Annotated in this window: 30 protein-coding genes, 2 tRNA genes and 3 pseudogenes; 18 read left to right on the plus strand and 17 right to left on the minus strand. The window is 67.1% G+C overall.

What is annotated here, in order from left to right; genetic code table 11:
* From ACE3OU_RS13875 to ACE3OU_RS13910, 8 genes and pseudogenes are all read left to right on the plus strand, one after another.
* Positions 1-124, plus strand: a pseudogene (locus ACE3OU_RS13875) (IS1595 family transposase); the annotation flags it as partial.
* A 63-nt stretch (positions 125-187) separates the two neighbouring features.
* Positions 188-1,297: pseudogene (locus ACE3OU_RS13880) on the plus strand (tetrathionate reductase family octaheme c-type cytochrome); the annotation flags it as partial.
* Between the two features lie 18 nt (positions 1,298-1,315).
* Positions 1,316-1,906, plus strand: a complete 591-nt coding sequence (locus tag ACE3OU_RS13885; RefSeq protein ID WP_374242144.1) for a cytochrome b/b6 domain-containing protein — start codon at positions 1,316-1,318, stop codon at positions 1,904-1,906.
* A gap of 31 nt (positions 1,907-1,937) precedes the next feature.
* Positions 1,938-3,746 (plus strand): DUF3373 family protein, encoded by a 1,809-nt coding sequence (locus tag ACE3OU_RS13890; protein WP_374242145.1) that lies wholly within the window; start codon positions 1,938-1,940, stop codon positions 3,744-3,746.
* 31 nt (positions 3,747-3,777) lie between these two features.
* Positions 3,778-4,098 carry a hypothetical protein gene (locus ACE3OU_RS13895; RefSeq protein WP_374242146.1) on the plus strand — a complete coding sequence of 107 codons (321 nt, stop codon included), beginning with the start codon at positions 3,778-3,780 and terminating at the stop codon, positions 4,096-4,098.
* 1,298 nt (positions 4,099-5,396) lie between these two features.
* Entirely contained in the window at positions 5,397-6,782 is a 1,386-nt protein-coding gene (locus tag ACE3OU_RS13900; RefSeq protein WP_374242147.1) for a DUF6602 domain-containing protein, read from the plus strand.
* Positions 6,783-7,155: 373 nt separating this feature from the next.
* Positions 7,156-7,605, plus strand: a complete 450-nt coding sequence (locus ACE3OU_RS13905) for a nucleotidyltransferase domain-containing protein (protein ID WP_374242148.1) — start codon at positions 7,156-7,158, stop codon at positions 7,603-7,605.
* The gene (locus ACE3OU_RS13910; RefSeq protein WP_374242149.1) at positions 7,595-8,020 is read left to right on the plus strand and encodes a DUF86 domain-containing protein; all 426 of its coding nucleotides are present in this window, start codon (positions 7,595-7,597) and stop codon (positions 8,018-8,020) included. The genes ACE3OU_RS13905 and ACE3OU_RS13910 overlap by 11 nt, the downstream gene beginning before the upstream one ends.
* A 131-nt stretch (positions 8,021-8,151) precedes the next feature.
* Here ACE3OU_RS13910 and ACE3OU_RS13915 read toward each other — a convergent pair whose 3' ends face one another.
* The 12 genes from ACE3OU_RS13915 to ACE3OU_RS13970 all read right to left on the minus strand — a co-directional run bounded on the left by ACE3OU_RS13915 (position 8,152) and on the right by ACE3OU_RS13970 (position 29,227).
* Positions 8,152-8,757 carry a hypothetical protein gene (locus tag ACE3OU_RS13915; RefSeq protein WP_374242150.1) on the minus strand — a complete coding sequence of 202 codons (606 nt, stop codon included), beginning with the start codon at positions 8,755-8,757 and terminating at the stop codon, positions 8,152-8,154.
* 197 nt (positions 8,758-8,954) lie between these two features.
* Positions 8,955-10,295 carry a diguanylate cyclase gene (locus ACE3OU_RS13920; RefSeq protein WP_374242151.1) on the minus strand — a complete coding sequence of 447 codons (1,341 nt, stop codon included), beginning with the start codon at positions 10,293-10,295 and terminating at the stop codon, positions 8,955-8,957.
* A 204-nt stretch (positions 10,296-10,499) separates the two neighbouring features.
* On the minus strand, positions 10,500-12,788 hold the full coding sequence (locus ACE3OU_RS13925; protein WP_374242152.1) for an ATP-binding protein: 2,289 nt from the start codon (positions 12,786-12,788) through the stop codon (positions 10,500-10,502).
* Between the two features lie 2 nt (positions 12,789-12,790).
* Complete coding sequence (locus tag ACE3OU_RS13930; RefSeq protein ID WP_374242153.1) at positions 12,791-13,990, minus strand: ABC transporter substrate-binding protein; 1,200 nt, start codon at positions 13,988-13,990, stop codon at positions 12,791-12,793.
* A gap of 185 nt (positions 13,991-14,175) precedes the next feature.
* Entirely contained in the window at positions 14,176-15,951 is a 1,776-nt protein-coding gene (gene lpdA / locus ACE3OU_RS13935) for a dihydrolipoyl dehydrogenase (protein WP_374242154.1), read from the minus strand.
* 10 nt (positions 15,952-15,961) lie between these two features.
* Complete coding sequence (aceF, locus tag ACE3OU_RS13940) at positions 15,962-17,638, minus strand: dihydrolipoyllysine-residue acetyltransferase (protein WP_374242155.1); 1,677 nt, start codon at positions 17,636-17,638, stop codon at positions 15,962-15,964.
* A 20-nt stretch (positions 17,639-17,658) separates the two neighbouring features.
* Complete coding sequence (gene aceE, locus ACE3OU_RS13945; RefSeq protein ID WP_374242156.1) at positions 17,659-20,334, minus strand: pyruvate dehydrogenase (acetyl-transferring), homodimeric type; 2,676 nt, start codon at positions 20,332-20,334, stop codon at positions 17,659-17,661.
* Positions 20,335-20,631: 297 nt separating this feature from the next.
* Positions 20,632-21,825, minus strand: coding sequence for an ABC transporter substrate-binding protein (locus ACE3OU_RS13950; protein ID WP_374242157.1), 1,194 nt, complete (start codon positions 21,823-21,825; stop codon positions 20,632-20,634).
* Positions 21,826-22,155: 330 nt separating this feature from the next.
* The gene (locus ACE3OU_RS13955) at positions 22,156-22,425 is read right to left on the minus strand and encodes a PAAR domain-containing protein (RefSeq protein WP_374242158.1); all 270 of its coding nucleotides are present in this window, start codon (positions 22,423-22,425) and stop codon (positions 22,156-22,158) included.
* Between the two features lie 24 nt (positions 22,426-22,449).
* The gene (locus ACE3OU_RS13960; protein WP_374242159.1) at positions 22,450-24,057 is read right to left on the minus strand and encodes a DUF2875 family protein; all 1,608 of its coding nucleotides are present in this window, start codon (positions 24,055-24,057) and stop codon (positions 22,450-22,452) included.
* Between the two features lie 155 nt (positions 24,058-24,212).
* Entirely contained in the window at positions 24,213-26,435 is a 2,223-nt protein-coding gene (locus tag ACE3OU_RS13965; RefSeq protein ID WP_374242160.1) for a DUF3274 domain-containing protein, read from the minus strand.
* Entirely contained in the window at positions 26,432-29,227 is a 2,796-nt protein-coding gene (locus tag ACE3OU_RS13970) for a type VI secretion system Vgr family protein (RefSeq protein ID WP_374242161.1), read from the minus strand. Before ACE3OU_RS13970 ends, ACE3OU_RS13965 begins: the two co-directional genes overlap by 4 nt.
* A gap of 173 nt (positions 29,228-29,400) precedes the next feature.
* Here ACE3OU_RS13970 and ACE3OU_RS13975 point away from each other — a divergent pair, with 173 nt between their 5' ends.
* The 9 genes from ACE3OU_RS13975 to ACE3OU_RS14015 all read left to right on the plus strand — a co-directional run bounded on the left by ACE3OU_RS13975 (position 29,401) and on the right by ACE3OU_RS14015 (position 39,224).
* Positions 29,401-32,154, plus strand: a complete 2,754-nt coding sequence (locus ACE3OU_RS13975) for a PAS domain S-box protein (RefSeq protein ID WP_374242162.1) — start codon at positions 29,401-29,403, stop codon at positions 32,152-32,154.
* Positions 32,129-32,764 (plus strand): response regulator transcription factor, encoded by a 636-nt coding sequence (locus tag ACE3OU_RS13980; protein ID WP_374242163.1) that lies wholly within the window; start codon positions 32,129-32,131, stop codon positions 32,762-32,764. The genes ACE3OU_RS13975 and ACE3OU_RS13980 overlap by 26 nt, the downstream gene beginning before the upstream one ends.
* A 115-nt stretch (positions 32,765-32,879) precedes the next feature.
* Complete coding sequence (locus ACE3OU_RS13985) at positions 32,880-34,757, plus strand: thiamine pyrophosphate-dependent enzyme (RefSeq protein WP_374242164.1); 1,878 nt, start codon at positions 32,880-32,882, stop codon at positions 34,755-34,757.
* Positions 34,757-35,377 (plus strand): indolepyruvate oxidoreductase subunit beta, encoded by a 621-nt coding sequence (locus ACE3OU_RS13990; RefSeq protein ID WP_374242165.1) that lies wholly within the window; start codon positions 34,757-34,759, stop codon positions 35,375-35,377. Before ACE3OU_RS13985 ends, ACE3OU_RS13990 begins: the two co-directional genes overlap by 1 nt.
* 100 nt (positions 35,378-35,477) lie before the next feature.
* Complete coding sequence (folD, locus tag ACE3OU_RS13995; RefSeq protein ID WP_374242166.1) at positions 35,478-36,353, plus strand: bifunctional methylenetetrahydrofolate dehydrogenase/methenyltetrahydrofolate cyclohydrolase FolD; 876 nt, start codon at positions 35,478-35,480, stop codon at positions 36,351-36,353.
* A 73-nt stretch (positions 36,354-36,426) separates the two neighbouring features.
* On the plus strand, positions 36,427-36,924 hold the full coding sequence (gene purE, locus ACE3OU_RS14000) for a 5-(carboxyamino)imidazole ribonucleotide mutase (protein WP_374242167.1): 498 nt from the start codon (positions 36,427-36,429) through the stop codon (positions 36,922-36,924).
* Between the two features lie 16 nt (positions 36,925-36,940).
* Positions 36,941-38,092 (plus strand): 5-(carboxyamino)imidazole ribonucleotide synthase, encoded by a 1,152-nt coding sequence (locus ACE3OU_RS14005; protein WP_374242168.1) that lies wholly within the window; start codon positions 36,941-36,943, stop codon positions 38,090-38,092.
* A 6-nt stretch (positions 38,093-38,098) separates the two neighbouring features.
* Complete coding sequence (locus ACE3OU_RS14010; RefSeq protein WP_374242169.1) at positions 38,099-39,085, plus strand: L-threonylcarbamoyladenylate synthase; 987 nt, start codon at positions 38,099-38,101, stop codon at positions 39,083-39,085.
* Positions 39,086-39,148: 63 nt separating this feature from the next.
* Positions 39,149-39,224 (plus strand) — tRNA-Ala (locus tag ACE3OU_RS14015).
* 252 nt (positions 39,225-39,476) lie between these two features.
* On the opposite strand, the gene ACE3OU_RS14020 is transcribed toward ACE3OU_RS14015, so the two are convergent.
* Positions 39,477-39,923, minus strand: a complete 447-nt coding sequence (locus tag ACE3OU_RS14020; RefSeq protein ID WP_374242170.1) for a hypothetical protein — start codon at positions 39,921-39,923, stop codon at positions 39,477-39,479.
* 852 nt (positions 39,924-40,775) lie between these two features.
* On the minus strand, positions 40,776-41,393 hold the full coding sequence (locus ACE3OU_RS14025; protein WP_374242171.1) for a hypothetical protein: 618 nt from the start codon (positions 41,391-41,393) through the stop codon (positions 40,776-40,778).
* Positions 41,394-42,105: 712 nt separating this feature from the next.
* Here ACE3OU_RS14025 and ACE3OU_RS14030 point away from each other — a divergent pair.
* Positions 42,106-42,190: transfer RNA gene (locus ACE3OU_RS14030), tRNA-Tyr, on the plus strand.
* A 230-nt stretch (positions 42,191-42,420) separates the two neighbouring features.
* Here ACE3OU_RS14030 and pbpC read toward each other — a convergent pair.
* The 3 genes and pseudogenes from pbpC to ACE3OU_RS14045 form a co-directional block, all read right to left on the minus strand.
* A complete protein-coding gene (gene pbpC, locus ACE3OU_RS14035) occupies positions 42,421-44,781 on the minus strand; it encodes a penicillin-binding protein 1C (RefSeq protein ID WP_374242172.1) in 2,361 nt (786 codons plus the stop codon).
* Positions 44,782-44,805: 24 nt separating this feature from the next.
* On the minus strand, positions 44,806-45,579 hold the full coding sequence (locus ACE3OU_RS14040; RefSeq protein WP_374242173.1) for an endonuclease/exonuclease/phosphatase family protein: 774 nt from the start codon (positions 45,577-45,579) through the stop codon (positions 44,806-44,808).
* Positions 45,576-46,609: pseudogene (locus ACE3OU_RS14045) on the minus strand (hypothetical protein); the annotation flags it as partial. The pseudogene ACE3OU_RS14045 and the gene ACE3OU_RS14040, both read right to left, overlap by 4 nt.

Raw genomic sequence — 46,609 nt, forward strand, 5'->3', positions numbered from 1 at the left:
TGCCACGCACTACCTCCCGAACTATCTGGGCTGGCGCCGGGCACTCGACACGCGCCGACTTGATACGCCCGACAAGATGCTCCTCGCCGCTATCGGAGTGTTTCCACAGGCAACGGTGACATAGCCATATAAAAAGCCCTCCGGTTTCGCCGGCCACCCGGTCACCCAGGACACCGAATACCCGCCCGGCTCCGGCAAGATCATCCGCGGCATCGACCTCGGCCTCATCGCCCAGAAGGTCGGCAAGACCCGCCGCGAGACCTGCGGCGTGTGCCACTTCTACGGCGGCGGCGGTGACGGCGTGAAGCACGGCGACCTCGACAGCTCCCTCGAGCAGCCCGACAAGGCCCTCGACGTGCACATGGACGCCGAGGGCAACAACTTCACCTGCGCCACCTGCCACAAGACCGACGGCCACCAGGTGCCGGGCAGCCGCTACGCCCCCACCGCTGCCGACAAGGGTGGCGCCCACCTGCGCGGCAAGGCCGACAGCAGCAACCCGGCCACCTGCCAGGCCTGCCACGGCCAGGCGCCCCACGCCGGCAAGCCCAAGCTCAACGACCACACCGACCGCGTCGCCTGCCAGACCTGCCACATCCCGGCCTTCGCCCGCGGCGACGTGCCCACCAAGATGTCGTGGGACTGGTCCACCGCCGGCAAGCGCGACGCTAACGGCAAGCCGCTGGTGATCACCAACGACGACGGCCACGTCACCTACAACGGCATCAAGGGCGACTTCGTGCTCGAAGAGAACGTCAAGCCCGAATACGTGTGGTTCAACGGCACCGTCAGCTACACCCTGATGGGCGACCCCATCGACGCGAGCAAGCAGCCCATCGCCATCAACAGCTTCGAGGGCAGCGCCCGCGACGGCAAGTCGCTGATCTGGCCGGTCAAGCTGTTCCGCGGCAAGCAGCCCTTCGACCCGGTCAACAAGACCCTGGTGGTCACCCATCTGGCCGGCGAGGACGACACCGCCTACTGGAAGAACATGGTCTGGGACAAGGCCGTCGCCGCCGGCATGGAGACGCTGCACAAGCCCTTCTCGGGCAAGGTCGAGTTCATCGAGACCACCGCCATGTGGCCGATCACCCACATGGTCGCGCCCAAGGAGAAGGCCCTCGGCTGCAACGAATGCCACGCCAAGGGCGGCCGCCTCGACAAGATCGAGGGCATCTACATCCCCGGGCGGGACGCCAACAAGCTGGTGGACACCATCGGCTGGCTCGCCGCCGGCGGCATCCTGGCCGGCGTGCTCATCCACGGCGCCATCCGCGCCCTGCGCCGCAAGCACTGAGAGGGAGGCTAGGCAATCATGGAACGGGTTTATCTCTTCACGCGCTTCGAGCGCCTGTGGCACTGGGCCCAGGCCGTGCTCATCATCGGCATGCTGGTCACCGGCTTCGAGATCCACGGCACCTACACGTGGCTCGGCTTTGCCCAGGCCCACAAGGTGCACACCACCATCGTGTGGGCCTTCATCGCCCTGTGGGTGTTCGCGATCTTCTGGCACCTCACCACCGGCGAGTGGCGGCAGTACATCCCCACCATGAAGAACATCGACAAGATCGTGCGCTTCTACGCGGTGGGGATCTTCAAGGGCGAGCCGCACCCCTTCAAGCCCACCCGTGCCCGCAAGCACAACCCGATGCAGGCCCAGACCTATCTGGGCGTCACCGTGGTCGTCACCCCGCTGCTGTGGCTCTCCGGCCTCGCCTACCTGTTCTACAACGAACTCGGCGCCGCCGGCTACGCCATCGAGCTGGCCACCATCGCCCTCGTGCACACCATCGGCGCCTTCATGATGCTGGCCTTCCTGATCGGCCACATCTACCTCGGCACCACCGGCCACACGCCCACGGCCCACTTCAAGGCCATCTTCACCGGCTGGGACGAAGCGCACTGAAGCACCCATAAAAAAATCTCAGGGAGCCGTCATGAACACCAGACTTGCCAGAACCCTCATCGCCGCCCTGGTGGCGGGCCTGTTCGCGCCGGTGGCAGGGGCCGAGAGCAACGCCGAGCTGCTCAAGAAGATCGAGGCCCTGTCCGCCGAACTCGCCCGCCTCAAGAGCCAGGTGGAAGCCAGCAGCGCCAATGCAGCCGCCAGCCAGAAGGCTACCGAAGAGCTCAAGCAGCGCGTCGTGCAGAGCGAGGCGCGGGCGGTGAAGACCGAAGAGCGCGCCATCGCCAGCGAAGAGCGCCTCGCCAAGGCCGAAGAGAAATCCACCGAGCGCTGGCTCACCATCGGCGGTGACTACCAGTTCCGCGTCGACCGCCTGGGCGGCCAGACCAAGCCCTTCACCGACGTCACCGCGCTCTTTGGCATCGCCGAGCAGTCGCTGATGACGGAATTCTTCCGAGACCAGGCAACCTACGGCCCGCAACTCTTCGGCATGATGAACTTCGCCCAGCGCATGGCCGGGGTGCGGACCTACAACGAAGCCCTGGCTTTCCGTGCTGACAACGCCGCAATGGTGACTGCGTTGCGGAACAGCTACGGCCGTGCCGCCCAGGTGCCCGCCTACAAGCCCGAGAACCAGGCCCTCTACACCAACCGCTTCGGCCTCGATCTCCACGCCAAGGCCACGCAAGACGTGAGCGTGTCAGCCCGCCTCGTGATGTACAAGACCTTCGGCGCCGGTGACGACGATGCCGTCACCAACGGCGGCAGCGCCCCGTATTTTGCCGACCGGGTGGGGGTGTTCGACGGCACCCTCGGGCATGTCCCCTCCAGCAGCTACCTCAACGTCGACCGCGCCTTTGCCACCTGGAGCAACATCGCCGACCAGGACATCTGGTTCTCGGTGGGCCGCCGCCCGTCCACCCACGGCGCCCCCAGCAACCTGCGCCTCAACACCCCGCGCCCCGGCAACGGCGGCACCCCGTCGCTGCTGGTCGACTACGCCTTCGACGGCATGACCGTCGGCTGGGCCCCCGACATCGACGGCCTGCCCGGCGCCTACGCCAAGCTCTGCTACGGCCGCGGCTTCGAGAGCGGCTTCCGCTCAACGCCGGGCAACTCGCTGCAGGATACCGACATGCTCGGCGTCGCCGTCATCCCCATCGACACCGACCCGCTGCGCGTGTGGCTGCAGTGGAACCGGGGCATGAACATCTTCGATGCCCCCAAGATGCGTGACACCTACTTCGGCAACACCATGCCCAAGGCCAACCTGGGCGACATCGACTGGTACGGAGCGGGTGCCATGGGCACCCTCAAGCGCGTGGGCAGCGGCGACCTCAACTACTTCGCCGACCTCGGCATGAGCGTCACCCACCCCAACAACAACGTGTCGTCCCAGTTTGGCTTCCAGGGCCTGCTCACCGGCGGTTTCTTCAACCCCGAAGCCCCCCGCGACAAGACCGGCACCGCCATCGCCCTCGGCCTGCGCTACGACCTGCCCAGCAAGACCAAGCTCGGCGTCGAATACAACCACGGCTCCAAGAACTGGATCACCTTCGCTCCCGCCGCCACCGACATGTGGACCTCCAAGGTCGGCACCCGCGGCAACGTGTATGAGCTCTACCTGATCCAGGAACTCAACAGCAAGCCCGTCTCGTCCCACCTCGCCAAGGCCTTTGTGCGCCTTGGCCTGCAGTACTACGATTTCCAATACACCGGCAGCAACAACTGGGTTGGCGCCCCGGTCAAGATGTCCAGCGTGAACGCCGGCACCATGATGGCCACCACGCCCCTCGACCACGCCTACAACGCCTACGCCACCTTTGAAGTCAAGTTCTGACCCCACCCCTCACCACAAGGAAGACCCCACCATGCGCAACAAGCTCACCCGCCTCCTGCTCTCGGTTGCCCTCGCCAGCTCCGCCATGGCCATCGCCCCCACGGCCTCCGCCGACGACGTGAAGATGGTCGGCGTGATCACCAAGATCCAGATGGCCGCCGACGGCAAATCCGCCACCGCCACCCTCAAGGACAACAAGAGCGGCAATAGCGTCACCCTCAGCATCACCGACGACCTGACCCTCGACAAGTTCAAGGACAAGCGGATTGTTGAAGGCGACGAGATCCGCGCCAAATACGACGACGCCAACAAGAACCTCAGCAAGTCGTTCAAGAAGACCGCTGGCTGCTGACCCCCGCCGCCCAGCGCGGCACGCAATACCTGGGGCGGCTCCGCAAAGGGGCCGCCCTTTGTATTTGAGCGGGCGGGGCGCAAATTCTTCCACCCGCGCCCGCCGGGGGCGATCTCAACTCCTCACCGACCCGGCAGGCGGGGCGTCAGCCGAGGCGGACATCCCGCGATGGGACAGGCGCGAACTGCCTGGGCGCTGGTGGGGCGCGTACACGCTCCGGTGATCGGCGCATCTGCTTGGTTGAAGCGCGCACATCCTTCGGGAATGGCGAAACATGCCTTGGTGACGGGCGCACATCCTTCCGTGATCCGCACCCAGGCCTTTGTGAAGCGTGCACATCGTTCGTGCACGGGCCCCCGAGCTGTTGTGAGCCGTCACCATTCGATGTGCACGCGGGCCCATGCCTTTGTAACGGCCGACAACACGATGTGCACGGCGGCACATTTGATTGTGATAGTTTTCATTCGAATACGCAGGCTTGCCAATAAGGGGAGAAGCTATCGCAATCGTATTGCCGCGCGGCGCAACACGGTTGCGATAGTTTCCATTCGAATGTGCAGGCCTGCAGATAATGGAGGAAGCTATCGCAATCGTGTTGTCACCCGTCACAACACGATTGTTATAGTTTGCATTCAAATGTGCAGCCTTGCAGGCAAGGAAAAAACTATCGCCGATGGCTATGCAGGTGTGCAGGCAGAGCCTCTACCCCAGCACCTTGTCCGACGACAGGGCCAACAACCCGGCCCTCAGCCGCGACGCCGCCGACACGGTCTATCAGAAGCGCCCCGCCATTGAGCATAGAGCGCGCCGCCGCCTCAGCCGGCTGCGGCTCCAGCGCGGATCAAGTCACCGTGCTGGGGTTGAAAAAGTCGGAGAAGGTGGAGTGAGGAGGAGACCTTGTCGTGGTCGTAATGGGCAGCGCAGGTGAGAGTACAGCAGCCAGGAGGTCGCTCTTTGTTAGTCAAGCGGCGTGGTGGGCTGATGATTGGCGGGCGGGGGGGGGGGGAGGGGGTCATGTTGTTGGGCTAGAATGACGGCTGTCGGCCAGAAGCGGACGGTCACGCCACACGCCGAAAGCGGCCATTCATAGGGCGCCGCAGGGAACAATGAGTGAAGCAGAATTGCGCCGGATGGGGTGCGCTTTAACTTAATACCTGATCTTGCCGTTCTGTGCAGAGCGAGACTTTTGTCGATTCTGTTAATGCTGCTCATGCATCCAATGTGATTGCGTAGAGCCAGCATCTGCTGTTCAGCGTTTTAGAAATTAGCCACCACTGAATTCCGATTTTGGTTCTTGTATGCAAAAACAATCCTTGAAAAAACGCCCTGCGCAAAAGCGTTTAACAAATTCCGAAAAGAAAGAGCGTGCAGATTTCGCCGAGAGAGAAGAACGTACTCGAGAGATGCTGAAAGACCAGATAGGTCGTTCCATCGCACTTCGCTCGAAGGAACGTGAATTCCACGGACTTGATCGTGAGTTCCTGTTTTACCAAGAAGACATGCTTCGCCTGTACGACAGGGCGAAAGATTCAAAGCATCCACGAGATATCGGATTGGCTCGTGAGCAGATCGTCCGACGATTTCTGGTCGACACGGGATTGTTGCCGGCGCGCTATGCTGCATCGGACAGGAGTGTTCGCGTCGCATCAACTACGGGGCACGTCAGTGGAGAACTGGACATTCTGTTCTACGACCCATTAGACTCGGTCTCGTTGATGAGTCGTGAAAATGCCTTTCAGGTTCTTCCGGTCGAAAGCACTTACGGCACCATACAGGTCAAATCGAAAGCAACCCGACAGGACATCCGTGATGGATTGGAGAACATCGCCAGCTACAAAAGGCTTCGTCGAATTTCAACGGGGGGCTGGACTGTATTTTCAGGAAGACCCAAGAGCCAACAAGGCTTTGGAATACTGTTCGCATTCGATACCGACCTAGACTGGATTGATTTGGTCAATGAGGTCAAGGCTTTCGCTCAGAACAAACCCAAGCATCTATGGTGCAACGCTGTTTTCGTGCTGACCAAGGGCTTCGTGCTGCACGGAGCTAAACATTGCCCCGCCTTCCTGAATGACGACATTAGTGCAATCACCGAGCTTCAAATGCATGGACACCCGGACCGAACGGGTCTCTGCTTCTACGACCTGTATTCCGTATTGCTTGATCTGTTGAAGAGCACGGATGTCCAGCCCCCACCGGTAGAGAGCTATTTTCAACTCCCGTTTGTCGCAGGAGAGCACTCTTACAAGTATTCGATGGGGCAGTTCGCCGAATTCGGAACATGCGAGACCCACGGTGATTTTCCAAGAAAGCTGACCGAAGACAAATTGGTTGAGGTCATAGAGTGGTGCAAGTCGGCAGAACCGATAAATTGGATCAGAGCCATGGATATCGCATATGGAAAACCGGGTGATAACACTGAGACATATGAAGGGCAGCCTGGGGATGTTCGGATATACAATCCAGATGCCCTACCTTTTTCCGACATCCTTGTGATGGACCGTCCGTTTATGCGCGATGGAGAACAGGTCATCACCAAAGCACTTTCCTTCGACTCGATCGAAACCGCAGGCATGACCATCTGGATACCACGCGTCTATGAAGTCACTCGTGGCATCATAAATTCCTGCCCGAAATGTGAGCAGAAGAAGCAGAAAGCCCCTATCCCTGCTGGTGCTGCATGAATTTGAACCGGGTGACCTGACTTCTGTTCGCAGATCCGGTTACCTATGCATGTCGGTAACGTTATCGACATGCATAAAAAGAGCAAGGATATGCTTGAGCGGACACCTCGTACGGCGGGGGCGTCGAGACATGCCTGACGCGCAGGATGCAATGCCAACCGCAACGGATTTTTCCCGCGTACGCGACCGCGTGCGTTGTTCCGGGTGGTAGCAGTTGGCATTGCGCGCTACGCTTGAGCGCCCGCTCTTCAATTCCCCGACCGTCCAGATTGGGTCGCTACCCGCCACACCCCGCAAGCCGATCACACTGACTGACCCCCCGTCCCTTGATACCATTCCCCATCTCCGCTTCCTGTCCCTTCAAGGGGCGCTCATGAACGATCCGACCCACGCCGCCCTGCTTCAGGCCTGCATTGAAACCGCCCTCGCGCCCGATGGGCTGGTGGTTGCCACCTTGCTTGCCGCCTGGCCGCACACCCTGGCGGTGTATGCCTTCGGTAGCCGTGTGCAGGGCACGGCTCGGGCGGAGAGTGATCTGGATCTGGCTGTGCTGGTGGCCGGTTACACCGACGCGGTGGCCCGCTGGGACGTGGCGCAGCAACTGGCGGCGGCGCTGGGCTGCGAGGTGGACCTGCTGGACATGCGGGCAGCGAGCACGGTGATGCAGTATCAGGTGCTGATCACCGGCCGCTGCCTGTGGGCGAAGCAGCCCGAGGCGGCGCTGTTCGAGTGTTTCGTGCTCAACGAGAAGCTGGATTTCGACGCCGCGCGGGCGCCGCTGCTGGCCGATATCGCCGAGAGGGGAAGTGTCTATGCCCGATGATGTGCTGCTCAACAAGGCGGCCACGATTGAACGTTGCGTGGCGCGGGCGAGGGAGGAGTTTGCAGCGGCCGGCGCCCACTTTGCCACCGACTTCACCCGCCAGGATGCGGCTGTCCTCAATGTGCAGCGGGCCTGCGAGGCCGCGCTGGACATGGGGCAATACCTGATCCGGAGGGAGCGCCTGGGGGTTCCGCAGAGTTCCCGCGATGTGTTTGGCCTGCTTGCGGCGGCCGGCTGGATAGAGACCCCGTTGGCGGACAGGCTGCAGAAGATGGTGGGCTTCCGCAACATCGCGGTGCACGATTACCAGGCGCTGTTGATCCCGATCGTCACGGAGGTCATCACCCGGCACCTGGACGACTTTCTGGCCTACAGCCGGGCCGTCCTGCTGCGGAGTGGGCGGCAGGCGGGGTGATGCGTGGGCTCGGCTCGACTGCGCTGCGCGTGTTGTGTCGATTGATGGCCCCTCTGGGTCAGATGGGTTGCCACCTCGACAGAATCCTGAATTCGGGAGCGGCGCCCGGCGGGTCATTGCTGGCGCCGCGGTCAGCCCCCCAGCTTGCAGCGCAAGGCCCGCAGCAGGCGGCGTTCGTCGCCGCGCACCAGCGCGACGCCCTGGCCCGCGAAGGAGTAGCCCCATAGCCTTTGCCATAGGCTCGGTGTCGCGTCGGGCAGCCACAGCAAGGCTCCGTCGGTTGCAAGCGTTTCGCGTTGCCGCACGCACTGTTCGATGGCCAGGCGTTCGCGTCGCCGGTCGGCGCGGCGATCGCCCCAATGCTGGAAGCTCTTGATCTCGACCGTGACCCGGCGATCCCGACCCGTCACCAGCAGATCCACATCGCCCAGGCCGGGCACCCGGCGATTGCACTCCACCATCAGGCCCTCCCCGAGCAGTATGCGTTGGGCGAGTGCGGAGGCTCTCTGTTCGACGGTTTTGCCATGATGACGCGCGGCCGCGTGGCGCCGGTTGATGCGTGCCCAGCGCGTCAGCACCCAGGCCAGGAGCCCCAGCAGGGCGCTGATCCAGAGGCTGCGCCAGCCCAGTCGCAGGGGCAGGGCGATTGCCGTGAGGCCGGACAGCCCGGCCAGCATGTTCTGTTGCAGCGCCTTGCGCTTCTGGGCCCGCCAGGGGGTGAAGGGGTCGGGTTTCATCGAGGGAGTATTGGGGCGATGCTGCCGGCGGGGCGAATAAGCGGCCGCTACCGGAAAGGTGGGTGGGTGCGCCATCAAGCACAAGGCGGCCTCGCGGCCGCCTGCTTTGCATGAGGCGTTGAATTTGTTTATTGCTGGCCGGAGCGGTCGTTGATCTGCTTGAAGTGGTCGATGTCGGGCATCCGCATCGACAGGGGTCAGGCTTTGCCGTCCCTCCCGCACACCCGGTTGCGTCCGCTGTCCTTGGCCTTGTAGAGGGCCTTGTCGGCGCGTTGAAGGAGGGCGTCGATATTGTCTTCCGGCGAGTCCATGCTCGACACCCCGATCGACACGCTGAAGCTTACCGGCGGGGCGCCGGGGAGGGGGATGCGGGCGTTGGCGATGGTTGCGCGGAGGCGTTCGGCGGCTTCGAGGGCGGCGGGCTGGTCGGTTTCGGGGAGGAGGGCGGCAAACTCTTCGCCGCCCAGGCGACCCACGATGTCCACGTCGCGAAAGGTGGCCTGGCTGAGGTCGGCGACGGCCTTGAGCACGGTGTCGCCCACCTTGTGGCCGTGGCGGTCGTTGATCTGCTTGAAGTGGTCGATGTCGAGCATGAGCATCGACAGGGGCTTGGCGTAGCGGTGGGCGCGGCTGAGCTCCTGCTCGGCGCGTTCCATGAAGTGGCGGCGGTTGTAGATGCCGGTGAGGTAGTCCACGTGAGCCTGGCGCCGCAGCTCTTCTTCCAGCAGCTTGCGTTCGGTGATGTCGGTGTGGGTGCCGCACATGCGGGTGGCCTTGCCGTGCCCGTCGCGCTGCATCACCTTGGCCTGGTCGAGGATCCAGCGGATGCTGCCGTCCTTGTGGAGCATGCGGTATTCGAGCTTGTGGGCGGCGCTGCGCCCTTCGACGACGTCGAAGATCGAGGCCCAGGCGCGCTCGCGGTCGTGGGGGTGGACGAAGTCGGCCCATTGCTGGGCGGTGTGCTGGAGTTCTTCGAAGGTGTAGCCGAGCATGTGGCCCCATTGGGGGTTGCGCTCGACCTTGCCGGTGGCGATGTCCCAGTCCCAGAAGCCGAGTTCGGAGCCTTCGAGCACGAAGCGGAGCTGGCGGGCGCGGTCTTCCAGCGCGGCTTCGGCTTTCTTGCGTTCGGTGACGACGTCGAAGAGCGCGATGAAGTGCTCCGGGTGGGGGCAATACACCGACACCGAAAACCACTCGGCCATAGACTTCACGGGCATGACGAAGGTTTCGGGCTGGCCGCCCCGGGCGACGCGGCCAAAGATCTCGAGCAGCGCGGGGTCGGTTTGCCGGAGCCCCGGCACGATCTGGCTGATGTGCTTTCCGCACACGTCGGCAAGCCCGGTCTGGCTGTGGAAGGCGGGGTTGGTGTAAAGGAACAGGAAGTCGCTGGGCTGCCCGTCGGTGTATTCCATGCGGCAGTAGGCGACGCCGTTGAGCAGGTGTTCGAGCAGGCCGTCGAGCACGGCGCGGGCTTCGGGCGGCCGGGCGTCGGGGGCGAGACTGGGGCGGCCAGGGGGAGGCTCGGCGGGGGCTGTCATCGACGATTTCGGGGGCTGTCTGTCGAAGGCCAAACGATACACGCGTCTTTCGATGACCGGCTGTCCACAGACGGCTGGCATGGCCGGCGATGGGCCGAAATGTTGCGAAATGCACAGTGCGCCCGCCGTGGCGGGCGTTGGATGGCGGCAGCCCAGTACTGCGGGAGCGTCGGCGGAGGCTGGCGCGGCGCCGCCGGCCGCCCATCACTTGGCGGACAGCAGCCTGACCAGGGTGGCGACGAACATGTCCGGATTGACGGGCTTGGTGAGGAACTCGTCCATTCCCGCGTCAAGGCAGTTCTGGCGGTCTTCGACGAAGGCGTTGGCGGTGAGGGCGACGATGGGGATGTCGGCCCAGCCGGGGAGCTGCCGGATGGCCCGCGTGGCGGAGGGGCCGTCCAGATGCGGCATGCGCATGTCCATCAGCACCAGGTCGTAGCTTCCGGCCCGGGCCAGCTCCACGGCAACCAGCCCGTCGTCCGCCAGCACGACGCTGGCGCCCTCTTCGAGGAGGAGTTCCCGGAGCACCTCCCGGTTGACGGGGTCGTCTTCCACCAGCAGGACGCGGGCGTGGTGCAGGGCGTTAGGGGCCGGCGCGTCGCTCTGCGCGTCGGTGGCTTCCGGGGCTTCGGTGGCCGGATCTTCGGCGTGGCCGAGTTTTTCCAGGGTCAGGGTCAGGAAGAGGGTGGTGCCCTTGAGCACCTCGCTGCTGACGCCGATGCTGCCGTCCATCATCTCGACGATGTGCTTGGTGATGGCGAGCCCGAGCCCGGTGCCGCCGTGCTTTCTCGTCGAGCTGCCGTCCCCCTGCTCGAAAGGATGGAACAGCCGGGGCATGACCTCGGGTGAAATGCCGATGCCGGTGTCGCTGACCTCGATGTGCAGGCGCAGGGCCCGCTCGGTCTCCGATTCGACGTGCACCTTGACGGTGACCTCGCCGCGCTCGGTGAATTTGACGGCGTTGCCCACCAGGTTGATGAAGATTTCCTTCAGCCGCAGGGGGTCGCCCACCAGGGGCGTGCGGGTCAGGCGGGGGTCGATCTGCAGCCGCAGCGCCAGGCGCTTGGCGGCGGCCTGTTCGCCCACGATGCTCTTGAAGGTGTCGACCACCTCGCTGAAGTTGAAGGGCTTGTGTTCGAGGGTGAAGCCCTTGGCCTCGATCTTGGAGAGGTCGAGGATGTCGTTGAGCAGGTTGAGCAGCTGTTTGGCGGCCACGTCGATCTTGACCAGCTTGGCCAGCAGGTCCGGGTCGTCGATCTTTTTGAGCAGCAGGTGGGTGAAGCCGAGGATGGCGTTCATCGGCGTGCGCAGTTCGTGGCTCATGTTGGCCAGGAAGGTGCTTTTGGCACGGTTGGCCGTTTCGGCGGCTTCCTTGGCGAGGGTGAGCTCGAGGGTGCGGCCTTCGACCAGCTCTTCGAGCCGGTCCCGGTGCAGCCGGAGCTCTTCGAGGCTCCGGGCCAGTTCGGCGCTCTTCTCTTCGACCAGCTCGGTGAGGTGGTCCTGGATGTTGGTGAAGCCGTCGATGGCCTGGCGCAGGGTGCGGGACAGGATGCCGACCTCGTCCATCGAGGCGTCGGGTTCCAGCGCGAAGGGGCGGCCCTCTCCCACGGCCTTGCAGGCGTCCACGAGGCGATTCAGCCGGTGCGTGAGCGATCCGGACAGCTGCCCCGTCACGCGCCAGGCCAGCAGGCTGAACGCCAGGCCGATGCCGAAATACAGGATGCTGCGCAGCAGCAGCGGCCGGATCCATGAACGGTTGATCGAGAAGGCGGCGAGCTGCATGTCGGCGTCCGGCGCGTCGCGCAGCGTGATCTCGTGCCGCATCGGAAAGTGCTTCGGGTAGCTGCCCGGGGCGTGGGCCAGGACCCGTTGCCCGCCGTACCACAGCTCGATGCCGAGGTCCGGGTCGAGCCCGGCGGCGTGCTTCCGGAACTCGGCGTCGAGCTTGAAGGCGCCCATCAGGACGCCGATCACTTCTTGGGAGTTCGGAAAGAACACCGGGTAGGCGCTGAGCAGGACGGGCTGGCCGGCCGGCACCACGAACTGGGGCTTGCCGGTGTCCAGGGTTCTTGCCGCGAGGGCCTGGATGTGGGCGGCGGGCAGGTCGTCGCCCAGGGCGCCGGCCACGGGGCGCCCCCGGTAGTCCACCAGCATGAGCGGGTAGCCGGACGCGCCCGACAGCAGGGGCTGGAGGTAGGCTTCCCGGCCGGTGGAGTCGGTCAGGGCGGTCCAGACCAGGGAGGTTCCGCTGAGTTTCCTGACGTTGGCAATGCTGTTGCCCACCTGCGAGGCCAGCTGCAGGCCGATCTGCCTGGCGAGCCGGGCGTGTGCCTCGCGTTCGTTCTGGGGGATTTCCCACGCGGACAGGAGCAGCGAGGTGGCGCCGATCACCAGCACCACCAGCATCGTGAGCGTGAACGCCGCCCACTGAAAACGTACCGTCAGTGGGAGGTTTTCATTGCGCCAGGCCAGTCTCCGGGGGAACAGACTCATCGCTATGGGGCACCCCTGGGGTGCGTCGGCTTGCCCTTCTTGAAGGGTATCAGCTGGTCGTCGTCCGTGTACCGGGTAAAGATGATATTGGCCGGGGACAGGGCTTCATGGCGCTGCGGGGTGAAGGGCACGGCGTACTTCTGGACGAGGCCCTGGTAGGGGCCGAGCTGCTCCATGGCGTCCCGGATCTTCTTGCGGTCGGTCGAGCCCGCCTTGTTGATGGCCCGGGCGATCAGGTGGGTCAGGTCGTAGGCCTGGGCGACCCCGACCGGGCTGTGCATCTGGGCGGCGTTCTCGATGCCGTACAGGCGCCGGGCGGCGGCCAGGACCCGCCGGGCGATGGGGGAGTCGTTGTTCATGAAGCTGAAGGTCTGGATCACCGTCAGTTGCACGTGCGTCAGCGCGTCTCCGGCGAGGTGCGCAAACTGGCCCCCCGTGATCCCCCAGTGGCTGACGATGGGGAGCCGCTGGGCGGCGGGGAGCCCGGCGAGTTCCCTCACCAGCATCGCCCCCTCGACCTCGTTGGTGATGAGCACGATGACCTGCGCGCCGGCGGCACGCAGGTCCTGGTACTGGCGAAGCAGGCTGGTGTCGCCCCAGTTGTACCAGCGCTCGCCGACCAGCTTGACGTTCTGGCGCAGCGCGTTTTGCTGCAGCGCGGCCTGGTTGCTGCGGCCCCAGGCGGTGTTGGGCAGCAGCACCCCGACGCTGTCCGCCCGGTAGGTGTCCTTGGCGAACGCCAGCATGGCGGGGGCGGCCCAGGCGTCCTTGAGGGAGAGGCGGAAGGTGTAGCTTGGCCGATAGGTGTGGTCGGTGATGAGGTCGGCCGAACCCCAGGGGTCGAGCAGGAGTATCCCCAGCTCGTGGGCCACCGGCAGGCACTCCACATACACGGGGCTGAACTTGCCGCCGAACACGGCGACCATGTCGGGGATCGCGGCCAGCTCGCGCAGGTTGTCCTTGCCGATCGCGGTGATGGCCCGGTTGTCCCGTTTGACCAGCTCCAGCGGCCGCCCACCCAGCACGCCGCCGGCCTGGTTGATCTCGTCGATGGCGATCTGGATCCCCTGCTCGACGGCCTGCGCCGAAGTGCTGGTCTTGTGGCCGAATTCGGCGTCCACGCCGATCTTGACCGGTAGCCCCGCCGCGTGGGCGGCCAGGGAGGCCAGCAGGCCCAGGTAGAGTAGAGTCTTCTTGAACATGAACGCGCCCTCGGGTGACGCCAGAATCTTAGCCGGCGGGCGGGTCTGTGCTATGACTGATGTCAAGCTCCGGCCCTTGATCCTGGGGTGCGGGCGTGGTGCCGGCGCGAGGAGGCGTCCGGGGGGTGTCGGGCAAGAAAAAAGCGGCCCGGAGGCCGCTTTTTGCTGTGCTGTGTTGCGGGGGCTTACTTCTTGCGGGCCGGCGGCACGTCGGTACAGCTGCCGTGCGCGACCTCGGCCGCCATGCCCACCGTCTCGCCCAGCGTGGGGTGCGGGTGGATGGTCTTGCCGATGTCGACCGCATCCGCGCCCATCTCGATGGCGAGGCAGACCTCGCCGATCATGTCGCCGGCGCTGGGGCCGACGATGGTGCCGCCGATGACCCGGTGGGTTTCGGCGTCGAAGATGAGCTTGGTGAAGCCGTAGTCGGCGCCGTTGGCGATGGCGCGGCCGCTGGCGGCCCACGGGAACTTGGCGGTGTCCACCTTCTTGCCTTCGGCCTTGGCCTGGGCCTCGGTGTAGCCGACCCACGCCACCTCGGGGTGGGTGTAGGCGACGCCGGGGATCACGGTGGCGTCGAAGGCCGCCTTGTGCCCGGCGGCGACTTCGGCGGCCACGTGGGCCTCATGCACGGCCTTGTGGGCGAGCATGGGCTGGCCGACGATGTCGCCGATGGCGAAGATGTGGGGCACGTTGGTGCGCATCTGGGCATCGACCGGGATGAAGCCGCGCTCGCCCACGACGACCCCGGCCTTGTCGGCGCCGATCTTGTTGCCGTTGGGCGCGCGGCCGGCGGACTGCAGGATCATGTCGTACTTGACCGGCTCGGTCGGCGCGCCTTCACCTTCGAAGCTCACCCAGAGGCCGTCCTCCTTCGCCTCGACGGCGACGGTCTTGGTCTTCAGCATGATCTTGTCGAAGCGGTGCAGGTTCTGCTTTTCCCACACCTTGACGGCGTCGCGGTCGGGGCCCTGCATGAGGCCGTCCATCATCTCGACCACATCGACGCGGGCGCCGAGGGTGGAGTAGACGGTGGCCATCTCGAGGCCGATGATGCCGCCGCCGATGACCAGCATCTTGCCGGGCACGAAGCGCAGCTCGAGGGCGCCGGTGGAGTCGACGATGCGCGGGTCGCGGGGGATGAAGGGCAGATGCACCGCGGCGCTGCCGGCGGCGATGATGCACTGCTTGAACTTCACCACCTTCTTCGCGCCGGTCTTGTCCTGGCTGGTGCCGGTGGTCTCCTCGACCTCGATGTGGTGCGGGTCGAGGAAGTGGCCGTAGCCGCGGATGACGTCCACCTTGCGGCCCTTGGCCATCCCGGCGAGGCCGCCGGTGAGCTTGCCGACGACCTTGTCCTTGTGGGCGCGCAGGGCGTTCACGTCCACGCTGGGCTTGGCGAAGCGGATGCCGGCGGTGCCGACGTGTTCGGCTTCATCGATGACCGCGGCCACGTGCAGCAGGGCCTTGGAGGGGATGCAGCCGACGTTGAGGCAGACGCCGCCGAGGGTGGCGTAGCGCTCGATGATGGCGGTCTTGAGACCGAGGTCGGCGGCGCGGAAGGCGGCGGAGTAGCCGCCCGGGCCGGCGCCGAGCACGACCAGGTCGTATTCGACGTCGGCGCTGCCGGCATGGGCCGCGGCGGCCGGCGCCGCCACCGGGGCGGAGGCGGGCGCCGCAGCCGGGGCCGAAGAGGCGGCAGGTGCGGCCGCCGCGCCCGCGCCGGCGGTGTCGAGCTTGAGCAGCACGGCGCCTTCGCCGACCTTGTCGCCCACCTTGACCCGCAGTTCGGCAACCACGCCGGCGGCGGGGGAGGGCACGTCCATCGTTGCCTTGTCGGACTCGAGGGTGCAGATCGGCTCTTCAGCCTTGAGGGTGTCGCCCACCTTCACGAACAGCTCGATGATGGGGACTTCGGAGAAATCGCCGATGTCGGGAACCTTCACTTCAATCATGCTCATGGCGGTCTCCTTAGAGCATGACCCGACGGAAGTCGGCCAGCAGTTGGGCGAGGTACACGTTGAAGCGGGTGGCCAGCGCGCCGTCGATCACGCGGTGGTCGGCGGTGAGCGACATGGGCAGGGTGAGGCGCGGCACGAAAGCCTTGCCGTCCCACACGGGCTTCATCACCGACTTGTTGACGCCGAGGATGGCGACTTCGGGCGCATTGACGATGGGCGCGAAGTAGGTGCCGCCGATGCCGCCGAGGCTGGAGATGGTGAAGCAGGCGCCGGACATGTCGGCCGGCCCGAGCTTGCCGTCGCGGGCCTTCTTGGCGAGGGCCCCGGTCTCGGCGGCGATCTCGAAGACGCTCTTCTTGTCGGCATCCTTGACCACCGGCACGACCAGGCCGTTGGGCGTGTCGGCGGCGAAGGCGATGTTGAAGTACTTCTTGTAGACCAGGTTGTCACCATCGAGGCTGGTGTTGAACTCGGGGAACTCCTGCAGCGCGCGCACCGAGGCCTTGATGATGAAGGCGAGCATGGTGAGCTTCTTGCCGGACTTCTCGTACTCCTTGTTCATCTGGACACGGAAGGCTTCCAGGTCGGTGATGTCGGCGTCTTCGTGATAGGTGACCGCCGGGATCATCACCCAGTTGCGGGCGAGGTTCTGGCCGGAGATCTTCTTGATGCGCGACAGCGGCTTGACCTCGATCTCGCCGAACTTGGCGAAGTCCACCTTCGGCCACGGCAGCAGATCGAGTCCACCCAACTGAGCGCCGCCCAGGCTGGCGCCGGCGGGGGCCGCGGCGACGGCCTTGCCCGGCACGACGCCGGTGCTCATGGCGCCCTTGATGAAGGCGGTGACGTCGGCCTTGGTGATGCGGTTCTTGGGGCCGCTGGCCTTGACCTGGGCGAGGTCGACGCCCAGCTCGCGGGCGAAGGCGCGTACCGAGGGGCTGGCGTGCACCAGGCCGCCGAGCTTGATGGGCGCGGGGATGGTGGTGGCCGGGGTGGGGATGGGCACCACGTTGACCGGCGGCGTGGGCGCGGGGGCGCCGTCGGCCAGGGACACGGTGGGGCCGGCGGCGGGCGCTTCGGCCTTGGCGGGGGTTGAGGCAGGCGCAGCGGCCCCGGCGCCGGTCTCGACCTTGATCAGCACCGCGCCTTCGGAGACGCGGCTGCCGAGCTGGACGAGGACTTCCCTGACCACGCCGGTGGCGGAGGAGGGCACGTCCATGGTGGCCTTGTCGGACTCCAGGGTGGCGATGGCGTCTTCCGCCTTGATGCTGTCGCCGACCTTGACGAAGAGCTCGATGACCGGCACGTCGGAGAAGTCGCCGATGTCGGGCACCTTGACCTCGACGAGGGCGCCGCCGGCCGGTGCGGCAGCCGGGGCCGCCGCTGCAGGTGCCGGCGCCGCGGCGGCGGGAGCCGGAGCCGGAGCCGGAGCCGCCGCGCCGGCACCCGCGGCTTCGAGGGTGATCAGCAGCGCGCCTTCGGAGACGCGGCTGCCGAGCTGGACGAGGACCTCCTTGACCACGCCGGCGGCGGGGGAGGGGACGTCCATGGTGGCCTTGTCGGATTCGAGGGTGGCGATGGCGTCGTCCACCTTGAGGGTGTCGCCCGGCTTGACGAACAGTTCGATGACCGGCACGTCGGAGAAATCGCCGATGTCCGGGACCTTGACTTCGATGAGTTGGCTCATTTTTGTAGTCTCCTCGGCGCTCAGACAGACATCGGGTTGGGCTTGGACGGGTCAAGGTTGTACTTGACCAGCGCGGCGGCAACCTTGTCGCGTTCGATGAGGCCGTCGTCGGCGAGGGCCTTGAGGGCGGCCAGGGTGACCCAGCGGCGGTCGACCTCGAAGAAGTGGCGCAGCTTCTCGCGAGTGTCGGAGCGGCCGAAGCCGTCGGTGCCCAGGGTGACGTAGCGGTTCTTGACGAAGGGGCGGATCTGCTCGGCGAAGAGCTTGATGTAGTCGGTGGCGGCGATCACCGGGCCGACGGCGCCGTCGAGCTTCTGCTCGACGTGGGACTTACGCGGCGCCTCGAGCGGGTGCAGCATGTTCCAGCGGGCGGCGTCCTGGCCGTCGCGGGCGAGCTCGTTGAAGCTCGGGCAACCCCAGATGTCGGCTTCCACGCCCCAGTCGTTCTTGAGCATTTCGGCGGCGGCGATGACTTCGTTGAAGATGGTGCCGGAGCCCAGCAGCTGGACGCGGAGCGCGCCTTCACCACCCTTACGGAAGGCGTACATCCCCTTGATGATGTCGGCCTCGGCACCCGCGGGCATCTCGGGGTGCTCGTAGTTCTCGTTCATCACCGTGAGGTAGTAGTACACATCCTCCTGCTCGGCGAACATGCGGCGCATGCCGTCCTGCACGATGACCGCCACTTCGTACTGGAAGGTGGGGTCGTAGCTGATGCAGTTGGGGATCATGTTGGCCATCAGCTGGCTGTGGCCGTCCTCGTGCTGCAGGCCTTCGCCGTTCAGCGTGGTGCGGCCGGCGGTGCCGCCGATCAGGAAGCCGCGGGTGCGCTGGTCGGCCGCGGCCCAGCAGAGGTCCATGGTGCGCTGCAGGCCGAACATCGAGTAGAAGATGTAGAAGGGCACCATCTGCACGCCGTGCACGCTGTAGGCGGTGCCGGCGGCGATCCAGTCGGCCATGGCGCCGGCTTCGTTGATGCCTTCCTGCAGCACCTGGCCGGTCTCGCTCTCCTTGTAGAACATGAGCTGGTCATGGTCTTCGGGCACGTACTTCTGGCCTTGCTGGTTCCAGATGCCGTACTGGCGGAACATGCCTTCCATGCCGAAGGTGCGCGACTCGTCGGGCACGATCGGGACGATGTGCTTGCCGATCTGCTTGTCCTTGAGCAGGGTGTTCATGATGCGCACGATGGCCATCGTGGTGGACAGCTCGCGCCCTTCGCCGGAGGCCTTGAGCAGCGCGGCAAAGGCGTCGCGGCCGGGCACCGGCAGGGCTTCGGCCTTGCGCCGGCGCTGGGGCAGGAAGCCGCCCAGGTCGAGGCGGCGCTGCATCATGTACTTGTATTCGGGGGAGTCTTCGGGGAAGCGCAGGTAGGGCAGCTCGGCCAGCTTGTCGTCGGGCACCGGGATGCCGAAGCGGTCGCGGAAGCGGCGGATCGAGTCGATGTCGAGCTTCTTCTGCTGGTGCGAGATGTTCATCGCCTCGCCGGACTGGCCCATGCCGAAGCCCTTGATGGTCTTGGCGAGGATCAGCGTCGGCTGGCCCTTGTGGGTGACGGCGGCGTTGTAGGCGGTGAAGATCTTGAAGATGTCGTGGCCGCCGCGGTTGAGGTTCCACACCTCGTCGTCGGTCCAGTCGGCCACCAGGGCGCGGAGCTCGGGCGTGTTGAAGAAGTGCTCGCGCACGTAGGCGCCGTTCTTGGCCTTGAAGGTCTGGTACTCGCCGTCGCAGAGTTCCATCATGCGCTTCTTCATGATGCCCTTCTTGTCGCGGGCGAAGAGCGCGTCCCAGTGGGTGCCCCAGATCAGCTTGATGACGTTCCAGCCGGCGCCGCGGAATTCGGCTTCGAGTTCCTGGATGATCTTGCCGTTGCCGCGCACCGGGCCGTCGAGGCGCTGCAGGTTGCAGTTGATCACGAAGATCAGGTTGTCGAGCTTCTCGCGGCCGGCCATGCCGATGGCGCCGAGGGATTCGACCTCGTCGGTCTCGCCGTCGCCCAGGAAGGCCCACACCTTGCGCTGCTCGGCCTTGGCGGCGTCGATGAGGCCGCGGCTGGCCAGGTATTTCATGAAGCGCGCGGAGTAGATCGCGCACAGGGGGCCGAGGCCCATCGAGACGGTGGGGAACTGCCAGAAGTCGGGCATCAGCCAGGGGTGCGGGTAGGACGAGATGCCCTGGCCGTCGGATTCCTGGCGGAAGTTGTCCATCTGCTCGTCAGTGAGGCGGCCGAGCATGTAGGCGCGGGAATACACGCCGGGCACCGAGTGGCCCTGGAAGTAGATCAGGTCGCCGCCGGTGTCGTGGTTGATGCTCTTCCAGAAGTGCGAGAAGCCCACGTCGTAGAGCGCGGCGGCCGAGGCAAACGAGGCGATGTGGCCGCCCACGTTGGTGTGCTTGTTGGCCCGCACGACCATCGCCATGGCGTTCCAGCGAATGTAGGAGTGAAGCTTGATCTCCATGTCCGGGTCGCCCGGATAGCGGGGCTGCTTCTCGGCCGGAATGGTGTTGATGTACTGGGTGTTGGCGGAGTAGGGGATGTCGATGCCCTCCTCACGCCCCGCTTCGATCAGCTTCTCGATCAGGAAGTGGGCCCGGTCGGCACCCTCCTGACTGACAACGCTGGACAGGGCGTCCAGCCACTCCTGGGTTTCCTGGGCGTCGACATCCGCCAGGACATTCTGCGTGTTCGCGGCCATGGTCTTGGTCTCCTCATGACTTGCGGTTGTGGGTGGTTACCGAGGATATCGGCAACCCGTTTGCGCTACAAACCAGTGCGAGCCGGATCACGACTCTTTTTCGTAATATAAAACCAAATCTCGCATCATGCAATAAACGCAGACGGGTTTTTTCGGGTTTCGGCGGGGGAGGGGGCGTGGCGAGAGCCCGTCCTGGGTTCGAATCTGCTCGCACGCCGGGGCGGCATGGAGGCCCCCCGGTCTTGCCGCCGGGGTGTGCCCGAGAACGCACGGGCGCGGTGAGCGCTTGCCCGGCGCTTACTTGTTGTGGGTCTGTCGCTTGCGGTCTTCGTCATAGGCGAAGACCACCTGCCCGTTGCGGATCTCGCCGATGACCAGGCTGCGGGGGCTGTCGATGGTCTCGTGGTCGGTTTTGGAGAACGGCTGGTGGTAGGTCATCACCAGGCCTTCGATCTTCTCGTCGAGGAATTCGAGGGCTTCCCGCAGGCGCGGGCCGTCGGTACTGCGGGCCTGGCGGATCGCCGCGGCGAGCAGCTGCATTGAGTCGTAGCCCTGGGCGGCGGCCGACGGCACCGGGATCCGCTCGGCGCCCACCCTGCGGCGGTACTGGTCGATGAAGGCCCGGCGGCGCGGGGTGTCGCCTTCCTGGATGAAGCTGAGCGGCATGCGGGTGCCCTCGGCGTTGGGGCCGGCCTTGTCGATGAAGTTGGACATCGACAGGGCCCAGCTGCCCACCAGCGGCGCCTTCCAGCCCAGCCGGACGAGGTTGTTGGCGAGGTGGGCCATCTCGGGCCCGAGGGCGTAGGTGAGGATCACCTCGGCGCCGGCGGCGCGGGCGCGGGTGAGCTGGGGGGTCATGTCCACATCGCCGATGTTGAAGCGCTCGACGGCCACCGGCTTGATGCCGTGGCGCTCCAGCGCGCGTTCCAGGTCTTCACGGCCGAGCTGGCCATAATTGGTGCTGTCGTGGAGGATCGCCAGCTTGTGGAAGTGCCGGCGCACGACGGCCTCCTCGACGATCATCGCCGCCTGGATGCTGTCGGGCGCGGAGGCGCGGAAGATGTAGTTGTCGGCGTACTGGGGCGGCTGGAACTGCCTGGTGATCACCGAGCCGGTGGCCACCGAGGTGATCATCGGGATGCGGGCCTGCTGGTAGAAGCGCTGGCTGGCCAGCGCGACGCCGGTGTTGACGATGCCCAGGCCGGCGACGATCTTCTCGCGGTGGATGAGCTCCTGAACCACCACGGCGCCGCGCTCCGGTCGCGCCTCGTCGTCCCGCTCGATGAGCTGCACGGGCCGCCCGAGGATCCCGCCGGCGTCGTTGATCTGCCGCGCCGCGAGCCGGATGCCGTCGCGCATCGAGATCCCCATCGGGCTCGACCCGCCGGTGAAGGGGCCGGAGACGCCGATGCGGATGGGTTCGAGGGCCGCCGCCGCGGTGGCCAGCAGGGCCAGCAAGGCAACAAGCAGCGTGCGCAGGCATCCAGGCAAGGGTGGCTCCCCCGTTGATGGTGGTTGTTGCGTTGTCGGGCCGGCTCGGGTGGCAGCTGAGCGCTCCCAGGGTCAGGCTCCCCCCAGCCCGCCCCCGTGGGGGGGAGGAAACCTGGGGCGGCCCCGCGTTTCCTTGCGATGTGACAACCGGGCTGTTGGCTGAGGCACTGGCCGAGGTGCCGGCGCGGCGGCCGGTGGTGGGGTTCTGCATCCCGCTGGCCTCGCCGGGCGGCGCGGCGGCGCACGCCGACGAGTGTAGCGCAGGGCCGCGGGGTTTCGGCACCGGTGCTGCGCATCACGGGGCCTGTGGTCGCTGCCGGTCGCGGCCCCTCAGCCCTTGGCCAGCTTGTGCGCCGAAGCCTGCAGGCGGGCGCCGCAGGACGTCCGGTGTCCCTCGAAGGCCACGGGGATGCCGTCGACGGTGTAAGCGGGATCGCCCTCGACGATCACACAGTTGTTGTGCCCGCGCCGGGGGCAGCTGCAGCGGTCGCCGACGCGAGCCACCGGAATGCCGTCCACCGTGTGGTGGGTGGCGGACACCGAGACAACCGCGCCGCCGTGGTCGGTGGGGTCGCCGAGGCGGATGATGGCTTTGCTCATGGGATTCTCCTGTCGGTGGCCGGGTCAGGGTTGGGCATAGTTGGCCGGGTCGATGGGTGGGGTCGTCTGGTTTCTGAACACCCCGGCACCCTGGCGCTGGCGCTTGTCGGGTGGCGGTGGGCTGATGAAGATCAGGCTGGCCTCGCGGTCGTTGCGCAGGTTGATGGCGGCGCTGACGCCGCCGTCGATGTTGCTGCCCATCACGCCGATGGCCATGCCCATGAACCAGCTGGCCGAGCCGGTGTTGCCGAGGCGGGGCTCGAGGTTGATCCATTCGCTGGGCTTGTCGAGGCGCAGCTCCGGTCCGCCGGCCTCGGCCTGGGCGTTGATCAGACGGGTGAGTTCGACGAGCCGGTCGGGGTTGTCGCCGGTGCTGCTGATGAGGCGTTTCAGGGCTGTCTTGCGCTGGGCTTCGGGGAGGGTGAGGAGGGCGTCCTGCCAGCCGGCCAGGAGGGCGGCGCTGCGTTCGGACTGGCGGGTGAGGGGCTTGCCGTCGGCGTCGGTGAGCGGGATGTAGGTGGGGCGGTGGAGGTAGCCGAGGGTGGGCAGGCGGTCGAAGACTTCCAGCTGGTATTGGTTCCAGGGGATCGGGAACCAGGGCGTGGGTGTGTAGCCCTTGGGCACATGCACCACGTCGTCGCCCGGGTGGAGCAGGGACACCGACTGGGGGCCGAGCACGTCGGGGCGTTTGGCGAAGCGGGCGGTCTCGGCGAGCCACTCGGGGACGGTGGGCCAGCGCACGAGGCGGCCGTTGCCCATGGCCTGGCCGAGTTGCTCCGCGAGATCGGCATAGCTCAGGAATAGACGACGCGCGAGTCCGTAGCGATTCTGCACGGGCCCGAGTTGGTCCTGGTCCGTGTCCTCGAACGCGAAGGGCCTGAGCACGTCGACCCGCTCGCGGCGGGCGAGGACGAAGAGGGCCGAGGCGGCCGGCATGGAGGGGATGTAGTAGCCGTCGTAGACGAGGGGGGGCGTGCCTTTGGGGCGTTCTAGGTTTCGGTTGTATAGCCCGTCGTTGCTCGCGACGACCACATAGGGAATGTCCGGGTGGGCATCGAAGAATGCAAAAGCGTGCTCCACCAATCGGTCAGGATGATCGGACTTGGCGTAGCCGGCGGGGATGAACAGGGTCAGGTCCAGACCGTTGGAACTCGTCATGCCCACGACCCCGACTGCCGGGTCGTGGACCGACGACGGAAAGTCTGAATCCTCGATGGCGTTGCCCGCGTAAAAAGATGGGGAGGGCCAGTACATAGGCAGTCCTCCGATGCCATTCCGCAGCGTTGAGGCGATGGCATTGCCTTCGGCGCCATCCTTGTCCTCTTCTGTCCACGGGTATTTCTCCGGATCCTGCTCCCGGATCGTCCCGAAGGGATGCCCCTGCTGCAGGGCGTCCCACAGCTTGCCCTGGCGGTGCTTGTCCAGGGAGACGCCGAGGCCGATGACCTCAAGCACATATTCGCGTGGGGCTTCCTTCGCGAGTGCTGCGGCGTTGGTCTGTTTTGCGACTTCCTGTGCGCGCTCACGCGCTTCAGCACGGTTGTTCGTGACCGAACTCCAGCCCCATTGCACGAGCAGGGCCGCGCAGGTAGCCAGCAGCGGGAGGCCGAGCCAGGTTTTCCATTTTTCCATCGAATTCGCCTCGGGGTCGCTGAATACGGGTAGGTCGGCTTGAATGAGGTACAGCGTCCAGGCTGTCAGGACCAGGATGAACAACAGGAGCGCCCACAGGGCTCCAACCATCCAGCTCCGTCTGCCTTTTGTGTCAGTGTCATTTTTTGCGAGCGTCATTTTGCCTCCTGGCGTGTCTTGATGGCCGGACTTTCGCCAAGAGCGGTTTCGGCGATCACGGCCTTGGGCCGTTCAGCGATGGATTTGACGCATACGGGAAGAACGCCAGTCGAGTAGTAGGTTGAGTTCCCATCGATGAGCTTCTTACGCTCAGCGCATTCGACGGAGAAGTATTTACCATGGATTTCCGTGAATTTCTTCCAAGTCAATATTCCTTCTCGATCAGGCATGCCCGGCTCCGGCTTCTTCAGCCTCCAGTCCGCCACCGCGCACAGGTAGCGATAGAAGCCCGGATCGGTGACCGCCTGGCCGAGGCCGATGGCGACGTCGTAGGCGGTGACGTGGGCGTGGTTGGCCTTGCTGCCCCAGATAGCGCCATGGAAGGAGCGGGGGCTGGTGGCCTGCTGGTGGCGCAGGCGGGCTTCGTTGGGGCTCTCGAGGCGGGTGATCCGCAGGCGGCCGTCTCCCAGCGCGAGGCCGTTTACGAGCCTGACCTGATCGCCCTCGGACCTGCCCTCGTTGAGGCGGCTTTGCACGTCGGTCAGATCATGCGGGGTCAGCGGGGTGGGGGACGGTCGGCTGTAGGCGCCCGCTGACATACGCTTGCCGGGGCGTGGGTCGTCGATGAGCTGGGGCGGCTTGGTGGTGAAGCCGTAGCCGCTGGTGACGGCGATGGCGGCGTCGATGGGATCGACACGCTCATGCCTGCCCTGCCCGGCATTGGGGGCTCCGGCGTGCAGTTCGGCCGTGTGGGGCGTCTCGAGTGCCTCGCCGTTGATCCGGCGGCGGGCCGCCCGCGCGGCGAGGCTGTCGTCGGGGGCGTTGCTCTTGTCGAGGCGCGGGTCGTGTTCGGGCAGGCGGGCGCGGAGGGTGGTGACGTCGCCGGCGGCGTGGGCGTGGTCGTCTTCGCCTTTGAGGCGGAGAAGGAAGTCCTGGGGCGGGAGGCCTACCTTGAACGCTTGCGGCGTGCCCTGGACCACCCGCTGCTTGGCGGTGAACACCCGCTGCAGGAAGGTGGGTCCGAGCTCCCGGAGCGGTTGGCGCAGGGTGCGCTGCCGGCCGTCCTCGAGGTCGTGGGGAACGCCCTGCCAGCCGATGCCCTGCACGCTGGGCAGCGCGACGGTCATGTCCTCGGGGCAGAAGTAGAGGTAGACCTTGCCGCGGTTGTCCCGGTCCTTCTCCACCTTCCAGGCCTCGGTGTGGAGGCCGCCGCGTTTCATGCGCGCAAGCTCGTCGGCGTTCCAGGTAGGCTTGCGCTGGGTGGCCACGCCGCGGACGATGTTGATCAGGGTGTCGAGCCGGGCGCGGACGGTCTGCAGGTCTTCGAGGGCGTCGTAGAGGCCCTGCATGGCCTTGTCTTCGCCGGCGGGAATCGGGGGAGGGGTGTTTTTTTCCCTGTTGAGGCGCTCGGGGAGGTGGGGCTCCAGCGAGTACGGCGGGTGGGTCAGGATGAGGGTGTCGGCGGGCGGCTTGCCGTCTTCCATCAGGAAGGCCTGGGCGAGCAGGGCGATGAGGCAGCCCTGGCTGTGGGCGATGAGGGTGACGGTCTCGGGCACGTCCTGGTCGTAGTCGCGGATCATCGCCACCAGGGCGGCCAGGCGCTGGGCGGCGAGCACGAAGTACATCCGCCCGGGGCCACCGCGCAAGGGGCGGTAGGGATCGCGGGAGCCCATCTCGAGGAGTTTGTTGATCCTGGACGGAGTGCCCCGGTTCCACATGTCGGCGAGGTTGGTGGTGGCGTTGCCGAAGGGGCCGCCGCCCTTGCTGCGGTCGAGGTCGAGGCGGTTGTCGAAGCCGTCGACCTGCTGACCATTTTTTGAACGGTTACCGTTGCGCCAGGTATCCCGATACCCCCAATAAAACGGAATCACCGGGCTATGCGTGGCAGGCTTGACGCTGCGCTTGAAGAACACCGCGTCCGGGTCGGCCTCGAGCTTGCGGGCGTCGTCGGCCGTGGGCATGCGGTACTCGGCGGCGGTGTAGGGCGGGCAGCCCGTGCCGTCCCTGGCTGTCCAGCCCAGGCGCCGGGCGAGGCCGTCGAGGAGGCCTTCCTCGACGGCTTGATAGCCGGTGCCGACGTCGTTGACCCCATGCACCACGATACAGGCGCCCACGTGTTCGGCCAGCACGTCGACGCACTTGGGCAGGGTGCTGGTGCTGAGGACCGCCTTCTGCCGGAAGATCGGGAGACTGGCCTTGGGGTAGCGCCCCCTGGTCATGGCTGGCCCCCCGCGCTGACGGTGGCGATGTGCATCGCGTCCCGCTCGGCGAGCTGGGTGCGGCCCTCGGCGTCGGTGACGCCCTCGACGATGCTGCCGTCGGTGAGCTCGATCTTGTAGGGCTGGTCGGGGACGGGCGGGCTCTGGGTGTTGGCGGCGTTGCGGCGCAGCACGAAGCGGGCCTGGACGGCCTCCTGGGCGAACTCGGGCTTTTGCGCGGCGATGGTCTGCGGACCGGCGTGGGGGAAGCTTGCCGCGTGCTGCTTGATGGCGCCCTTGGTGCCGAGGGTGATGCCGTCGCCGATCCTGATGAAGCTGCCGTCCTCGGCCACCAGGGTGATGCTGCGGGCCGAGATGCGGGCATCCTGGGCGGCGTTGAGGGTGATGTGCCGGGCGGACTCGATGCGCGTGTCGGCGTGCTGGCTCTGCAGCACGAGCTCGCCCTGGTGGGCGATGTGGTGGATGCCGCCGCCGTGGGCGAACTGGCGGATGCCCTGGCCGGCGTTGACGCTGTAGCGCTGGCCGGCGGCGATCTGCACGTGATTCTGGGCGACGGTGTCGGCGTTGTGCCCGGCGTACTGGGCGATGGTCCTGGGTGTGGTGTGGACAATGCCTTGGGGCGCGGTGACGGCGATGAAGGCGGTGTCGGCGGGGTCGGCCTTCGGGCGGGTGTTGGTGCCGCTCTCCCAGCGCTCGGCGAGGGCCTTGAGCCCGGCCTGGCCCTGGGCGTCGAGGGGGCTACCCTGGTGGCGGGCGGCGTACTCGCCCATGCTCTTGAAGAGTTCGAGGCCGGATTCCATCAGCGCGAGGGCTTCGGCGTAATCGAGCTGCCCGCCGCTGCTGCCCAGGCGCTTCCAGGCGCTGAGCAGGATGCCCCGGGCGGCGCGGGTGGCGGCGGCGCCGTCGGTGCGCAGCTCGGCGCCTTCGCCGCGGGGCTCGGCCTTGCCGTCGCGGCGGGGGTGGGTGAGGTGGCCCAGGTTGAGCTGGCTGTGGGCGAAGTCGCAGTGGGCCTGGAAGCCGGGCTGGCCCGGCGTGTTGTCGTGGAGGACGTGGGTGGCGCGGCTGCCCTTGACCTCGGTCGTGCGGTTGCCCGACAGGTAGCGGTTGCCGGGCAGGCTGCCGGTGTCGTGGAAGCGGGGTGGCGGATTGACGGGGCTGTGCACCGCGTGGGTGATGACGGGCTTGTCCGGGTCGCCGCCCAGGAAGGAGACGATGACCTCGTCGCCCCGGCGCGGGAGCTGGATGAAGCCCTGGCCGGCGCCGGCGGCGGGCACGGCGACCCGCACCGGGGCGCTGTCGCGGGGCGTGCCGCTGGTGCCGGCGCCGCCGGCGTGGTCGTGGTCGACGGTGCGCAGGCCCTGGAACTGCACCCGCACGCGGCCATGTTCGTCGCAATGCACCTCCTCGCCCTCGGGGCACACGACGACGGCGCTCATGGCCGGCAGGCTCGGCCAGTGCAGCGCGGGGTCGAAGGCGGGCACGACCGGGGTGTCGCGGGGCTGGGCGCGGAAGGTGTTGGCGTAGCGCCGGTCGGCGTCCTCCTGGCCGAGGGCGGGCCGCGCCATCGCCCAGCCGCTGGCGGCGAAGAGGCTGTCGAGGGCGTCGGAGACCTCCTTGGGCAGGTTGTTGCGGCCCCAGTGGCTGACCCGGGTGAACAGGAAGTCGTTGCCGGAGGCCCCCGCCAGCCCCTTGTCGATGCCGGGAAGCCGGCCGAGCAGGCCCGGGCGCTCGTCGATGCCGGCCCAGGTGAGGCAGGCCAGGTCGCGGGCGCTGCTGGCGCCGGCCACGCCGGCGGCGTTCATCTCGTGGTACTGCATGCGCGCCAGGGTGAACTGGCGGTGGTCGGCGGGGCTGTCGGCCCAGTGGGGCGGCTCGATGCGGGCGTCGAGCAGGGCGCGGGAGAGGGCGTCGCCCTCGTCGCCCTGCCGGGCTGCGGTGGGGGCGTCTGCCCACTGCGCCTGCTGCCGCTTGTAGTCCCAGGCGCTGCGTTCGACGAGGCCGGGGGTGAGCTGGCCGACGGGGCTCCACAGGGTGATGTCGTCCCGGCCCTGCACCGAGGTGCCGGTGTGGCAGCGCAGGCGGCCAGCGGGGTTGGCCGGGAACTGGCTGGCGCTGTCGAAGAGCACCAGGGTGTGGCGGGGCGGGGCCGTGGGGCTGGCGTCGGCCTCGGCCCGGACACCCCAGGCGATGCCGTGCTTGCGCCACAGGCGCATCAGAAAGGCCGGGTCGGATTCGTTCCACTGGATGCTCATCTCCCGCTGGGGGTAGCGGTCGCGGCTGAGGGCGCCGGTGTCGAACTCGAAGCAGCCGGCCAGCACCGGGCTGCGCTCGCGCCATTCGCCGAGCAGGTGTTCGGTGATGTCGATGACGCTCTTGCGCAGATACAGCCGGCTGTTGCGGCCGGCGTCCATGAAGGCGCAGGCGTCGGTGGCTTCGATGAGCCAGGTCTGCAGGCTGCCGTCGAACTGCCCCGGCTGGGCCCGCACGACGAGGGCGTTGAAGTGCCGCCAGCCGCCGGTGTCGGTGAGGACCTGCAGCTGCAGCGTCTGGCCGAGCAGTTGTTGGGGCGCGATGTCGGACCGGGTGGCGACGCACAGCAGCCGCAGCTGCAGGCTGCTTTCTTCGCAGCTGCGCTCCTCGGCCGAGAAGCTGTGCACCAGCAGCGCGTTGGCCAGGGCCGCGCCGGGCCCGCCGATGCGCAGGCGTAGCGGGCGCTTGTGCTGGTCGAGGACGAGGCTCTCGAGCCAGGCCACGACCTGGGTGGTGTCGATGGTTTGCGGCGATGATGGCATGGGGGTTTCCTCGGGGCGGGCCTGCTTGAATGTCATGCACCTGTTAAACCATACAGGTAAACCGGTTTATGCCATAAAATTCATGCCGTGTGGGACTTTCGTGAGGCGCTCCAGCCTGGTTAGGGAAACTCCCGATGCCGACGGCGCCGCTACGCTTGCAGGATGGCAGCACGATGCCGATCGACGACTCCCCCGACGCCCCTGATTCCTCCGCGCCCGCCCGGTTCGCCGAACCCCGCGCCGCGCGCCCCGACTGGTACTGGTCGGCCCCCTACATCGCCGTGCTGATCTTCGCGCTGGCGATGCTGGTGCTCGTCTGGGTGCTGCAGCGCCAGGAGGGCGAGACCCAGCGCAACGCGCTGGCCCGCGACGTGCAATGGGCAGAGCAGACCATGCGCCTGCACATGCAGGGCACCGAGGATTTCCTCGGCCAGCTGGCCCGCGAGCTGGCCGCCGGTACGCTGGATGCCGACGCCTTCCAGGTGCGGGCCAACCAGCACATCGCCAACAACCCCGAGCTGGTGAACGTGGTGTGGGTGGCCGCCGACCAGCGGGTCCGGTGGACGGCGCCCTTCGACACCACCGACTGGCTGGCGGGCGACGCGCTGTCGGCGGGGCAGGGGGCGGTGCTGCGCCGGGCCCAGGAGCTCGGCCGGCCGACCTACGGTGAGGCCTACGTGAACGCCCGCAACACAGCGGTGCTCGAGGTGTACATGCCGCTGCAGCAGGGGCGCGAGCCGCTCGGCGCGGTCGTCGCGGTGTATTCCATCGAGCGCATGGTGGCCCACCTGGTGCCGAGCTGGTTCGGCGAGAAATACCGCCTCACCCTCAGCGGCTCGCAGGGCGAGGCGCTCGCGACCAACTCCGCGGTGCGCCCCCTCGATGAGAGCTTTGCCTTCGGTGTGCCCCTCGACCCGCCCGGCAACGGCCTGTCGCTGCAGGCCACCGCCTACCGCACCGAGGGCGAGCTGCCGCGGGGCTTCCCGATCGCGGTGATCGTCGTGCTGTCGGTCTTCGTGCTGTGGAGCCTGTGGCTCTTGCGCATGCACATGCTGAGCCGGGTGCGGGTCGAGAAGGAGCGCGACCGGCTGTTCAACCTGTCCCTCGACATGCTGGCGGTGCTCGGCCACGACGGGGTGTTCCGGCGCTGCAACCCGGCCTTCGAGCGGGTGCTGGGCTATGAGCCGAGCGAGGTGCTGGGGCACTCGCTGCTGGATTTCATCCACGCCGAGGACGTGGCCGACACCGTCGCCCACCTGCGCAGCCTCGCCTCCGGAACGCCTGGTGCCTTCGAGAACCGCTGCCGCTGCGCCGACGGCGGCTACAAGTGGCTGGCCTGGAGCGTGAACTCGGTGCCCGAGGAGAAGCTGATGTACGCCGTTGCCCACGACATCACCGGGCGCAAGGCCGCCGAGGACGCGCTGCGGGCCCAGTCGGCCTTCCGTCAGGCGATGGAGGAGTCCCTCGTCACCGGCCTGCGGGCCATCGACATGAGCGGCCGGATCATCTACGTCAACCCGGCCTTCTGCCGCATGACCGGCTGGTCGCGGGAGGAGCTCGTCGGCGCGGTGGCGCCTTTCCCCTACTGGCCGCGGGGTGAGATCGAGACCCTGCACAACAACCTCAAGCTCACCCTTGCCGGCGACGCGCCGGCCACCGGCTTCGAGATGCGCATGCGCCGCAAGAACGGCGAGGGGATGGACGCCCGCTTCTACATCTCGCCGCTGATCGACGGGGACGGCCAGCAGACCGGCTGGATGGCCTCGATCACCGACATCACCGAGCCCAAGCGGGTGCGCGCCGAGCTCGAAGCGTCCCACGAGCGCTTCGTGGCGGTGCTCGACGGCCTCGACGCGGCGGTCTATGTGGCCGACGCGGCCAACGACGAGATCCTGTTCGCCAACCGGGCCTTCAAGAGCATCTACGGCTTCGACGCGGTGGGGCGCATCGTGGCCACCTTCGGCCTGCCCAGCCCGCCCGACACCCTGTGGTACGACGTGGACCCGCGCCGCCTCACCCCCGACCACGTGCCCCGCGAACTCTACGACGGCGAGCTGCGCAACGCCCTGTCGGGGCGCTGGTACCACATCCGCGAGCGGGCCATCCGCTGGGTCGACGGCCGCGTGGTGCGCATGGCGATCGCCACCGACATCACCGACCGCAAGCGCGTCGACGAGGAAAACCGCGCCCAGCAGGAGCGCCTGCAGCGCACCTCGCGCCTCATCACGATGGGCGAGATGGCCTCCACGCTGGCCCACGAGCTCAACCAGCCGCTGGCCGCGATCGCCAACTATTCGGCCGGCTGCGTCAATCGCCTGCAGTCGGGCGAATACCGCCGCGAGGACATCCTCACCGCGATGCAGAAGGCCAGCGCCCAGGCCGAGCGGGCCGGCAAGATCATCCGGCGGGTGCGCGAGTTCGTCAAAAAGAGCGAGCCGCGCCGGCACCCGGTGGACCTGGTCGGGATCGTCGAGGACGCCATCGGCTTCGTCGAGATCGACGCCCGGCGCCACGGCGCCCAGGTGCACAGCCAGGTGCCGGCCGACCTCCCGCCGGTGTTCGCCGACGCGGTGATGATCGAGCAGGTGGTGCTCAACCTCGTCAAGAACGCCATCGAGGCCATGCGCGACATGCCGGCCGACGAGCGCATCGTCACCGTCTCGGCCCGTCGCGACGGCGCCGCCCAGGTCGAAGTCGAGGTGGCCGACCGTGGCCCGGGCCTCTCCGACGAAGCCCGCGAGCGCCTGTTCACGCCGTTCTACACCACCAAGGCCGAGGGCATGGGGATGGGGCTCAACATCTGCCGGTCCATCGTCGAGTTTCACGAAGGGCGCCTGTGGGTGGACGCGAACCCGGCCGGAGGCTGTATCTTCCGCTTCACGCTGCCCCTGGAGATCCCCCGTGAAACCCCACGCCCCGACGCCTGAACAGATCATCTACCTCGTCGACGACGACGAAGCCCTGCGCGACTCCCTCGTCTGGCTGCTCGAATCCCAGGGCTTCAAGGTCGAGGCTTTCGCCTCGGCGGAAGCCTTCCTGCGCGCCTGGCGGCCCGAGTTCAACGGCTGCCTGCTGCTCGACGTGCGGATGCCCGGCATGAGCGGCCTCGAGCTCCACGAGCGCCTGCGCGCCCATTACTGCACGCTGCCGGTGATCTTCATCACCGGCCATGGCGACGTGCCGATGGCGGTGGCGGCCCTCAAGAAGGGCGCCGTCGATTTCATCGAGAAGCCCTTCAACGATGCCGAGCTGCTGCGCCTCGTCAGCCAGTGCCTGGTCAATGAGCGCGAGAGCCGCGCCCGCCGCCGCCAGGACGCCGAGGTGTCGCGCCGCCTCGACCAGCTCACCCAGCGCGAGCGCGAGGTGCTCGACCTCATCATCGTCGGCAAGCTCAACAAGCAGATCGCCGACGTGCTTGGCATCAGCATCAAGACGGTCGAGGTGCACCGGGCCCGGGTGATGGAGAAGATGGCGGCCCAGTCCCTCGCCGAACTGGTGCAGAACGTGATGGCGATCGAGAGCAATCGGCAGATATAGTGATACGAAAAAATCTTTTGTTGATTTTTTCTGTATCGTTTCGTTGACCTGCCTCAAGCCCCTCCGTCCCCCGTGCTCCTAGACTTCCAGGCTTTCTCTGCCGGAGTTCTGCTTCATGGGAAACGCCCTGTCTGTCGAGGTGGCGAGCCGCCTGTTCCTGTCGGGTAACGACGCCGTCGCCCATGCCGTCCGGGACGCCGGCGTCCGCGTCGCAGCCGCCTACCCGGGCACGCCCAGCACCGAGATCCTCGAGGTCGTGGCGCGCTTCCCCGGCCTCTACGCCGAATGGTCGCCCAACGAGAAGGTCGCCCTCGAGGTCGCCCTCGGCGCCTCGATGATGGGCGCCCGGGCCTTCAGCGCGATGAAGCACGTGGGCCTCAACGTTGCCTCCGACGCGTTGATGACCCTCACCGTCACCGGCGTCGAAGGCGGCCTCGTCATCGCCGTGGCCGACGACGTGGGCATGTCCTCGTCCCAGAACGAGCAGGATTCCCGCTTCTGGGGGCGCTTCGCCCACATACCGGTGTTCGAGCCCGCCGACTCCCAGGAAGCCTACGACATGACCCGGGCCGCCTACGGCCTGTCGGAAGCCTTCAAGGTGCCGGTGCTGCTGCGCCTCACCACCCGCATCTGCCACGTCAAGGGCCGGGTCGAGCTGTCGCCCCCCGAGACCCGCGAGCCCGGCGGCTTCACCAAAGACCCGCGCCGCTGGGTGATGGTGCCCGGCAACGCCAAGCCGCGCCTGCCACTGATGTTCGAGCGCGAGGCCGCCCTGGCCGCAGCCGCCGAAGCCTCGCCCCTCAGCCGCCTGGAGGCGGGCAGCGACCGGCGCATCGGCTTCGTCACCTCCGGCCCGGCCTACATGCACGTGCGTGAGGCCTTCCCCGATGCGCCGGTGCTCAAGCTCGGCTTCAGCTACCCGCCGCCGATGGCGAAGGTGCGCGAACTCGCAGCCCAGGTCGAAACCCTGGTCGTCGTCGAAGAGACCGAGCCGCTGCTCGAGAACGAACTCCGCGCCGCCGGCATCCGTTGCGAGGGCAAGAACCTGCTGCCGCGCCTTGGCGAGCTCGCCCCCGAGGTGCTGCGCCGCGGCATCGCCAGGCTGCGCGGCGACGTGGTGGCCGACGCGCCGGCGCTGCCGGCCCAGCAGGTCTTCCCGCGGCCGCCCACCATGTGCGTGGCCTGCCCGCACCTGGGCATCTATTACACCCTGTCCCAGCTGCGCAACATCATCATCTCGGGCGACATCGGCTGCTACACCCTCGGCGCCGGCCACCCCTGGAACGCCCTCGACACCTGCATCTCGATGGGCGCCTCGATGGGCATGGCGCTGGGCATGGACAAGGGCCGCGGCGAGGCCGACAAGAACAAGAAGATCGTCGCCGTCATTGGCGACTCGACCTTCATGCACATGGGCATGCAGGGCCTGCTCGACATCACCTACAACAAGGGCAACGTCACCATCCTGCTCCTCGACAACCGCGCGGTGGGCATGACCGGCGGCCAGGACAACCCCGCCACCGGCCGCGACATCCACGGTGTGGAGGCGCCGCGGGTGGATTTCCCGCGCATCTGCGAGGCCCTCGGCGTCAAGAAGGAGCGCATCCGCGTCGTCGACCCCTACCAGCTGCCGGTGCTGTTCAAGGCCCTGCGCGAGGAGACCAAGATCGAGGAGCCGTCGGTGATCATCACCGACCGTCCCTGCGTGCTGATCGACGACTATAAAAAGACCCCGCCCTACGCGGTGACCGAAGACAAATGCACCGGTTGCGGCAACTGCCTCGACGTGGGCTGCCCGGCGATCCACGTGACCCGCCGCGGCAAGGAGGTCAAGGCCTCGGGCAAGGAGGTCGACCTCGCCTTCGTGCGCATCGAGACCAGTGCGTGCACCGGCTGCGGCCTGTGCGTGCAGCCCTGTGCGCCGGAGGCCATCGCCCATTCGGTGCCGGTGGTGCCGGTGCGTTTCATGCAACGTAGCGGAGGACACGCCTGATGAGCCGCAACACCAACATCCTCGTCTGCGGGATCGGCGGGCAGGGCGTCATGACCGCCACCGAGATCCTCGCCGAAGCCGCGCTGGCCCTCGGCTTCGATGCCAAGAAGACCGAAGTGGCGGGCATGAGCCAGCGGGGCGGCGTGGTGGTGTCCCACCTGCGCTTCGGCGACAAGGTGCTGTCGCCGCAGATCGCTCCGGGCGAGGCCGACCTGCTGGTCGGCTTCGAGGCCGCCGAAACCCTGCGCTGGGTGCACATGCTGCGCCCGGGCGCGCCGGTGCTCACCAACACCTCGCGGCTGTCGCCGCCGGTGGTCGAGTGCGGCGTGTTCGACTACCCCGCCGACCCGGTCGGCCAGCTGCGCGCCCTCGGCGTGCCGCTGCAGGCCTTCGACGCCGCCGAGATCGCCCTGGAGTTCGGCGACATCCGCCTCGGCAACACCGTGATGCTGGGCGCCATGTCCGACCACCTGCCGTTTCCGGCCTCGGTGCTGCGGGACGCCGTGGCGGCACGCTTCACCCACAAGAAGCCCGGCCTGCTCGAGATGAACCTGCGGGCCTTCGACGCCGGCCGCGAGCGTGCCGCCGCGCTCATCGGGAAGCGTCCCGTCGCCGCCTGAGCCGCTTTCCGCCGATGGCGCGCCGCCGCAGCGGACGCGCCTGAGTCGTCGCATCTAAGTCGTGGTAGACTCTCAGGTTTTTCTGAGACGGCGGTGTGGCATGACGGCTCGTATTATTGACGGTAACGCACTTTCCGCGAAGCTTCGCGGTGAACTCGCCGGGAAGGCCGCGGCCCTCACGGCCCAGGGCACCCAGCCCTGTCTTGCGGTGATCCTGGTGGGCGGCGACCCCGCCTCGGCGGTGTACGTGCGCAACAAGGTGGCCGGCTGCGAGAAGGCCGGCATCAAGTCCCTCAAGTTCGAATACCCGCAGGACGTCTCGCCCGCCGACGTGCTGGGCAAGATCGCCGAGCTCAACGCCGACCCGTCGGTGCATGGCATCCTGGTGCAGCTGCCACTGCCCAAGCACTTCGACGAGAAGGCCGTGCTCGAAGCCATCAAGGTCGAGAAGGACGTGGACGGCTTCCACGCCGAGAACGTCGGCCGCCTCTCCCAGGGCCAGGAAGCCTTCATCCCGTGCACGCCCAACGGCGTGATGGAGATGCTGAAGAGCATCGACGCTCCGCTGCGTGGCGCCGAGGCCGTGGTCATCGGCCGCTCCAACATCGTCGGCAAGCCGATGGCGATGCTCCTCACCGCCGCCGGCGCCACCGTCACCGTGTGCCACTCGGGTACCCGCGACCTCAACTTCCACACCCGCCGCGCCGACATCCTGGTGGCCGCCATCGGCAAGCCCAAGTTCGTCACCGGCGACATGGTCAAGCCCGGCGCCATCGTCATCGACGTGGGCATCAACCGCCTGCAGGACGGCCCCGACGCGGGCAAGCTGTGCGGCGACGTGGATTTCGACTCCGCCAGGGAAGTCGCCGGCGCCATCACCCCGGTGCCCGGCGGTGTCGGCCCGATGACGATCACCATGCTGCTCGTCAACACCGTGGTGTCCGCCGAGCGGGCGCTGGCCAGGCGCCAGGGCTGAGCGCCGCAGGGGCCGCTCGCCGGCCTCGCGCAGCCCGTCCGGCGTTCCTCAACATCCGAACACGAACACACCAATGAACAGCTCCTCCCCCGTCATCGGCATCGTCATGGGCTCCAATTCCGACTGGCCGACGATGCAGGCCGCGGCCAAGATCCTCAAGGATTTCGGCGTCCCCTTCGAAGCCCGGGTTGTCTCGGCCCACCGTACGCCCGACCTGATGTTCGAGTACGCCGAACAGGCCCGCGAGCGCGGCCTCAAGGCGATCATCGCCGGGGCTGGCGGCGCCGCCCACCTGCCGGGCATGATCGCCGCCAAGACCACGCTGCCGGTGCTCGGCGTGCCGGTGCAGTCCAAGGCCCTGTCGGGCAAGGATTCCCTGCTCTCCATCGTGCAGATGCCCAAGGGCATCCCGGTTGCCACCTTCGCGATCGGCGATGCCGGCGCCGCCAACGCGGGCCTGTTTGCCGTCGCGCTGCTGGCCGCCACCGACGCCGCCCTGGCCGACAGGCTCGAAGCCTTCCGCGCCGAGCAGACCGCCAGCGTGCTGGCCATGAACCTCGACCCGATCTGATCCAGGACGTGACGCGATGATCCTCCCGCCCGCCACCCTCGGCATGCTCGGCGGCGGCCAGCTCGGCCGCTTCTTCGTCACCGCCGCCCACGAAATGGGCTACAAGGTGTGGGTCCTCGACCCCGACCCCAACAGCCCGGCCGGCCTCATCGCCGACCGTCACCTGCAGGCGGCCTACGACGACTACGCCGCCCTCGACGCGCTGGCCGAAGGCTGCGCGGCGGTGACCACCGAGTTCGAGAACGTCCCGGCGGACACCCTGGATTACCTCGCCAAGTTCATCCCCGTGCGGCCGGGCGCCTCCGCGGTCGCGGTGTGCCAGAACCGCATCGCCGAGAAGAGCTTCCTGCGCGACAACGGCCTGCCCCACGGCCCCTTCGCCGTCATCCACACCGACGCCGACATCGCCGCCGCGCCTGCCAGCCTCTACCCGGCCATCCTCAAGGTGGCCCGCTTCGGCTACGACGGCAAGGGCCAGGCCCGCGTCGCCAACGCCGCCGAGGCCCTGCACGCCTTCCACGCCTTCAAGGGCGAGCCCTGCGTGCTTGAGCAGATGCTGACCCTCGACTACGAGGTGTCGGTGGTGCTGGCCCGTGACGGGAATGGCCGCGTCAAGTGCTTCCCCACCGTCGAGAACCGCCACACCAACGGCATCCTCGACGTCTCCATCGCGCCGGCGCGGGCCTCCGCCTGCCAGCGCGATGCCGCCCAGGAGTACGCCGAGCGCATCGCCGAGCGGCTCGGCTTCATCGGCACGCTGGCCGTCGAGTTCTTCGTGAGCCGTGGCGAGCTGGTGGTCAACGAGATGGCCCCGCGCCCCCACAACAGCGGCCACCACACCATCGACGCCTGCGTCACCAGCCAGTACGAGCAGCAGGTGCGCGCCCTGTGCGGCCTGCCGCTGGGCGAATCGCGCCAGCACAGCGCCTCGGTGATGGTCAATCTGCTCGGTGAGCTGTGGTACGAAGGCGGCGAGCCCCACGGCCATTACCGCGAGCCCGACTGGTCGGTGCTCCACGCCGTGCCTGGCCTGCGCCTGCACCTCTACGGCAAGCACCACGCCCGCCATGGCCGCAAGATGGGCCATTTCACTGTGATCGGCAGCGATGCGGCCGACGTGCTCGCCAAGGCCCTGGCCGCCCGCCAGGCCATCGGCATCCGCGACTGAGCGCCGATGAGCGACATCCCGCGCGCCGTCCAGCTGCTGCGCCAGGGCGAGCTCGTCGCCCTGCCCACCGAAACGGTGTACGGCCTCGGCGCCGACGCCCTCAATCCGGACGCCGTCGCCAAAATCTTCGCCGCCAAGGGCCGCCCGTCCGACCACCCGCTGATTGTTCATCTGGCCGATGCCGGGCAGATCATGACCTGGGCGCGGGAAGTCCCCAAGGACGCCATCGCCCTCGCGCGGGCCTTCTGGCCCGGTCCGCTCACGCTGATCCTCAAGAAGGAGGAGGGCGTGCCGGATCTCGTCACCGGCGGGCAGGACACCGTCGGCCTGCGCGTGCCCAATCATCCGGTGGCTCTCGAGTTGCTGCGTGCCTTCGGCTCCGGTGTCGCCGCGCCGTCGGCCAACCGCTTCGGCCGCATCAGCCCGACCACTGCCGAGCACGTGCGTCAGGAACTCGGCCAGCGGGTCGCGCTGATCCTCGACGGCGGCGCCTGCGCGGTCGGGCTCGAATCCACCATCGTCGACCTCTCCCGCGGCGTGCCCGTCATCCTGCGGCCCGGTGCGATCGGCGCCGACGACATCGCCCGCGTCCTCGGCCGCCGCCCGCGCCTGCGTGGCGAAGTCGACGCCGGGAATGCTGCGGAGGAGGGCGCCACCCCGCGGGTGTCCGGCGCGCTCGCCGCCCACTACGCCCCGCGCACCCCGCTCGAACTCGTCGCCACCGATGCCCTCGCTGTCCAGGCTCGCGTTGGCGACGCGGTGCTGGCCCGCGGCCCCGTACCGGCCGGCCTCGCCGACGGCATCACCTGGGTCCAGGCCCCCGCCGATCCGGCCGGCTACGGCCATGATCTCTACGCCCGCCTGCGCAGCCTCGACGCATCCGGCGCCGCGCGCATCCTCGTCGAAGCCCCGCCCGCCGCCCCCGAATGGGCCGCCGTCGCCGACCGCCTCGGTCGCGCCGCCGTCGGCTCGGGCGAAGACGACGAAACCTGAGCTTCAGGCTGCAAGAAGGGCTTTGCAGCGGCGAAAAGCATCGTTATAATGCGCGCTTCGCGTGGGCCGATAGCTCAGCTGGGAGAGCGCCGCGTTCGCAATGCGGAGGTCGTGAGTTCGATCCTCATTCGGTCCACCACAAAACACAAAAAAGATCAGTGAGTTACTCTAAGTGACCACTGGTCTTTTTTCTTTTCCTGCCCCTGTCAGCCATCCCTTCTCAAGCTGGAGGTTCAGGAGCAAGCCGCCCAGAAAACGTAGCTGCCGACATCGTGGGCCATGAGAAGCCCCGGATTACTACGGACTGTGCTCAGGAGGATCGATGCGGGAGGCGGTGGAGAAGGTTAGGTATGCTGGGCTGGGTGCTACTGAAAAACTTCCTGACCAATAACTACAGGTAGGGCGGTGCCCTCACGCAGGGGCGCAGGAAATTAAGCAGCGTCAGCGGCTCAAGACTGTTCCTAGCGCAGTACTGTCTTGAACTCAACCTCCCAACATAGCCAAACAAGAGCATCAGGCGCAGCAAAACAATCGGGGCGATAGCCCTGAACATCCTGAATTCGCCCCTAGGCAAGTAGCTAGGCCAGTACAGGTAATACCTGGCGATCTGATCAAAAAGACCGGCGGGAGCGAAGTTCCGCTCCTGGGCTTCGAGGAACTTGGTTTCCCAGAACAGGCGCTTCTCTTCTGACTCCATAGCGGCGAGCGCCCGAGCCACTCTCATCCTAACGTCACAGATCGTCTGCTCATCGCCCATCGCGTACTTATCAAGCAAGACCTCGCCACAGATTAGTAGCTTTCCAGTAGCGTCAGATGCAGTGAGTTCGGGATCGGTCACGTTGGCTATTCGAGGGGTTGGATAGTCAATTCACGCACTTCCTTCTTCGCAAGCTGCTTGCTGCTCAGAAGTACTCAGGAGGCCATCGCCTCCAGAAAACACAGGTGACTACAGGGTGGAGGACTCGGAAATCATGCCGAGGAATATCTCCCAAAAGGTTGTGTGTCGTGGAGTTGGGTACGAGATCAGGTGATCACATTTTTTCACCCCTATGCTTGTCTTCGCGTTTAAACAATCTGCGGCTGACGGGGCCGCAGGACAGTCGTCGGAGCTTTGCTGATAGGACTCTCGTTAGTTCAGTTCCTGCTTCTTTCAGCCTCGTTCGCTGGCACCACAGATCCCGACAGCACATTCCCGCCTTGAGGGCTTCGAGTGCTGCCATCAGATGGTCGCCAGCCAAGTAGGCCGCGTATAGATTGAGAAGACACCTCACGAGCTTGACAACACTCACGAGGCACCCAAGAACTACCGGTACTGCTTTCAATCGCTCTCCTTCGAATGAAGGAGGCGACTGCCTTCAACCTGCGTTCACTGCTCCCGGCGTGAAAAGGAGCAAACTTGAATATAGGGTGTGCTTACGAAATTTCAAGACGACGGACTGAAGGTCGCATCGCAAGTGGGAGCAAAAACTCTCACCACAAATTTGCGAGAGCCTCCCTGATCAGCGGAAGCGCTAGAATCCCCCGGTGCCCCACTCGCCCCCACCGCCAGCCAGCTCCCCTCCAAGGCGCTCCGGTTTCGCCAGAGGCGGCGATCAGGACCAGCCAGCCACTTCCCTAGTCTGAACCCTGAAGAGGGCAACCATCGATTTCTGGGGCAGCTTTGGCTGGGTGTTGAAGACAGTGGAGGCTGTTAGCTAAAGACTCGCCGGACGAACAGGCTCGCAGCCATAAAAGCTGGCACGTATGGGATGTAAAGGTCGGAGTACGCTTTGTCTCCTACAGCAACCGTGAGCCATGAACGCAAGAAAATCCACTCATACCGCAAGAGAGAAACTCTGTAGTCCTTTTCCTCTATCTTGTAGTTGCCTTTTGGATTCTCCACGGTGATCTTCAGCACTCTGCGAAAAGGCTGGGCTTGTAGCTTTGGCTGGGGAGGGAATGATTGCCATCCCAGAGATGGAGCATCTTTCGACGCCTCTTCAAATCCCTCCACGAAGTCCGCTCCTGAGGCGTCTCTGAAGTCATCCATGAACGGTTGAATAAGGTTTTTGTAGCTTGGGGAGTTCGTGATGCGCTGTTCGATAACGCTTTTAAAGCTTAAGTGGGACTCACGGGCGTATAGCCAGTATCGCCATAGAACATAAGCAAGGGCTACATAGGTGAAGCTGATCAGGTTCTCCGGCCTATCAACGATGATCGAATCACTCAGTAAGCGATTGTTCAGTCTCGCACCAACTAACTCAAACACAGCAAGGGAGGTTGATAGCACGATCAGGTTGCGCCGCTGGTTCTTGATGTCGAGTTCCATGTTGCTCTATCGCGTTGGGGGTCTGAATTGTACGTCAGGACATACGGATTTTTTGTTTGGTCAGGAAAGCGCTGGCAGGGCTGAACACGACATCGGCCTTCACCTTCTCCAGTTCCTTGGCCTGAGCTTCGAGGACACGCTGCTGTTCAGCCTGACGGGAATCTTTGGCTGCCGGGGGTGTTGGGCCACTCATTTTTATAAGTGTCTGTTTTGTAAAATTTTATTTTCTCCTTCGACGTCCCCGACGATTCCGCGCACCCGCGCGATTTTCCCGCCAACCCGCGCAATCTTTCATCCACCTCGCGCAGGCTCCGGGAGACTCTCCGCGAATCTCGGGCGACACTCCTTGAAGTTCGAGGGATCCCTCCTGCATCCTGCGCCAGGTCGTCCAACCTGTGCGACGTTCTCCCCGATGATTGCGCCATGCTCCTTGGCGTTTGCGCGGGTTGGCGGGAAAATTTCTAGGGTTGGCGGGAAAATCGCGCGGGTCTCCGCAGCGATTGCGCGGGACTCCTGGACGATCGCGCCACGCTTCGCGACGTTTGCGCGGGTCTCCCCGGCAACGGCGCGGATCTCCCCGTCGGTTGCGCCACGCGCCGCGATGCTCGTGCGGGGTGGATGGGAGGCTGGCGTGTGCCGAACATGGGCAGGGCAGGTTCTTGGCGCTTGACTAACTCAACGACCCGTATATAATCCGTGCCCTGTATCCCGTGGAGGGATTCCCGAGCGGTCAAAGGGATCAGACTGTAAATCTGACGGCACTGCCTTCGAAGGTTCGAATCCTTCTCCCTCCACCACACAGCACAAGTCAAAAGGTCCGCGCGAAAGCCCGGGCCTTTTTGCTTTCTGGCGCGCGCATCTGTAGGCCGATTCTGGTCTGCCTTGCCCCTCGTTGGGCGCGGGAGCAACTTCCGCCCGCGGAGCCTGAATCAAGCCATCCTCTCCCCACGGGCGTGTCGGGTCACGCTTCGCCGACCCGACCTGCGGAGCCTCCTGCCGCCAGTGCGACGCCGTTCCTGGCGGCGCCTCAGCGCACGCTCAGGCTGATGCGGTCGTAGGCGCCGCTGTCGTCGAGCACGGTGATGTCGTAGCGCCCGGGTTCTACGAGACGTTGCTGGAAGCCCTTGCCGGCCGGCTGGCGGGCGTTGGGGCGCCCGTTCACCAGCCACACCACCTCGCCGTCCGCTTGCCCGCGCACGCCATTGCCGCGCACTTCCAGGCGGAGCAGGGGGGCGTCGCCCCCGGCGGAGCGGCGCAGGATCTCGCCGTTGCTGGCGCCGACGATCTTGAGGCCGCTCTCCGGGCTCGCCTGGCCGGCGCAGGACTGCGCCCAGGCCGGTGGCAGCGCGCGGCGGCGCAGGTTGTCGTCCAGCCAGGGTTCCAGCACCGCCGGCCAGCGCGCCATCGGCCGGGTGACGAGGGGGCCGGGGTGGCAGTCGGGGCGGGCGCGCAGGCGGCCGTCGGGGGTGGTCTGGATCGCGTAGCGGGCCTCGCCGCCGCGCAGGCGGTCGGGGAAGGTGGGCGGGGCGGCTTCGTTGAGGGTCCAGGCGAGGCGGCTCTGGTGGCACAGGGGGTCGTCGTGGCCGTCGGGCCGGGTGCCGAGGGGCCAGCAGATGCGTTCCTGCTTCACGTTGGGCGGCGGCGGGCGCTGCGCCGGCGGGCCGGTGTCGAGGGCGTTGAAGAGGTCCACCAGCAGCGGGGCCGCGATGTTGGCGCCGAAGAAGCCCGGGTTGGGCGTGCCGTCGGGCCGGCCGACCCACACGCCGATGGTGTGGCGGTCGGAGACGCCCACCGACCAGGCGTCCCGGAAGCCGAAGCTGGTGCCGGTCTTCCAGGCGATGCCGCGGCGGATGCCGGCGCCGCTCTCCACCGCCCGGCCCAGCGGACCGCCGGATTCGAGCAGGTCGCGGATGATGAAGGCGGCGCCGGCCGACAGCATGCGCTGCTCCTCGACGGGCGTGTCCGGCGTGTAGCGCGGCTTGCCGGCGAGGCCCTGGCGGGCGAAGGCGGTGTAGGCGCCGACCAGCTGCTCGAGGCTGGTGCTGGCGCCGCCGAGGATGACCGCCAGATTGGGCTCGCCGCCCTTGCCAAACTCCAGCTTCAGCCCGCCCCGCCGCAAGAGCGCGACGAAGCGCACCGGGTCGAGGCGTTCCAGCACCTCGACGGCCGGCACGTTGAGCGACTTGGTGAGGGCCTCGGAGACGCTCACCGGGCCGTGGAAGGATTGCTGGAAGTTGCCCGGCTGGTAGCCGCCGAAGGACTGGGGTACGTCGGCCAGCAGGGATTCGGAGTGGATCAGCCCTTCGTCCAGGGCCAGGCCGTACAGAAAGGGCTTGAGCGTCGAGCCCGGCGAGCGCGGGGCGAGCACCATGTCCACGTGGCTGAAGCGCTCGGCGTCGCTGAAGTCGGCGGAGCCGGCGTAGGCGCGCACCTCCAGGCTGGCGTTGTCCACCACCAGCGCCGCCATCGAGACCCGCGCCGGGAGCATGCCGAGCCGGTCGGCGAGTAGCAGCTCGACGGTCTGCTGGGCCTGCGGGTCGAGGGTGGTGGCGATGCGCGGGCGTCCGGCGGCGCTGGCCCGCAGGCGCTCGGCGAGCAGCGGGGCGAGCAGCGGCTCGCGAGGGGCCTGGGCGTAGGCCGGCTCCTGCAGGGCGTCGGCGATGTCGGCGTCGCGCCATGTGCCGCGCATGCGCTGGATGACCTTGTCGCGGGCGGCCCGGGCGGCGGCGGGGTGGCGGTCGGGGCGCAGCAGGGACGGCGCCTGGGGCAGCACCACCAGCAGCGCAGCCTCGGCGGGGGTCAGGCGGCGGGCGGGCTTGCCGAGGTAGGCGCGGCTGGCGGCCTCGACGCCTTCGAGCACGCCGCCCATCGGGGCGTGGTTGAGGTAGAGGGTGAGGATCTCGTCCTTCGACAGGCGGGCTTCGAGCTGCAGCGCGCGCAGGATCTGGCGCGCCTTGCCGGGCAGGCTGCGCGGCGTGGGCTCGAGGATGCGGGCGACCTGCATGGTGATCGTCGAGCCGCCCGAAACGATGCGCCCGTTGATCGCCCACTGGCCGGCGGCGCGCGCAAGCGCGAAGGGATTGACCCCCGGGTGCCAGCGAAAATAACGGTCTTCATAGCGCAGCAGGGCGTCGCGATAAACCGGCGCGACCTCGTCCAGCGCCACCGGGTAGCGCCACACATGGTTGCGGTCGGGGAAGGCCCGCAGCGGCGTGCCGTCGCGGGCCACGATGAGCAGGGCCTGGCCGGCATCGCGGCCCGGCAGCGGCGGCGGGAAGAGCTGGTCGGCCACCAGCAGCGCGAGTAGTGCCACCATCGGCACCACGGCCAGGCCGTGGCGCAGGGGGCGCCAGCGGAGACGGGTGCCGGCTGCAGCGGAGGGGGTCACGGCGGAGGGCCCATGGGCGGGCCGCTAGACCGGCGCGCGGATGTCGATGACCACCCCGTTGTGGTCGCTCATCCGCAGCCCGTCGTGGTCCCGGCCCTCCCAGGCTCCGAGGTGCGACACCCGGGCGGCGAGGGGCTCGGACAGGCAGATGTGGTCCACCGAGGCGCGGCTGTGCAGGAGGCCGGCGGTGCGCATGTCGGTGTCCGTCACGCAGTGCAGCGCGGACTGCCGGAGGGCGGCGCTGAGCTTGTCGACGGACTCGGCGTCCGCGTACCAGCCGGACCCGTCGCGGCTCTGGTTGAAGTCGCCGGCGACGCAGAAGTGGTGGTCGGGAAAGCGCTGGCGCAGCGCCTGCCAGTCGGCGGCGTGGGCGTCGATGGACTTGCGGTGCTCCTCCCAGCGCCGGGCTGTCTTGAGGGGCCCGGGATCGTTGGCGTAGGTGATGATGGTGCCGAACACGATCAGCGGCCCGGCGGGGGAGGCGATCTCGGCGCACACCGCGAGCGCCGGGTTGAAGGTGGGGAGCGCTTGCAGGATCGGCCAGCGCGACCAGAGGGTGGTGAAGTTCTCGCCGTCCCGGTGGTAGCCCGCGACGCTGGGGCTGGCGAGGGCCGCGTAGCCGTCGAGGGCGATGGCGCGGTTGGTCTCGGTGAGCACCCACAGGTCGGCATCGGTTGCGCGGAGGCGGGCGAGCAGGCGCGGATTGCGGGTGTGGCCGCGCAGGCTGGGCCGTTCGAGGTTCCAGGTGGCGATGCGCAGCGTCGCGCCATCCCGCGCCCGGGGCTGGGGCGTGCTCATGGGGCCGCCTTCTCCTTGCCGTCGATCACCGTCAGGCTGCCGTCGCCCTCGGCCAGCCCGTAGGTGTCGGGCCGGTACATGTCTTCGGCGTAGACGGGCGGGACGACGAACCTGCCCGGCGTCACCACCCGCGCCCGGTAGAACAGGTTGATCTCGCCCTGCAGGCGCACGGCGGCCACGAAACGGTCGTCGCGGAACTCCACGTGCTGGATGCGCCGGTCGGCCATCGCGGCGGCGGGGTCGATGCCGGCGATGGCAACCGAGCCCATCGCCTCGCCCTGCACGAGGTTGAGGTTCTCGATCTCCAGCCCGGCCGGGATGTGGTCCACCACCAGGCCGTTGCCGATGTGTACCTTCGGCTTGACCTGGACGCGCACCAGCACGCTCTCGCCCACCTTCAGCGGCCGCGCGCCGATGGGCGAGCCGTCGCCGGCGTGGAGGGTGCGGACCAGGGCGATGGCGTCGCTGCGGGCGGCGGGCATCTTCGCCGGGTGGCCGCCGATGGTCAGCTCGCCGAACAGCTTGCCGCCGTGGGTGTTGCGGATCGTCAGCCCGCCGGCGAGGGTGGCGGCGGTGATGGGGTGGCTCTGGCTGCCGGGGCCGCTCACGCTGACAGGCTTGCCGCTGCCGACCTCGGCGGTCCAGGTGGCGCCCTGGTCGCGGTTGCCCAGCTCGCGGCCGACGAGGAACAGGGCGAGCTTCTCCTGGGTGCTGGTCCAGGTGTTCTTCTCGAGCTCGGCGGCGGTGAGGGCGATGAGGCTGGCGCTGCCGGCGGCGGTGATCTTGTGGCGCTGCAGCAGGGCGTAGGACAGGGCCGCGTCGCGCAGCGGGCTGCCGTAGTCGCCCCACCAGGGGCCGGCGTCGCGGGGCTTGGCGATGCCTTCGGCGATGGCGGTGTTGCCGCGGGCGTCGCCCCCCGCGTCAGAATAGTTGCCACCTCGATAGAATCCTGAATTCGGGGGCGATGATGAGAGAACGACTTGGCGCGATACGGACAAGACTTCAAAGACAGAGCGGTAGCGCGGTTGTT

The sequence above is a fragment of the Zoogloea sp. genome, assembly GCF_041908905.1.
In the GTDB taxonomy this organism is placed as follows: domain Bacteria; phylum Pseudomonadota; class Gammaproteobacteria; order Burkholderiales; family Rhodocyclaceae; genus Zoogloea.

Bases quoted from the DNA above. Each gene is read 5' to 3' on its own strand.
- ACE3OU_RS13895 (WP_374242146.1), top strand. From the start codon at position 3,778: ATGCGCAACAAGCTCACCCGCCTCCTGCTCTCGGTTGCCCTCGCCAGC.
- ACE3OU_RS13975 (WP_374242162.1), top strand. From the start codon at position 29,401: ATGCCGATCGACGACTCCCCCGACGCCCCTGATTCCTCCGCGCCCGCC.
- purE (WP_374242167.1), top strand. From the start codon at position 36,427: ATGAACAGCTCCTCCCCCGTCATCGGCATCGTCATGGGCTCCAATTCC.
- ACE3OU_RS14005 (WP_374242168.1), top strand. From the start codon at position 36,941: ATGATCCTCCCGCCCGCCACCCTCGGCATGCTCGGCGGCGGCCAGCTC.
- ACE3OU_RS13885 (WP_374242144.1), top strand. From the start codon at position 1,316: ATGGAACGGGTTTATCTCTTCACGCGCTTCGAGCGCCTGTGGCACTGG.
- lpdA (WP_374242154.1), bottom strand. From the start codon at position 15,951: ATGAGCATGATTGAAGTGAAGGTTCCCGACATCGGCGATTTCTCCGAA.
- aceF (WP_374242155.1), bottom strand. From the start codon at position 17,638: ATGAGCCAACTCATCGAAGTCAAGGTCCCGGACATCGGCGATTTCTCC.
- ACE3OU_RS13955 (WP_374242158.1), bottom strand. From the start codon at position 22,425: ATGAGCAAAGCCATCATCCGCCTCGGCGACCCCACCGACCACGGCGGC.
- ACE3OU_RS13905 (WP_374242148.1), top strand. From the start codon at position 7,156: ATGAACGATCCGACCCACGCCGCCCTGCTTCAGGCCTGCATTGAAACC.
- aceE (WP_374242156.1), bottom strand. From the start codon at position 20,334: ATGGCCGCGAACACGCAGAATGTCCTGGCGGATGTCGACGCCCAGGAA.
- ACE3OU_RS13960 (WP_374242159.1), bottom strand. From the start codon at position 24,057: ATGGAAAAATGGAAAACCTGGCTCGGCCTCCCGCTGCTGGCTACCTGC.
- ACE3OU_RS14025 (WP_374242171.1), bottom strand. From the start codon at position 41,393: ATGGAACTCGACATCAAGAACCAGCGGCGCAACCTGATCGTGCTATCA.
- ACE3OU_RS13920 (WP_374242151.1), bottom strand. From the start codon at position 10,295: ATGACAGCCCCCGCCGAGCCTCCCCCTGGCCGCCCCAGTCTCGCCCCC.
- ACE3OU_RS13910 (WP_374242149.1), top strand. From the start codon at position 7,595: ATGCCCGATGATGTGCTGCTCAACAAGGCGGCCACGATTGAACGTTGC.
- ACE3OU_RS14040 (WP_374242173.1), bottom strand. From the start codon at position 45,579: ATGAGCACGCCCCAGCCCCGGGCGCGGGATGGCGCGACGCTGCGCATC.
- ACE3OU_RS13965 (WP_374242160.1), bottom strand. From the start codon at position 26,435: ATGACCAGGGGGCGCTACCCCAAGGCCAGTCTCCCGATCTTCCGGCAG.
- ACE3OU_RS13915 (WP_374242150.1), bottom strand. From the start codon at position 8,757: ATGAAACCCGACCCCTTCACCCCCTGGCGGGCCCAGAAGCGCAAGGCG.
- ACE3OU_RS14010 (WP_374242169.1), top strand. From the start codon at position 38,099: ATGAGCGACATCCCGCGCGCCGTCCAGCTGCTGCGCCAGGGCGAGCTC.
- ACE3OU_RS13970 (WP_374242161.1), bottom strand. From the start codon at position 29,227: ATGCCATCATCGCCGCAAACCATCGACACCACCCAGGTCGTGGCCTGG.
- ACE3OU_RS13930 (WP_374242153.1), bottom strand. From the start codon at position 13,990: ATGTTCAAGAAGACTCTACTCTACCTGGGCCTGCTGGCCTCCCTGGCC.
- ACE3OU_RS13890 (WP_374242145.1), top strand. From the start codon at position 1,938: ATGAACACCAGACTTGCCAGAACCCTCATCGCCGCCCTGGTGGCGGGC.
- ACE3OU_RS13925 (WP_374242152.1), bottom strand. From the start codon at position 12,788: ATGAGTCTGTTCCCCCGGAGACTGGCCTGGCGCAATGAAAACCTCCCA.
- ACE3OU_RS13985 (WP_374242164.1), top strand. From the start codon at position 32,880: ATGGGAAACGCCCTGTCTGTCGAGGTGGCGAGCCGCCTGTTCCTGTCG.
- ACE3OU_RS13990 (WP_374242165.1), top strand. From the start codon at position 34,757: ATGAGCCGCAACACCAACATCCTCGTCTGCGGGATCGGCGGGCAGGGC.
- ACE3OU_RS13900 (WP_374242147.1), top strand. From the start codon at position 5,397: ATGCAAAAACAATCCTTGAAAAAACGCCCTGCGCAAAAGCGTTTAACA.
- folD (WP_374242166.1), top strand. From the start codon at position 35,478: ATGACGGCTCGTATTATTGACGGTAACGCACTTTCCGCGAAGCTTCGC.